This window comes from Streptomyces sp. NPDC006435, from assembly GCF_040612315.1.
Classification (GTDB): Bacteria; Actinomycetota; Actinomycetes; order Streptomycetales; family Streptomycetaceae; genus Streptomyces.
The window spans coordinates 1-48,827 of the sequence record NZ_JBEXPY010000055.1 but is presented as its reverse complement, the minus strand read 5'-3'; the positions used below and the strand labels follow the sequence as shown (position 1 = coordinate 48,827).

Here is a 48,827-nt window from a genome sequence, read left to right as displayed (position 1 = left end):
GGGGGCGGGGGGGGGGGGGCGGGGGGCGGGGGGGGGGGGGGGGGGGGGGGGCCCCCGGGGGGGGGGGGCGGGGGGGGGGCGGGGGGGGGGGGCCCCCCCCCCCCCCCCCCCCCCCGCCGGAGGGGCTCTACGCGCCCCGGCCGATCTCCGCGAACACCGCGCCGGTGAGCGAGGCCAGGTCCTCGGGGGAGAGCTCCACCTCCAGGCCGCGGCGGCCCGCCGAGACGCAGATCGTCGCGTGGGAGCGGGCCGAGGCGTCCAGCACCGTGCGCAGCCGCTTGCGCTGGCCCAGGGGCGAGATGCCGCCGCGCACGTACCCGGTGGTGCGTTCCGCCGCCGCCGGGTCGGCCATCGTGGCGCGCTTGCCGCCCACCGCGGAGGCCAGGGCCTTGAGGTCCAGCGAGCCGGCCACCGGGACGACGGCCACGGTGAGGGTGCCGTCGACGTCCGCGACGAGGGTCTTGAACACCCGGTCGGGGGAGACGCCCAGGGCCTGGGCCGCCTCCTCGCCGTAGGAGGCCGACGCCGGGTCGTGGTCGTAGGCGTGGACGGTGAACGCCGTGCCGGCCGCGGTCAGGGCGACCGTGGCCGGGGTACCGCCGGACTGTTGCTGCTTCTTCGGCTTCTTCGCCACGGGGAAACGGTCCTCGGGTCGCTCGTCGCCGGCCGGGCGGGCCGGATCAGTTGGGGTGGGTCGGGGCGCGGGTCAGGTCCACCGCGGGCAGCGACGGCAGGTGCCGGATGACGGCGGTCTCGGAGCGCAGCAGCGTCAGTTCCTCGCGCAGCCGGGTGGCGGTGTCGGGGGCCTGGAGCAGCCGCTGCTTGGCCGGGACGTCGAGCACGGCCGCCGCCGCGACCAGGTAGGAGACGACCGACGGGTCGTCGGGCAGCTCCGCGCCGGTGGTCAGGGAGCGTTCGCTCGCCCCGGCCAGCCGCTTCTGGTAGCTGCGGAAGGCCCGCAGCACGCCCTCGGCGAGCGCCCCCGCCTCCTCGCCGGGCTCCTCGTCCAGCTCTTCGAGCTCGGCCGTCAGGAAGGGGCCGCTCGCGTCGACGGAGAGCAGCCTGACCCGGGTGGTGCCGGTCGCGAGGACCTCGAAGCTGCCGTCCGGCCGTTCCCGGATCTTCGCCGCGTCGGCGACGCAGCCGACCCGGTGGAAGGACTGCACGGGGTCGGGGCCGAAGCCGTCCGCGGGGCCGCGCCCGGCGGTGGCGTTCACCTCGTCCGGCATGCCCAGGGCCGTCGGGGCGGTCTCGCGGCCGTCGCGGATCGCGACCACGGCGAAGCGCCGGGGTCCGTCCTCGTCGGTCTTCAGCAGCTCGCGCATCATGGCGCGATAACGCTCCTCGAAGACGTTCAGCGGCAGTACGAGGCCGGGGAACAGCACCACGTTCAGCGGGAACAGGGGCAGGCGAGCGGTGGTCACAACGCTCAAGCGTAATGGCCGCGGGTCCGGCCCCGGTCGGCCCGGTCCGGCAGAAGCGTTCCGCAGGCCACCCGGAGCCGCGCGTCGTCCCTCGCCTCCAGGAACCGGCCGAGCGGATCGTCGGAGACCGACGACCACGGGAACGACGCCGCGTGGGGTCCGATCCGCCGGAACTGTTCCAGCGCCTCGGCCCAGCGGCCCCGGGCGACCAGCACGAACGCCAGCAGGTTGCGGACCTCGGCCGGCCAGGGGTCGCCCGGCGCGAACGAGGCGGACAGCGTGATCGCCAGATCCGCCGCCGCGTCGATCCGCTCCTCCTGCACCGAGGTGGTCCGCGCGCCGGGCCCCTCGACCAGCAGGGCGAAGGCGGCCCGCAGCGGCAGCGCCTGGACCAGCGAGCCGGGCAGCGAGTCCTCGGCGGCCCGCTCGGCGAAGTCGAAGCACTCGCGGTGCGAGCCGTACCAGGCCGCGGAGAGGTAGCGCAGCGCCGCGACGTGACAGCCGTAGTGGTGCGAGGAGCGCCGCACGGCCTGCTCCCACAGCGCCTCGAACACGGTGTGCGTGGCGTGGGTGCCGCGCGCGTGGTCGAGCGCGAGCCGCCAGGGCACCGGGTCGCGCGGATCGCTCTCGGCCGCCGCGGTGATCAGCGGCCCCACCTCGCGCAGCTGCTCGCTCCTGGCGGGCGACTCCCACGCCCGGCGGACCGCCAGCTGCGCCTTGACGAGCAGGGCGTCCGGGTCGTGCGGGGCGGCGGCGAGCCAGTCGGTCAGCCAGCCGTCGCGGCTGCGGGCGAAGGCGACGAGCCGGACGAGGTAGCGGTCCCGGTTCTCCCACTCGGCGCCGTCCCGGGTGGTGGCGAGGAGCTTCGCGGCAGGCCCGTACTCCCCGAGGGCGGCGGCGACGAGTGCGGGGGAGAGCCGCTCGTCGGGGGCGTCGAGCAGCACCGTGTCGTCCGCGGGCAGTCCGGCGGAGCCCTGCGGGGAGCGCCGGAACAGGCCCGCGGTACGGAGCAGAGCGCGGAGGAATGGCATGGTGCAGACCATTGAAAAGCGCTGGTCGGGGCGGCGCCAGAGGTGCGCTGTGAAGCTTTGGTGCCGAGTGAAGGGGTTGTATTCGACCGGGTCAAGAAAGAGTAAAGGAAAGTGCGGAAACTGGCTTGTTCCCGTTGCTGCGGCCGGTGCTGTCCGATGTTGCGGACGTGGCCCGTCCGGGCGTTCGACCACGGCCCGGAACCCTCGCGCGGGACGTGCCGCACAAGGTGTTCCGGGCGGGCCGGCCATCGGCGGCCGGCCCGTCCGTGGCCGGAATCCGGTCAGCCCCGGCGCAGCAGCCGGGTGGCGCCCGTCGCGACCGTCGTGGCCAGTATCCAGCCCAGCAGGACCAGCACGGCCGCGGCCCACTGCCAGCCGCCCTCCAGTCGCCAGTAGCCGTCCTGGCCCAGGTTGATCACCGGGATCAACAGGTCCAGCGCGTACAGCGGCGCGTTCCACTGCGGATGCTCGTCCGGCTTGATCGGCGCCGGCACCTGCCGGGAGAAGGCCAGCGCCCCCGCCGCCCAGAGCAACGCCATCCACACCGCCGCCCGCCCCGGCCGGTAGCCGTACGCCACCGCCCAGTCCTGCAGGAAGCCCCAGAGCTTCGCGGCGAGCGGCAGCGTCTCGCGCCGCCGCCGCTGCTTGGCCAGCAGCACCTCGCGGGCGTCCGCGTCCTCCCCGCAGTTGCGCAGCACCGTCGCGAGCCGCTCGTACGGCTCCGGCACGTACTCCGGGGTCGCCGCCGCCACCCACTCCAGGCGCCGGGAGAGCGGGAAGTGTCCGTACGGGACGAGGTTCTCGTACACGAAACCGCCCATCGCCAGGCCGCCGGGCCCCGGCCAGCTGGTCGACACGTCGATCAGCGTGACCACCTTCGCGCCGTTCAGCACGACCCGGCCCTCCTCCGGCCGCTCCGCGTTGAACCGCAGCTCCGGGGTGACGATCCGGCGCAGCGACAGTTCCTCGTGCCGGCCCAGCACGAACCGTGCCTTGTGCAGGTCGACCGCGTCGCCGAACCGCCCGTCGTCGAGCCGCACCCCGCCGCGGCACTCGAAGGTCTGCGACCGGGTGCCGCTCGCCGGGGTCGACGCCATGGCGATGCCGAACGGGGGAGTGGTGCCCTGGACGCCGGTGTCGACGCTCACCCACGCCTCGCTCATGTACAGCGTCCGCTCCACGGTCAGCTGCGGGGCGTTCAGCGCGCGCCGCCCGTCCCTGCCCCGCAGCCGGCTGCCGCGCAGGCTCAGTGAACCGCCGACCTTCGCCCCGCGCAGACTCAGTTCGCCGCGCGCCTCCACCAGCTCCGCCTGGAGGTCCTGGGCGACCGACAGCCCGTCGGCGGCCAGGGCGCGACCGCCCCGGTCCGGACCGATCTCGATCTGGTTGATCAGTAAATCGGTGCCGATCTGGGCGTCGGTGAGGCGGATGCCGCGCTCGATCCGGCAGCGCGGCAGGTGCAGATCGCCCTCGGTCCGCAGCCGGGCCGCCTCCAGCCGGGGCATCGCACAGCCCACGATCCGCAGTGTCGTGAAGTGGCACTCGGGCAGCACCACCTCGTTCTCGAAGCGACAGCCGGTCATCTCGACGTACGGCGAGACCTGCCCGCCCGCGAGATCGAGCGTCCCGGTGATCCGCACGCCCCGCAGCTTCAGCGCGGCGACCCGGCCCGGCCTCGGCGGTGGCCCGGACAGCAGCAGCCGGGCGACGACGCGCCCGTCCACGCTGCGTTCGGGGCCCCACGTCCGGGGCGCGAACGGATCGTCCCGCGCAGGGTCGCGGGCGCGCAGATCGTAGGTACTGCCGTTCCGGAACGACTGCCACATGCCCAGCTCGGCCGCGCTGAGACCATCCGGAAAATCACCGTCGTGCGGCTCGGTCACGATTCCCCCTTCCACTTCCAAGCTGTTCTTCCCGCTGAGTGACGAGGTGAACGCCATCAGTCATCGAGGACGTCCGGAAGGAGTCCAGAACACGTATCAGCCAGTGATACGGAAGACCGGATGCCGGAGACGGTCTGCGAGAATTGCGGTGTGATCTCTCGAATCGATCTGCGCGGCGACGTCCTCCCCGAAGGCGGAGCCCTGCGCGACCTGCTGCCCCGTGCCGAGTTCGACGTGGAAGCCGCCCTGGAGACGGTGCGGCCGATCTGCGAGGACGTACGCCATCGCGGCTCCGCGGCAGTGATCGAGTGGGGGGAGAAATTCGACGGCGTACGGCTCGAATCGATCCGTGTCCCGGCCGAGGCGATCGCCGAGGCCGCCGAGAACCTCGACCCCGACGTCCGGGCCGCCCTGGAGGAGTCGATCCGCCGCGCCCGCCTCGTCCACCGCGAGCAGCGCCGCACCACGCACACCACCCAGGTCGTCCCCGGCGGCACCGTCACCGAGAAGTGGGTGCCGGTCGAGCGCGTCGGGCTGTACGTACCGGGCGGGCGCTCCGTCTACCCGTCGTCCGTCGTCATGAACGTCGTACCGGCCCAGGAGGCGGGCGTCGAGGGCGTCGCCGTGGCCTCCCCGCCGCAGAAGGACTTCGACGGCCTGCCGCACCCGACCATCCTCGCCGCCTGCGCCCTGCTCGGCGTCGACGAGGTGTACGCGGCCGGCGGCGCCCAGGCCGTCGCGATGTTCGCGTACGGGACGGACGAGTGCCCCCCGGTGAACCTCGTCACCGGCCCCGGCAACATCTACGTCGCCGCCGCCAAGCGCCTCCTCAAGGGCCGCATCGGCATCGACGCGGAGGCCGGCCCCACCGAGATCGCGATCCTCGCGGACTCCACCGCCGACCCGGTGCACGTCGCCGCCGACCTGATCAGCCAGGCCGAGCACGACCCGATGGCCGCCGCCGTCCTGGTCACCGACTCCGCGGAGCTGGCCGACGCCACCGAGGCCGAGCTGAAGCCGCAGATCGCCGCGACCAAGCACGTCACCGACCGGATCGAACCCGCGCTGGCCGGCCGCCAGTCCGCGATCGTCCTGGTCGACGACCTGGAGGACGGCCTCAAGGTCGTCGACGCGTACGCCGCCGAGCACCTGGAGATCCAGACCGCCGACGCCGCCGCCGTCGCCCAGCGGGTCCGCAACGCCGGCGCGATCTTCGTCGGCCCCTGGTCCCCGGTCTCGCTCGGCGACTACTGCGCGGGCTCCAACCACGTGCTGCCGACGGGCGGTTGCGCCTGCCACTCGTCCGGGCTCTCCGTGCAGTCCTTCCTGCGCGGCATCCACATCGTCGACTACACGCGCGACGCGCTCGCCGACGTCGCCCACCACGTCGTGACCCTCGCCGAGGCGGAGGACCTCCCCGCCCACGGCGCCGCGCTCAAGGCCAGGTTCGGCTGGAAGGTTCCGCAGCAGTGACGCACGGCAACACCCCCCGCGGGACCACCCGCATCGACGACCTCCCGATCCGCGACGAACTGCGCGGCAAGTCGCCGTACGGGGCACCGCAGCTCGACGTGCCCGTACGGCTGAACACCAACGAGAACCCCTACCCGCTGCCCGAGGAGCTCGTCGACCGGATCGCCGAGCGGGTCCGCGAGGCCGCCCGCGACCTCAACCGCTACCCCGACCGGGACGCCGTCGAGCTCCGTACGGAACTGGCGCGCTACCTCACCCGCACCGCCGGGCACGAGGTCGGCCCCGCCGAGGTCTGGGCGGCCAACGGCTCCAACGAGGTGCTCCAGCAGCTGCTCCAGGCCTTCGGCGGCCCCGGCCGCACCGCGATCGGCTTCGAGCCCTCGTACTCCATGCACGCCCTCATCGCCCGCGGCACCGGCACCGGCTGGATCTCCGGACCGCGCAACGAGGACTTCACCATCGACGTCGAGGCCGCCCGGAGGGTCATCACCGAGCGGCGCCCCGACATCGTCTTCATCACCTCGCCCAACAACCCCACCGGCACCGCCGTCGACGCCGACACCGTCCTCGCGCTGTACGAGGCCGCGCAGGCGGCCAAGCCGTCGATGGTCGTCGTCGACGAGGCGTACGGCGAGTTCAGCCACCGCCCCTCGCTGCTCCCGCTGATCGAGGGCCGGCCGAACATGGTGCTCTCGCGCACCATGTCCAAGGCGTTCGGCGCCGCCGGACTGCGCCTGGGCTACCTCGCGGCCGACCCGGCGGTGGTGGACGCGGTCCAGCTGGTGCGCCTGCCGTACCACCTGTCCTCCATCACCCAGGCCACCGCGCTCGCCGCCCTGGAGCACACCGATACGCTGCTCGCGTACGTCGACCGGCTCAAGGGCGAACGCGACCGGATCGTCGCGGAGCTGCGCGCACTGGGCTACGAGGTCGTCGACTCGGACGCCAACTTCGTCCAGTTCGGCCGCTTCCCCGACAGCCACACGGTCTGGCAGCAGATCCTCGACCGGGGCGTCCTGGTCCGGGACAACGGCGTACCGGGATGGCTGCGGGTCTCCGCGGGCACCCCGGCAGAGAACGACGCGTTCCTCGACGCGGTACGCGAACTGAAGAAGGAGCACGACGCATGACTCGCGCGGCCCGCGTAGGAAGAGTCGAACGCACCACCAAGGAGACCTCGGTGCTCGTCGAGATCGATCTCGACGGCTCCGGCAAGGTCGACGTGTCGACCGGGGTCGGCTTCTACGACCACATGCTCGACCAGCTCGGCCGGCACGGGCTCTTCGACCTCACCGTCAAGACCGACGGCGACCTGCACATCGACACGCACCACACCATCGAGGACACCGCCCTCGCGCTCGGCGCGGCGTTCCGGCAGGCCCTCGGCGACAAGGTCGGCATCTACCGCTTCGGCAACTGCACCGTCCCGCTGGACGAGTCGCTCGCCCAGGTCACCGTCGACCTCTCCGGCCGGCCGTACCTGGTGCACACCGAGCCGGAGAACATGGCGCCGATGATCGGCACGTACGACACGACGATGACCCGGCACATCCTGGAGTCCTTCGTCGCCCAGGCGCAGATCGCCCTGCACGTCCACGTACCGTACGGGCGCAACGCCCACCACATCGTGGAGTGCCAGTTCAAGGCGCTCGCCCGCGCCCTGCGTTACGCCAGCGAGCACGACCCGCGCGCCGCCGGCATCCTCCCCTCCACGAAGGGCGCACTGTGACCGGCCTCAGCACCATCCTGATCGTCGTCGGCCTGTTCCTGGCCGGCGGCGTCTACTCCTTCTCGAAGCAGAAGATGCCCCGCGGGGTCATAGTCCTGCTCGGCATCGGGTCCTTCATGTGCCTGCTCGCGGGCGTCATGCGGATCCAGGGACTCTGGGACTGAGGCACGGCTCGTGAGCGAACGGAACAAGAGCGACCGGATGAGCGGCAAGAAGAAGGTCGTCGTCTTCGACTACGGATTCGGCAACGTCCGCTCCGCCGAGCGGGCCCTCGCCCACGTCGGCGCGGACGTCGAGATCACCCGCGACTACGAGAAGGCGATGAACGCCGACGGGCTGCTGGTGCCCGGCGTCGGAGCGTTCTCCGCCTGCATGGAGGGGCTGCGGAGGGCCCGCGGCGAATGGGTCATCGGCCGCAGGCTCTCCGGCGGCCGCCCCGTCATGGGCATCTGCGTCGGGATGCAGATCCTCTTCGAGCGCGGCATCGAGCACGGCGTGGAGACGGAGGGGCTGGACGAGTGGCCCGGCACCGTCGCCCCGCTGAAGGCCCCGGTCGTCCCGCACATGGGCTGGAACACCGTGCGGGCCCCCGAGGACTCCCAGCTCTTCGCCGGCCTCGACCCCGAGGCCCGGTTCTACTTCGTGCACTCCTACGCCGTGCACGACTGGAGCCTGGAAGTCACCAACCCCAAGATCCGCGCCCCCCGGGTCACCTGGGCCACCCACGGCGAGCCGTTCGTCGCCGCCGTGGAGAACGGCGCCCTGTGGGCCACCCAGTTCCACCCCGAGAAGTCCGGCGATGCCGGCGCCCAGCTGCTGACCAACTGGATCGAGACGCTGTAATGCCGAAGCTTGAACTGCTCCCCGCCGTCGACGTCCGTGACGGACAGGCCGTCCGGCTCGTCCACGGCGAGTCCGGCTCCGAGACCTCCTACGGGTCCCCGCTGGAGGCCGCCCTCGCCTGGCAGCGCGCCGGCGCCGAGTGGCTGCACCTCGTCGACCTGGACGCCGCCTTCGGCACCGGTGACAACCGCGCGCTGATCGCCGAGGTGGCCGGTGCCATGGACATCAAGGTCGAACTCTCCGGCGGCATCCGCGACGACGCCTCGCTCGCCGCGGCCCTCGCCACCGGCTGCCGCCGGGTCAACCTCGGCACCGCCGCCCTGGAGACCCCGGAGTGGGTCGCCAAGGTGATCGCCGAGCACGGCGACCAGATCGCCGTCGGCCTCGACGTGCGCGGCACGACGCTGCGCGGCCGCGGCTGGACCCGCGACGGCGGCGACCTCTACGAGACGCTCGCCCGCCTCGACTCCGAGGGCTGCGCCCGCTACGTCGTCACCGACATCGCCAAGGACGGCACGCTCCAGGGCCCCAACCTGGAACTCCTGAAGAACGTCTGCGCCGCCACCGACAAGCCGGTCGTCGCCTCCGGCGGCGTCTCCTCGCTGGACGACCTGCGGGCCATCGCCTCGCTCGTCCCGGAGGGCGTCGAGGGCGCGATCGTCGGCAAGGCGCTGTACGCGAAGGCGTTCACCCTCGAAGAGGCCCTCCAGGTGGTCTCCGGATGAGCGACTCGGTCAACCGGGTCTCCTCCGGCGCCCCGTGGGAGGAGCGGTTCGGCTACTCCCGCGCGGTGGAGCTGCCGAACGGGCTCGTCCTGGTCGCGGGCTGCACCTCGGTGGAGAACGGCCAGATCTCCGCGGGCGGCCCGTACGAGCAGACCGTCACCTCCTTCAAGGTCGCCCTCGACGCGCTGAAGCAGCTCGGCCTGGGCCGCGAGGACGTCGTCCGCACCCGGATGTACGTCACGCACGTCCGGGACACGGACGAGGTCGGCCGGGCCCACAAGGAGCTCTTCGGCGAGGTCCGCCCCGTCGCGACGATGGTCGTCGTCGCAGGCCTGGTGGACCCGAGCCTGGTCGTCGAGGTCGAGGTCGAGGCGTACCGGGCAGGTGCGCGATGAGCCTCGCGGTACGCGTCATCCCCTGCCTGGACGTCGACAACGGCCGGGTCGTCAAGGGCGTCAACTTCCAGAACCTGCGTGACGCGGGCGACCCCGTCGAGATGGCGAAGCTGTACGACGCCGAGGGCGCCGACGAGCTGACCTTCCTGGACATCACCGCCTCCAGCGGCGACCGGGAGACCACCTACGACGTGGTGCGCCGCACCGCCGAGCAGGTCTTCATCCCGCTGACGGTCGGCGGCGGCGTCCGCACCGCCGAGGACGTCGACAAGCTGTTGCGGGCCGGCGCGGACAAGGTCGGCGTCAACACCGCCGCCATCGCCCGCCCCGACCTCGTCCGGGAGATCGCCGAGCGCTTCGGCCGCCAGGTCCTGGTGCTCTCGGTGGACGCCCGGCGCACCCCCGACGGCAGCTTCGAGGTCACCACGCACGGCGGCCGCAGGGGCACCGGCATGGACGCCGTCGAATGGGCGCACCGCGCCGCCGAGCTGGGCGCGGGCGAGATCCTGCTCAACTCGATGGACGCGGACGGCACCAAGGACGGCTACGACACCGAGATGATCGCGGCAGTCCGCAAGCACGTGACCGTCCCCGTCATCGCCTCCGGCGGCGCGGGTCGGCTCGCCCACTTCGCGCCCGCCATCGCGGCGGGGGCCGACGCGGTGCTCGCCGCCTCCGTCTTCCACTTCGGTGATCTGCGGATCTCCGAGGTCAAGGACGCGCTCAGGGAGGCCGGACACCCGGTCCGCTGACCTCGTACGACCCCATCGATCGCCGGACGGGCCGCCATGGCCCGCCCGGCGATCGGCTTTTCCGGCACCGTTCCGGTTCGACCCCGCCCCGAAATCCCGCAACTTCTCTTGCGCAATAAAGATTGCGCAAGTTTTCTTTCGTATCTAGGATCGGGGCATGGCAAGCAACGAATCGCGCCGCGTCTCGGACCTGGAGACCCTGAAGGCGTTCGGACACCCCCTGCGGATGCGGCTCTACCGGGCGCTCTACATCGCCCGCAAGGCCACCGCCTCCCAGCTCGCCGACCAGGTCGACGAGGCGGTCTCCCTGGTCAGCTACCACCTGCGCAAGCTCGCCGACCACGGCCTGATCGAGGAGGCCGAGCAGCAGGGCAGGGACGGCCGCGAACGCTGGTGGCAGCCCGCCTCCAAGGGGCTGACCTTCCACGACGAGGACTTCAGCGACGCCCCCGAGAAGGCCGCCACGCACGCCGCCATCAGCCGGCTCTCCTTCGACCAGCACATCGAGATGTACCGCCGCTACCTCGACTCGTCGAGCAGCTGGGCCCCCGAGTGGCGCAGCGCCGCGTTCTTCTCCGAGTACCTGGCCCGCCTCACCGTCGAGGAACTCGCCGACCTGGGCCGGGAGATGAGCGAGCTGGTCAACCGCTACGAGAGCCTCGGCCGCACCCGTGCCGAGGCCGGAGACACGGAAGGCCGCGAGAACGTCGCGCTGCACCTGTACGGATTCCCGTTCCGCACCTGAGCCGCCGTCCCGGAAGGACACTCCGCATGACCGTCACCGACCTCCGCACGGCCGCGGAACCCACCGGCCGTCCCGCCCACCGCGACGCCAACGTCCTGCGCTGGCTCGGCGCCCACACCGCGTCCGTGATCGGCGACAGCGTCTACTACATGGCGCTCGCCTGGGCCGCCGCCCGCACCGGCAGTGAGACCCAGACCGGCCTCGTCCTCGCCGCCGGCTCCATACCCCGGGCCGTGCTGATGCTCGGCGGGGGAGTGCTCGCCGACCGGATCGGGCCGCGCCGCGTCGTCATCGGCAGCGACGCCGCCCGCTGCCTGGTCGTCCTCGGACTGGCGGGCGTCCTGCTGCTCACCTCGCCCGCCCTGTGGCTGCTGATCGCCGTCGGGCTCGTCTTCGGCGTGGTCGACGCCCTCTTCCTGCCCGCCGTCGGCGCCCTGCCGCCCCGGATCACCACCGAGGACCAGCTGGCCCGGGTCCAGGGCCTGCGCGGGCTCTCCATCCGCACCGCCAACGTCGTCGGAGCCCCGCTCGGCGGCCTCGCGGTGGCCCTCGGCGGCCCGGCGCTCGCCTTCGCCGCGGCCGGGGTGCTCTTCGCCGTGTCGCTGCCGCTGCTGATGTCCCTGCGGATCAGGCCGCTGCCCGGCGGGAAGGACGCCGGACCGTCCGGCACCGCCCGGCGCGACCTGGCCGACGGGCTGCGCCACATCCGCCGCCACCCGCTGCTCGGCCCGCTGGTCCTCGTCGTCGCCGTCACCGAACTGGGCTTCTCCGGACCGCTCAACCTCGGCATGGTCCTGCTCGCAGGGGAACGCGGCTGGGGCGCCTCCGGCATGGGCTGGATCGTCGCCGGGTTCGGGACCGGGGCCGGTGCGTCCGCCCTGCTGCTCGCCGTGCGCGGCCGGGTGCCGCGCGCCGGACTGGTGATGTGCCTGACGGTCCTGGCCGCCGCGGTTGCCGTCGGGGCCGTGGCCCACGTCCCGTCGGTGCCCCTCGCCGTCGTCGCGGCCGTCTGCGTCGGGCTCTTCGCCGGTCTCGGCGGCGCCCTGTGCGGGGCCCTGATCCAGACCGTCACCGAACCCGCCTACCTCGGCCGGGTCACCTCGGTGACGACCCTGTTCACCCACGCGATCGCCCCGCTCGGCTACCCGGTCACGGGCGCGGCCGTCGCCGCCTGGGGGACCGGGCCGGTCTTCGTCGTCAGCGCCGCGGTGTGCGCGGCCGGAGGAGTGACCGGACTGGCCATCACCGGGCTGCGCCGCGCGGAACTCCCGCGCTGACCCGGACGAAACGCCTACATCCCCAGCTCCGCCGTGTGCAGCCGGTCCACCGCCTCCTTGTCGCCCGCCAGCTCCACCACCGCCGCGTCCTGCCGCCCGAACGCGAAGAGCAGCAGCTCGCCCGGCTCACCGGTCACCGTCACCACCGGGACGCCCTTGTGCGCCACCACCGTCCGCCCGTCGGGGCGGCGCAGCACCAGCCCCACCGGGGACCTGCGGCCCAGCAGCCGGGCCGTCCGCTCGGTGCGCGACCACAGCAGATCGGCGAAGACCGGGTCCAGCTCGCGCCGGGACCAGTCCGGCTGGGCCCGGCGGACGTCCTCCGCGTGGATGTAGAACTCCACGGTGTTGGCGGCCTCGTCGACCTGCTTCACGGCGTACGGGGAGAACCGCGGCGGCCCGGTGCGGATCAGCTGGATCAGCTCCTCGTACGGCTTCGCGGCGAACTCCGCCTGCACCCGTTCGAGCCGGTTCTTCAGCACGCCCACCAGAATCCCGCCCGCCGCGTCCGGCCGGCGCTCCCGGACCACCACGTGGGCGGCCAGGTCCCGGGCGGTCCAGCCGTGGCACAGGGTCGGGGCCTCCGGGCCCGCCGCCTCCAACAGATCGGCGAGCAGAAGCCGTTCACGCTTCGCATGGGTCGACATGCCCGCCAGCGTACGGCCGCCGAACCCGGTCCGCCCAGTGGACGTCGCGCCGGACGGACCCCGCGGCCACGGCACAATGGGCGCATGACCAGCGAGCCCACGCCCAGCACCCCGCCGCCGTCCGGCAACCTCGATCCGGCCATCGCGGCCCGCCTCAAGCGCGGCGCCGACGGACTCGTCCCGGCCATCGCCCAGCAGTACGACACCGGCGAGGTGCTGATGCTCGGCTGGATGGACGACGAGGCCCTGCACCGCACCCTCACCACCGGCCGGTGCACCTACTGGTCCCGCAGCAGGCAGGAGTACTGGGTCAAGGGCGACACCTCGGGCCACATCCAGCAGGTCAAGTCCGTCGCCCTCGACTGCGACGCCGACACCGTCCTCGTCAAGGTCGACCAGACGGGTGCCGCCTGCCACACCGGCGACCGCACCTGCTTCGACGCCGACGTCCTCCCGCTCGCGCAGTAGGGTCAGCCGCCATGGATCTCGACACCTTCCGCAAACTCGCCGTGGACCGGCGCGTCATCCCCGTCAGCCGCAGGCTCCTGGCGGACGGCGACACCCCGGTCGGGCTCTACCGCAAGCTCGCGGCCGAGCGCAGCGGCACCTTCCTCCTGGAATCGGCGGAGAACGGCCGCTCCTGGTCGCGCTACTCCTTCATCGGGGTGCGCAGCGCCGCCACCCTCACCGCGCGCGACGGACGGGCCCACTGGCTGGGCGTCCCGCCCGTCGGGGTCCCCGTCGACGGGGACCCGCTGGAGGTCCTGCGCGCCACCATCGAGACCCTGCACACCCCGCACGACCTGGTCGTCGACGACGGACTGCCCCCCTTCACCGGCGGCATGGTCGGCTACCTCGGCTACGACATCGTGCGCCGCCTGGAGCGGATCGGCGACAGCGCCGAGGACGACCTCCACCTCCCCGAGCTGACCATGCTGCTCACCTCGGACCTGGCCGTGCTCGACCACTGGGACGGCAGCGTCCTGCTGATCGCCAACGCGATCAACCACAACGACCTCTCGACCGGCGTCGACGAGGCGTACGCGGACGCCGTGGCCCGCCTCGACGCGATGGAACGCGATCTCTCGCGCCCCGTCGAGAACGCCCCCGCCGCCCTCCCGCCGTCCGAACTGCCCCCGTACACCGCGCTGTGGGGCGGCAAGGCGTACCAGGACGCCGTCGAGGACGTGAAGGAACGCATCAGGGCCGGCGAGGCGTTCCAGGTCGTCCCCTCGCAGCGCTTCCAGACCCCCTGCACCGCCAGCGCGCTGGACGTCTACCGGGTGCTGCGCGCCACCAACCCCTCGCCGTACATGTACCTCTTCCGGTTCGACGGCTTCGACGTCGCGGGCTCCAGCCCGGAGGCCCTCGTCAAGGTCGAGGACGGCCGCGCCATGGTCCACCCGATCGCCGGCACCCGGCACCGCGGCGCCACCCCCCAGGAGGACCAGGCGCTCGCCGACGAACTCCTCGCCGACCCGAAGGAACGCGCCGAGCACCTGATGCTGGTCGACCTCGGCCGCAACGACCTGGGACGGGTCTGCGAACCCGGCACCGTCGAGGTCGTCGACTTCATGTCCATCGAGCGGTACTCGCACGTGATGCACATCGTCTCCACGGTCACCGGCCGCGTCGCCGAGGGCCGCACCGCCTTCGACGTGCTCACCGCGTGCTTCCCCGCGGGCACCCTCTCCGGCGCGCCCAAGCCCCGCGCGATGCAGATCATCGAGGAGCTCGAACCCACCCGCCGCGGACTGTACGGGGGCTGCGTCGGCTACCTCGACTTCGCCGGGGACTCCGACACCGCCATCGCCATCCGCACCGCGCTGCTGCGCGACGGCACGGCGTACGTCCAGGCCGGGGCGGGGGTCGTGGCCGACTCCGACCCGGTCGCCGAGGACACCGAATGCCGGAACAAGGCGGCGGCGGTGCTGCGCGCCGTCCATACGGCCAACCGGCTCCGCGACGCGTGAAGCGGTAGGGGATAGTGGAGTACGTGAGTGCCGTATCCGTACCCCAGCCCCGAGCCGTCACCGCGCCCGACGCCCCGGGAAGCCGCCGCAGCCTGGCCGCCGGCCTGCTCCTCGGGGCGGCCGGCGCCACCGTCGTCCTGCTGTCCTCCGGCCAGACCTGGGCCGAGGGCCGGGCATCGGTCGGCGGCGGCTTCCTGCCCCTGTCCGCCGAGGGCCAGGACGTCACCGGGCTCCCCGCCGCCCTCGCCGTGGTGGGCCTGGCCGCCCTCGTCGCCGTCTTCGCGGTGCGCGGCGCCGGGCGGCTGGTCGTCGCCGGGCTCCTCGCCCTCAGCGGCCTCGGCGCCGGGCTGAGCGCCTGCCTCGGCGCCCTCGACCGGTCAGCGCTCGACGAGAAGGCCGCGCAGACCACCGGCGACACCCAGGCCACCATCGACGCGCTCAGCCACACCGTGTGGCCCTACGTCACCGCGGTCGGCGGCCTGCTGATCCTGCTGGCCGGGCTGCTCGCACTGCGCTACGGGAAGCGCTGGCCCACCATGTCGGGCCGCTACGAACGGGACGGCACCCCCCGCCCCCGCAGGGCCTCCCGCACCGCCCCGGACCCGGACCGGCCCGAGGACCTGTGGAAGGCACTGGACCGCGGCGAGGACCCGACGCGCGAGGTGTGACCCCCAGCTCACGTCCTACCCGCACGTACGGGACAATGAAGCCGAGCTCTCGGCACGGCGGCACCAACGGCGCCACCGGCCTTGCGCACAGCGATACCAACAGCGCATCACCAACAAGGAGCAACTCATGGCGGGCAGCAGCCACGGACACACCCCGGCCGCCTGGACCGGTGTCATCATCTCCTTCATCGGCTTCTGCGTCGCGGGCGTCTTCATGGTCGCGGCCAACCCCGTCGGCTTCTGGGCCGGAATGGCCGTCGTCCTCCTCGGCGGCGTCGTCGGCCTCGCGATGAAGGCCGCGGGCCTCGGCATGCCGAAGGAGTCGGCGGAGATGGCCCAGGCCAGGGCCCGCGCCGCACAGGCCCAGGTCTCCTGAGGCACGGCATCCGTACGAGCGCGAGGCGCAGCCCGGTCCGGGCTGCGCCTCGCCGCGTCGGCGGGGACAATCACCGGGTGGACGCAACGCCTACTCCGCCCGCCGCCGTGCCGTCACCGGCCCCCGGGCCCGCCCCCGGCGGCCCGCCGCCGCCCGGACGACCGTTCCCGCCGGTCGTCCCCCCGGCACCCGTGCCCGTGTCGCGCGCCCGGCGCCTCGCCGTGCCGGCGGGCGTCATGGCCCTGGTCGTCGGAGCCTTCGGCTACGTCGGCACCGTGGACCCCAACGAGCCCGGCCACTACCCCGTGTGCCCGCTGCTCCGCTTCACCGGGCTCTACTGCCCGGGCTGCGGAGGGCTGCGCAGCGCCCACGCCGTCGCGCACGGCGACATCGCCGCCGCCCTCGGTTCCAACGCGCTCGCCGTCGCCGGTTACGCGGTCTTCGCCGTCCTGTGGGCGGTCTGGACGGTCCGTGCCTGGCGGGGCAGGCCCATGGGCCTCGCGGTCCGGCCCGCCGTGTGGTGGGCGATCGGGGCCGTGCTGCTGGTCTTCTCGGTCGTCCGCAATCTGCCGTTCGGTTCCGCTCTGGCCCCCTGAATGCTCAGCTGGTGGGACGTTTCCCGAGCGGATTCGGGCCCTTCGCCCTCCTGCGGATAGCATTGACGTGGCTGATCCTGTTCCCTCATCACCGTCCCGGAAGGGGGCCGCTCGCGTGAGTGTGCTCGACGAGATCATCGACGGCGTGCGCGCCGACCTCGCGGAGCGGCAGGCGCGTGTCAGCCTCGACGAGCTGAAGGAACGCGCACAGCGCGCTCCGGCGGCCAAGGACGGGGTCGCCGCTCTGCGCGGCGAGGGCGTCAACGTCATCTGCGAGGTCAAGCGCTCCAGCCCCTCCAAGGGGGCCCTGGCCGCGATCGCCGACCCGGCCGGACTGGCCGCGGACTACGAGGCGGGCGGCGCGTCCGTCATCTCCGTCCTCACCGAGCAGCGCCGCTTCGGCGGTTCCCTCGCCGACCTGGAGGCCGTCCGCGCCAAGGTCGACATCCCGGTCCTGCGCAAGGACTTCATCGTCACCTCGTACCAGCTCTGGGAGGCCCGCGCCCACGGCGCCGACCTCGCCCTGCTCATCGTCGCCGCCCTCGACCAGGAGGCCCTGGTCTCCCTGATCGAGCGCGCCGAGTCCATCGGCCTGACGCCGCTGGTCGAGGTGCACGACGAGGATGAGGCGGAGCGCGCCGTGGACGCCGGGGCCAAGGTCATCGGGGTCAACGCGCGCAACCTGAAGGACCTCAAGGTCGACCGCTCCACCTTCGAGCGCGTCGCCCCCGAGATCCCCGCCCACATCGTCAAGGTCGCCGAGTCCGGCGTCCGCGGCCCGCACGACCTGATCGCGTACGCCAACGCGGGCGCCGACGCGGTGCTCGTGGGCGAGTCCCTGGTCACCGGCCGCGACCCGCGGGCCGCCGTCGCCGACCTGGTCGCCGCCGGCGCCCACCCCGCGCTCCGGCACGGACGGGGCTGACCGCGACCGTGTACGCCGACCGTCCCGTGCTCCGTGTCCGCAGGGGCCCGCGCCCCGCCGGTGCCACGGCTGCCCGGGACGGGTCCGTGCCGACGGCGCGCGGCTGTTTCCCGCAGCCGGCCCACCCCCAGCCCAGGCGCTGCGCACCGCCCTTCTGGCACCGCGGCTGCCGCGCCCCCGCCCGCCGGGTGCACGGCCGACGGGTGCGGTACGTGATCGGTGACGAGCCCGGCCAGGTCAACGGCATGCGATGGCGCACGGGGACCGCGCCGTAGCGAGCCCCGGCCGACGTACCCGCAGCTTTTCGACGTACGTACGCCCCACCGCCCGACCGTCCGAAGGTCGTGGCGGCGCTCCGCCCACGGCGCATACGGTGAGCCCACCCATTGCGATGTCGAGGGAGCACGTCGGATGTCATCTGACTTCTTCATCCCGGACCCGGAGGGTCTGATCCCCAGCGCCGAGGGGTATTTCGGTGCGTTCGGCGGCAAGTTCATCCCGGAGGCGCTCGTCGCCGCCGTGGACGAGGTCGCCGTCGAGTACGACAAGGCCAAACACGACCCGGCCTTCGCCGCCGAGCTCAACGAGCTCATGGTCAACTACACCGGCCGGCCCAGCGCGCTGACCGAGGTCCCGCGATTCGCCGAGCACGCGGGCGGCGCCCGGATCTTCCTCAAGCGCGAGGACCTCAACCACACCGGCTCGCACAAGATCAACAACGTGCTGGGCCAGGCGCTGCTCACCAGGCGCATGGGCAAGACCCGGGTCATCGCCGAGACCGGCGCCGGCCAGCACGGCGTCGCCACCGCGACCGCCTGCGCGCTCTTCGGCCTCGAATGCACCATCTACATGGGCGAGATCGACACCGAGCGGCAGGCGCTGAACGTGGCGCGGATGCGGATGCTCGGCGCCGAGGTCATCGCGGTGAAGTCCGGTTCCAGGACCCTGAAGGACGCCATCAACGAGGCGTTCCGCGACTGGGTCGCCAACGTGGACCGCACGCACTACCTCTTCGGCACCGTCGCGGGACCGCACCCCTTCCCGGCCATGGTCCGCGACTTCCACCGGGTCATCGGCGTCGAGGCCCGCCGCCAGATCCTGGAGCGGGCCGGCCGGCTGCCGGACGCCGCCATCGCCTGCGTCGGCGGCGGCTCCAACGCCATCGGACTGTTCCACGCCTTCATCCCGGACGCGCACGTCCGGCTGATCGGCTGCGAACCCGCCGGGCACGGCGTGGAGAGCGGCGAGCACGCGGCGACCCTGACCGCGGGCGAGCCCGGCATCCTGCACGGCTCGCGCAGCTACGTCCTCCAGGACGACGAGGGCCAGATCACCGAGCCGTACTCCATCTCCGCGGGGCTCGACTACCCGGGCATCGGCCCGGAGCACTCGTACCTCAAGGACATCGGCCGCGGCGAGTACCGCGCGGTCACCGACGACGCGGCCATGCAGGCGCTGCGCCTCCTGTCCCGCACCGAGGGGATCATCCCGGCCATCGAGAGCGCCCACGCGCTGGCCGGTGCCCTGGAGGTCGGCAAGGAGCTCGGCAAGGACGGGCTGCTCGTGGTCAACCTGTCCGGCCGCGGCGACAAGGACATGGACACGGCGGCCCGCTACTTCGGGCTGTACGACGCAACCGACGGGGTCGTCGAGGCCGATGTGGCCGGCGGGGAACAGGAGGTCACCAAGTGAGCGGCAACGTGGAGCTGTTGAGCGCCTCCCTCGCGCGGGCGAAGTCGGAGGACCGGGCCGCGCTCATCGCCTACCTCCCGGCGGGCTTCCCGACCGTCGACGGCGCGATCGAGGCCGTCAAGGCGGTCGTGGCGGGCGGTGCGGACATCGTCGAGGTGGGGCTGCCGCACAGCGACCCGGTGCTCGACGGCCCGGTCATCCAGACCGCGGACGACATCGCGCTGCGCGGCGGCGTGAAGATCGCCGACGTGATGCGCACGGTCCGCGAGGCGCACGAGGCGACCGGCGTCCCGATCCTGGTCATGACGTACTGGAACCCGATCGACCGCTACGGCGTCGAGCGCTTCACGGCCGAGCTCGCGGAGGCGGGCGGCGCCGGGTGCATCCTGCCCGACCTGCCGGTCCAGGAGTCCGGCCCGTGGCGCGAGCACGCCGACAAGCACGGTCTCGCGACCGTCTTCGTCGTCGCGCCGAGCAGCAGGGACGAGCGCCTCGCCACCATCACGGAGGCCGGTTCCGGCTTCGTCTACGCCGCCTCGCTGATGGGCGTCACCGGCACCCGGAACTCGGTCGGCGAGCAGGCCCAGGACCTGGTCCGGCGCACCCGCGCCACGACGGAGCTGCCGGTCTGCGTCGGCCTGGGCGTCTCCAACGCCGAGCAGGCCGCCGAGGTCGCGGGCTTCGCCGACGGGGTGATCGTCGGCTCGGCCTTCGTCAAGGCGATGCTGGACGCCCCCGACGAGGAGGCCGGCCGGGCCGCCGTCCGCTCCCTGGCGGGCGAACTCGCCGAAGGCGTTCGAAAGCGCTGAATCAGGTGTAACCCGAACGGGTGGACCTGGACCGGGGAGGCACGCGCGTGCCTCCCCGGTTCGTTGCTGCGGGTGTGAGCGAGAAGAACGAACAGGGAAAAAGGGCCGCGCGAGACCGGCTCGTCCAGCAGCGCGAGCGCGAGCGGGCCGGCGAGCGCCGCAGGCGCACGCTGATCGTCACCGCCGCCGTGGTCGGCGTGCTGGGCCTGGCCGCCGTCGTCGGCGTGATCGCGGCGAACACGAACGGCAAGAGCGGCAAGGGCGACACGGCGGGCCCCGCGGTCGTGCCCTCCGGAGCGACGGGCAAGGACGGCCTGGCCATCCGGGTCGGCGCGGACGACGCCCCGTCCACGCTCACCATCTGGGAGGACTTCCGCTGCCCGGTCTGCGCCCAGTTCGAGAACGCGTTCCGCGACACCATCCACCAGCTGGAGAGCACCGGGCAGATCAAGGCCGAGTACCACCTCGCCACGATCATCGACGGCAACCTCGGCGGCAGCGGCTCGCTGCGCGCGGCCAACGCGGCGGCCTGCGCGCAGGACGTCGGCAAGTTCTCCGCGTACCACGACGTGCTCTACCGCAACCAGCCGCAGGAGGCCGACGACGCCTTCGGCGACAACGACAAGCTGATCGAGCTCGCGGGCAAGGTGCCCGGGCTCGACACCCCCGCCTTCCGCAGCTGTGTGAACGACGGCAAGCACGACAGCTGGGTCCAGAAGTCCAACACGGCGTTCCAGAACGGCGGATTCCAGGGCACACCGACCGCACTGCTCAACGGGGAGCCGATCTTCCCGAAGAAGGGCGACGAGCCGATCACCGTGGCCAACCTGAAGAAGTGGGTGGCCGAGGCCAACAAGGGCAAGAAGCCGGGCACGGTCACCCCGGCCCCGTCGGGCTCCTGACCGGTCCGTCACGGCTGGGCGGGGCGGGGTGTCGGGGGGCCCGCCCGTTACCCAGAAGTTGTCGGGTGGGTTGCCGTACGCCCCACCCGGCAAGGTAGCGTCGACCCTGCCATGGACCTTGCCTACATTCCCAGCCCGTCGACCGGCGTGATCAATCTCGGCCCGATCCCGCTCCGCGGCTACGCGTTCTGCATCATCATCGGTGTCTTCGTCGCCGTCTGGTTCGGCAACAAGCGCTGGGTCGCCCGGGGAGGCAGATCCGGCACCGTTGCCGACATCGCCGTCTGGGCCGTGCCCTTCGGCCTCGTCGGCGGCCGGCTCTACCACGTGATCACCGACTACCAGCTGTACTTCAGCGAGGGTGAGAACTGGGTCGACGCCTTCAAGATCTGGGAGGGCGGCCTCGGCATCTGGGGTGCGATCGCGCTCGGTGCCGTCGGCGCCTGGATCGGCTGCCGCCGCCGCGGCATCCCGCTGCCCGCCTGGGCCGACGCGCTCGCCCCCGGCATCGCCCTGGCCCAGGCCTGCGGCCGCTGGGGCAACTGGTTCAACCAGGAGCTGTACGGCAAGGAGACCGACCTGCCGTGGGCGCTGGAGATCAGTGACGGCCCCAACCGGGTCGCCGGCACGTACCACCCGACGTTCCTGTACGAGTCGCTGTGGTGCATCGGCGTCGCCCTGCTGGTGATCTGGGCGGACCGCCGCTTCAAGCTCGGACACGGCCGGGCCTTCGCCCTGTACGTCGCCGCGTACTGCGCGGGCCGGGGCTGGATCGAGTACATGCGGGTCGACGAGGCCCACCACATCCTGGGCCTGCGCCTGAACGTGTGGACCGCGCTGATCGTGTTCGTGCTGGCCGTGGCCTACATCGTCATCTCGGCGAAGCTGCGGCCGGGCCGCGAGGAGATCGTGGAGCCGGGCGCCGCCGAGGACGCGGAGAAGGCCGGGGACGGTGCGAAGGACGGTGTCGAGGACACCGCCGCCGGGACCGCGAAGGACGCCTCCGTCGAGCTCACGAAGGACGGCGACGACGCGGCCGGTGCCAAGAAGGAGGCCGACCCGGCCCCCGTGGCGGACGAGGCCGCGGAGAGCACCGACGACGACGCCGAGCGGGCGGCCGAGAAGGACGACACCGCGAAGGCGGCCAAGAAGGGCTGAGCGCCTCCCGGCCGCACACGCCGAAGCACGGGGCCCCGGACCGAACGGTCCGGGGCCCCCGTGCGTGTCCCGGGACGCGGCCCCTCCTCACCCCGCCCGCGCGGCCAGCGCCAGGGTCCTGCGCGCCGAGGCGACCACCGCCGCGTCGACGAACCGGCCGTCCGGCAGGGCCAGCGCCCCCTCGTCCGTCACGGCCGCCGCCACGATCTCCTGCGCCGCCTCGACCTCCCGCGCCGTCGGACGGAACGCCCGCTCGATGACCGGGAGCTGTCGGGGATGGATCGCGGCCCGGCCCAGGAAGCCCAGCGCCCGGCCGTGGGCGCAGGACGACCACAGCCCCTCCAGGTCCCGGACGTCCGGGAACACCGACTGGGTGGGCGGCGCCAGCCCCGCCGCGCGGGCGGCGACCACGACCCGGCTGCGCGACCAGTCGAGACCGGCGTCGTCCCGTACGCCCAGATCGGCCCGCAGATCCGCCTCGCCGAGGGCGATGGAACGCACCTGGGGGTGGGAGGCGGCGACCGTGTACGCGTGCTCGATGCCGAGCGCCGACTCCAGCAGCGGGCAGAGCGCCACCCCCGGGGCCACCGCCGCGATGTGGTGGACGGACGCCGCGTGGGTGATCTTGGGCAGCCGGAGCTCGGCCAGCCCCGGCAGCCCGGCGAGGGCGCGCACGTCCGCCTCCGTGTGGACCCGGACGTGCAGCGGCACGGCCCCGTCCCCGGCCGTCTCGGACAGCAGCTCGGCGGTGGCCGAGCGCGCGTACTCCTTGCGGTCCGGGGCGACCGCGTCCTCCAGGTCCACGATCACCACGTCCGCGCCCGAGTCGCGCGCCTTGCGCACCACCTCCGGCCGGTCCCCGGGGACGTACAGCCAGGTGAGCGGCACCGTCGCGGTCACAGGACGCGCTCCGCCCGCAGCGCGGCGATCTCCGCCCCCGACAGGCCCAGCCCGGTCAGGATCTCCTCGGTGTCCGCGCCGTGAGGCCGGCCCGCCCAGCGGATCGAGCCCGGTGTCGCGGAGAGCCGGAACAGGACGTTCTGCATCCGCAGCGGGCCCAGCTCCGGGTCGTCGATCTCGGTGACCGAGTCCAGGGCCCGGTACTGCGGGTCCTCCATCACGTCCCGGACGTCGTGGATCGGCGCGATGGCCGCCTCCGCCTTCTCGAAGGCGGAGACCGCCTCCTCGCGGGTGTGCCGGGCGATCCAGTTGCCGACCGCCCCGTCGAGTTCGTCGGCGTGCTCGGCGCGGGTGGTGCCGGCCGCGAACCAGGGCTCGTCGATCAGCTCCGCCCGGCCGACCAGCCGCATCACCCGCTCGGCGATCGACTGCGCGGAGGTGGAGACCGCGACCCAGTGCCCGTCCGACGTGCGGTAGGTGTTGCGCGGCGCGTTGTTCCGGGAGCGGTTGCCGGTGCGCGGCTGCACGTAGCCGAGCTGGTCGTACCAGATGGGCTGCGGGCCGAGCACGGTCAGCATCGGCTCGATGATCGCCATGTCGACGACCTGTCCCCGCCCGGTGCGGTCGCGCCCGGCGAGGGCGGTCATCACGGCGTACGCGGTGGCCAGGGCCGCGATCGAGTCGGCGAGCCCGAACGGCGGCAGCGTCGGCGGCCCGTCCGGCTCCCCGGTGATCGCGGCGAACCCGCTCATCGCCTCGGCCAGGGTGCCGAAGCCGGGGCGGTGCGCGTACGGGCCGAACTGGCCGAAGCCGGTGACCCGGGCCAGTACCAGCCGGGGGTTGGCGGCGTGCAGTTCCGCCCAGCCGAGCCCCCAGCGCTCCAGCGTCCCGGGCCGGAAGTTCTCGACGACCACATCGGCCCCGGCGGCCAGCCGGAGCAGGACGTCCCGGCCGCCCGGGGTGGACAGGTCGAGGGTCAGATTGCGCTTGTTGCGGCCCAGCAGCTTCCACCACAGGCCGACGCCGTCCTTCGTCGGGCCGTGCCCGCGGGAGGGGTCGGGCCGGCTCGGGTGCTCGACCTTGACGACCTCGGCGCCGAAGTCGCCGAGCATGGTGGCGCAGAGCGGACCGGCGAAGAGCGTGGCGAGGTCGATGACCCGCAGTCCGGTCAGAGGCGCCTGTGCGGTCGGAGGTGTCTGTGCGGTCGGGGGTGTCTGTGCGGTCCTGTTCATGCGGCGTCGATCTCCCCGCGGTACGGCATGGAGGTGGAGGCGCCCGGACGCTGTACGCAGAGCGCGGCGGCCGCGGAGGCCCAGGCCAGGGCCTCGGGCACGGGCCGCCGCTCGCCGAGCGCCACGGCGAGCGTGCCGACGAAGGTGTCGCCCGCCCCGGTGGTGTCCACGGCGGTGACCTCGGGGGCGGGGAAGAGGACGGGTTCGCCGCCCCGGGCCGCGTACAGGCAGCCCTTCGCACCGAGCGTGACGACGACCGCGGGGACCTGCCCGAGCAGGTGCCGGGCCGCCGCGTGGGGGTCGGTGAAGCCGGTGAGCGCCGCCGCCTCGTGCTCGTTGGGGATCAACAGGTCGACGCAGTCGAGGAGTTCGGGCGGCAGCGGCTGCACGGGGGACGGGGTGAGCAGGGTCCGCACGCCCTGGGCGTGGGCCACCCGCGCGCCCTCGATCACGGCGGACATCGGCAGTTCCAGCTGGAGGAGCAGCAGTTCGGCGCCCGCGATGGCGGCCATCTCGCCGGGGCCGAGCGCGGTGACGGTGCCGTTGGCGCCGGGGATCACCACGATGGAGTTGGCGCCCGTGTCGTCGACGACGACGTGCGCGGTGCCGCTGGGGCCCTGGGCGGTGTGCAGCAGGTCGGTGTCGATGCCCGCGTGCTCCAGGTTCGACCGCAGCCGGACGCCGTACTCGTCGTCCCCGACCGCGCCGATCATGATCACGTCGCCGCCCGCGCGGGCGGCGGCGACGGCCTGGTTGGCGCCCTTGCCGCCGGGGACGGTGAGCAGTTCCCGTCCGGTGACGGTCTCCCCGGGTTCCGGGGCCCGGGCGACGCGGGCGACGAGGTCCATGTTGGTACTGCCGAGCACCGCGATGCCGGTCATGGGCACAGTGCCTCCTTCTGGGCGAGCCGATGGGTCTGGTCGGCGAGTTCGTCGAAGCCGACGGAGTCGAAGCCGGGTACGGAGGTGGCGAGCCGGTTTTGCAGCGGGGCGGTCCAGCGGCCGGGCAGCCGGTCCGGGGCGCCGGCCAGCAGACCGGTCAGCGAACCGGCGGTCGCACCGTTGGAGTCGGTGTCCCAACCACCCGACACCGCACGGCAGATGGAGCCGGAGAAGTCGCCGTCGGCATGGGTGAGGGCGGCGGCGAGCAGGGCGGCGTTGGGCAGCACGTGGACCCAGTGGTACCCGCCGTACTCGGCGTGCAGCCGGTCGGCCACCGCGTCGAAGTCACGGCTCGCGCGGGCCGCACCGATCCCGAAGCGCACCGCGTGCGCGAACCGCGAGCGCGGCGGCACGACCCGCAGCCCGGTGGCCAGGCAGTCGTGCACGTCGCTCCCGCCCCCGGCCGCCCCGGCGAGTGCGGCGGCGGTGAACATCGCCCCGTACACCCCGTTGGCGGTGTGGCTGAGGACGGCGTCCCGGTGGGCCTGTTCCGCCGCGGCGGACGGGTCGCCCGGGTGCGTCCAGCCGTGCACGTCGGCCCGGATCTGCGCGCCGATCCACTCCCGGAACGGGTTGCGGTACCCGGCCGTGTGCGGGGGCTCGATCCCGTCCAGCAGATTGCGGTACGCGACCCGCTCGGCGGTGAACGTCCGGCCCGCCGGGAGCTCGTCGAGCCAGAGCCGGGCGAGGTCGCCGGTGGTGAAGGACGGGCCGTGGCGCCGGAGCAGCAGCAGGGTCAGCAGGGGGTGGTTGAGGTCGTCGTCCTCGGGCATGCCGTCGATGTTCTCGGCCAGCGAGCAGGACGCCGAGCGGCGGTTCCAGGGGTAGGTGGCGGCCAGCGCGGCGGGCAGCCCCCGGGCGGTGAACCAGGTGGTCAGCGGCCAGTTTCCGGTGGCGCGGGCGAGCGCGCGGATGCCGTCCAGCGGCAGCTTCTCCACGGGCTTGCCCAGCAGACAGCCGGCCGCCCGGCCCAGCCAGGCGGCGTGCAGCCGGTCCCGGTCCGCCGGAGGCGGGCCGGTGCGCGGGGCCGGCCAGTCGGGACAGGCGGCCCGGACCTCGGCCCACCCGGTCGGCTCGTCGTCCCGCAACGGCGACTCCAGCAGGGCGAGTTCGTCGAGCAGCCGCTCGGCCAGCGCACGCAGTTCCGGTGCCGGTGAGGTGGACGCGCCCGCGCGTTCCGGGGCGGGGGAGCCGCCCGCCTCGTACCACCGGCGTGCGACGGCCCGCGCGTCCCGGCCGTCCTCGGCGGCCTGGCGCAGTTCGTGGCCGACGAGGTCCTCGGGCTGCACCCAGGTCACCCGTACCGTCATGCCGTGCCCACCAGCGCGGCGAACGCCGACTCGTGCGCGCGGCGCCGGAGGGCGTCCCGTGCGAACACCTCGCGGGCGACCTGCGCCAGGGTCCGCGCGGGGGCGTGCAGATCGAGCCGGCTGGCCCCGGCGACGGTCCGCGCCCAGTCGGCGGGGACGGCCCGCTCTCCGCCGAGCGCGCCCGCGACGGCGCCGCTCATCGTGGCGATCGAGTCGCAGTCCCGGCCGTAGTTGACCGAGCCGAGCACCGCGTGCCGGTAGTCGCCGCCCGCGACGAGCAGCATGCCGAGCGCGATCGGGAGCTCCTCGATGGCGTGCAGCCGGGACGGCCGGCGGGCGGCGAGGGACGGGGCGCGGTAGTCGGGGCCGACGGTGTCGAAGGGGGCGACCGCGGCGCGCAGCGGTTCCAGCGCCGACTCGAAGTCGTCGTACCGGGCGGCCGTTTCGCACACCGCCTCGATGGCCGACCGGGTGCCGTCCTTGGCGAGCGACAGACAGGTGTCGACGACGCCGGCGGGCGTCGCGCCCGGGGCGCAGGCGGCGGAGACGGCCGCCGCGAAGACCCCGGCCGCCTCCCTGCCGTAACTGGACTGGTGGGCACCGGCGACGTCCAGCGCCTCGGCGTAGGCGGCCTCCGGGTGGGCGGCGTTGACCAGCCCGACCGGGGCCATGTACATCGCCGCACCGCAGTTGACGATGTTCCCGCAGCCCGCCTCGCGCGGATCGACGTGGCCGTAGTGCAGCCGGGCGACGATCCACTTCTCGGCGAGGAAGATCCGCTGGAGCGGCAGCGCCTCGGCCTCCAGCTCGGGAATCCAGCGGAGGTTGGTGATCAGCTCCGGCACGAGGTGGTCGGCGACCGCGTACGCGTCGAGGTGGTCGCGCACGGCCTCGTACACCCGGACCAGCGCATGGGTCATCAGGGTGTCGTCGGTGACGTGCCCGTCGCCCTTGTGGTACGGGGCGACGGGGCGCGCCGTGCGCCACCGGTCGCCGTCCCACGGGCCGACGATCCCGTCGATCCGGCCGCCGTGGCGGGCCACGATCTGCTCGGGCGACCGGCCCTCGACCGGGCCGCCGAGCGCGTCACCGACCGCGGCGCCGACCAGCGCGCCGGTGATCCGTTCATCGAGTGTGAGTGCCGTGGGTCCCGTCGCGGACCGACTGGCCGTCATGGATGTCATGTCCGAATTGTCCACCCGGGGGCTTCGGTTCCGTGTCTGCCAGCAGCCCGGCGAGTTCGATGAGGTCGGTGCCCGCGAGACGGGGCAGCGCGCACCCGGCCAGGGTGCGGCAGGACTCGCGCCAGCCGTCCGGGACGGTGCCGATGCCGCCGAGCGCGCCGGTCAGCGCACCCGCCAGGGCCGGTGCGGAGTCGGCCACCCGGGACAGGCACGCCGCCGCCGGAACGGCCTGGGCGATCCGGCCGCGGGCGGCGGTGGCCAGGGCGAGGGCGACCGGGACGGTCTCGGCCGCGGCGATCCCGTAGCTGTAGACGTGGTCGACGATCTGGTGCTCCAGCACCGGTACGAGGGCGAACGCGCCCGCCTCCTCGCCGACGAAGTCGCGGGCGATCCGGACCGCGTGGGCGGCGTTGCGGGCGATCTCCGTGCCGTCGGGGAGCTGGGCGAGCGCGGCGTTCACCGCGGTGTCCACGTCCGCGCCGCCCAGCGCCTCGGCGATCGCGGCGGCCATGGCGCGGGCGCCGTGCACCCCGTCGCCGTCCTGGGTGTAACGGGCGTCGAACTCGGCGAGTTCGGCCGCGGCGGCGGGGTCGGCGGGATGGGCGACGGCGAGCACGGCGGCCCGTACGCAGGCCGCGTCGTCGAAGTAGTGCGGGTTGTCGTGGCCGGTGGCGGGCGGGCGCAGCCCGGCGGCGAGGTTGCCGAGGCCGGCCCGTACCGAGATCCGGGCGCGCAGGGGGAGCACCGCGGACTCGACCTCGGGGGCGCGGGCGGAGGCCGCGGCGACCTCGGCGGCCAGCGCGTTCCAGGCGACGTCGACGGCGGCCCGCATCCGGCGCCCGGGGGACAGCCCGTGCAACGGGCCGACCGCGGAGGTGAGCACGGTACCGGCGGCGAACGCCGCCCATTCGGCGTCGTCGGACGGGCCCAGCCGCAGGGGCTCGGGCGGCTGGTTGAGCGCGATGGGGACGGGCAGTGTGGTCGTGGCGTTCTGCTCGGCGAAGGTGTCGAGCTCCCGGGTCAGGCGCCGGGTCCACTCGGGCATCCGGGCCGCCCGGTGCCGCGCGGCGGGCCACCCGGCGGCGTCCCCGGAGGCGAGCCCGAGCAGCAGCCCCTCGATCCTGGCCCGTCGTCCGGGACCGGTCCGGACGCGGGGCCGGGGGGCGGGGGAGGAGAGTGGGCCGGGGGAGGGCGGGGCGTCGGGTGTGACGGCGGGGGAGGGGGCGGCCGGGGTCGGGGTCGGGGTCGGGCGTGTGCCGGTACGCGGCCGGGCCGCGCCCCTCGCAGCCGCACCGTCCGCACCACCCGCACCGTCCGTACCACCCATGCCGTCCGTGTCCTTCGTGTCGTCCGCGTCGTCCGGGGTGAGCAACTCCGCGATCTCCAGGACGTGGTGGCCCCGCATCGTCGGCAGGCAGCTGCCCCGGACCGGGCCGATCGCCTCCCCCCAGCGCCGCGGGATCGCGGACATCCCGTGCAGGGCACCGGCCAGGGCCCCGGCCACCGCGGCCGTGGTGTCCGCGTCGCGGCCCATGTTGACCGCGGTCAGCACCGCCGTACGGAAGTCCCCGCGCGCCGCGGCGAACGCGCCGAAGGCCAGCCCGACCGCCTCGGGCGCCAGGTCCGTCCAGGGGTAGCCGCCGACGACCACGGCGGAGCGCACCGCGCGCTCCATGGTCAGCCGGTCGGGGTAGGCGCGCTGCGCCGCCGCCACCGCGCGCCGCAGCGAACGCGCCGTCCAGGAGTCCATCGGGACGACGGACAGCGCGGCGGCGATCACCGAGGCGACCCCGGCCCCCGTCATCGCCGCGGCCACCCCGGCCGCCACCGCCTGCCCGCCGTAGATGCCCTCCCCGTCGTGGCTGACCCGGCCGTCCACCGCGACCAGCCGCGCCGCCTCGTCCGGCCGGCCCGCCGCGAAGACGCCGAACGGGGCCGCCCGCATCGCCAGGCCGTCGCTCCAGGCGTGCCGGTGCTGGGCGGAGATCGGGGCGGCGAGCCCCCGGCGGAGGTTCTCCAGCGTCCCCCGCTCGCTGAACCCGGCCCCGCGGAACGGGCCCTCGTCCAGGTCGGCGATCCACAGGTGCCAGGCCCGCTCCACGTGTGTGACGGTCAGCGCGGAACCGTGCCGGGCGAGCAGCAGCCCGGAGAAGATCGCGTACTCCGTGTCGTCCGTGCCCGCGGGGTCGTCGCTCACGAAGCCCTCGATCCGGCCCCAGCGGCGACGGATCTCGGACGGCCGCATGTTCTCCGCCGGTGCGCCCAGCGCGTCGCCGACCGCGAGACCGAGCAGGGAGCCGCGTGCCCGGTCGCCCAGGTCCGCCCGCCCCGCCCGGCCCGTACCGTCCGGGTCCGTGCCGTCAGGGGTCGCCGCCGGGTCCGTACCGTGCCGGTCCGCCGCCCCCGCGTCGCATCGGTCCGTCGTGCCCGCGTCGCGCCGACCCGCCGCGTCCGCCCCGTCGTGGACCGTCGTTCCCGTGCCGTCCGTCCGCGGCTCCGCCGGATTTCCTGCGATCAACTCCATGGCGTCGACCCTTCGCACACACCGAGTCAGTTCTCCTACCTCCTCCGATCTGTGCCACGCGAAGCGTCGACAGAGGCCGGTCAGCACAACAAAAGGGCCAGTCGGATGACGGTTCGGATGGTGCGTCAGAAGTGGGAAGGAAGGCCTTACTTACCTGGTCAGAGGGGTGGTAAGTACGGCCTGCCTTGCTGGCGGGAGCCATTTTTCGCGCGTACTTTCGATGGTGTCGAGCGGGGGCGGAACGGGTGAATCCCGCTGCCGGAGAAGGGGAAGAACCGTGGCCATCATCGAGACCGACGCCGTACTGCACGAGGCGCACCGCGACAACCACACCCACCGCGACGTCAACGGCGGCTGGCTGCGTCCGGCGGTGTTCGGGGCGATGGACGGGCTGGTCTCCAACCTGGCGCTGATGACCGGTGTCGCGGGCGGCGCCGTCTCCCAGCAGACGATCGTGATCACCGGTCTGGCGGGCCTGGCGGCCGGTGCGTTCTCCATGGCGGCCGGCGAGTACACCTCCGTGGCCTCGCAGCGCGAGCTCGTCGAGGCCGAACTCGACGTCGAGCGGCGCGAATTGCGCAAGCACCCCATGGACGAGGAGCGGGAGCTCGCCGAGCTGTACGAGTCCCGCGGCGTCGACGCGGAGCTCGCCCGGGAGGTCGCGCGGCAGCTGTCCCGCGACCCGGAGCAGGCCCTGGAGATACACGCCCGCGAGGAGCTCGGCATCGACCCGGCCGACCTGCCCTCGCCGCTCGTCGCCGCGGTGTCGTCGTTCGGTGCGTTCGCGCTGGGCGCCCTGCTGCCCGTGCTGCCGTACCTGCTCGGCGCGACCGCGCTGTGGCCGGCGGTGCTGCTGGCGCTGGCCGGACTGTTCGCCTGCGGCGCGGTGGTGGCCCGGGTCACGGCGCGCGGTTGGCTGTACAGCGGGCTGCGCCAGCTGACGCTGGGCGGAGCCGCGGCGGCCGTCACCTACGGTCTGGGCACGCTGTTCGGGGTGGCCGTCGGGGGCTGAGCACCCGACGGGTCCCGACGCGGAACCGGGCGGACGCACCCACGGCGGGCGCGTCCGCCCGTCGCGTGCCACCCGTCCGCCCGTCGCGTGCGGCCCGCCGCGTGTCGTGTGCAGCCCGCCGTGTGTCCGCCCGTCGCACGTCCGCTTCGCGTGCCGCCCGTCGCGCGTCCGCATTCCGACGCGCCCCTCGACGCGTCCCCGGAACGTCCGCGCCCGCGCCGTGTCCGCCACCCGTGTGACGTACGTCTTGGTGGCCGCCACTGGGCGGAACCGGCACCACCGGCGTAAAATGAGTCGCTATGCAGGGCTACACATAAGTAGTCGTTACCTGGCGGTTTCAGTTTCTTCGCCGCCGGGCATGAGTCGTGGACACCGCGGGCAACGACGCCTGCTCTCCGCGGCTCCCAGGGCGCCGATCATCCGACTGCGACCCACTCCACCGTCATCGATGGTGTCCGTATGTTGGAACGAACTATCCGCTTCTTGAGCAGCGACCCATCATGTAACCTGCACGAAATTTCGCAGAGGGCCAACGTCGTCCCTCGGCACTGCACATGCCACGACGACGACGGGAGAGCCAATGCGCATCGACGCCTGGTCGCCCATGGACGGTCGCCCCGCCCAGCAGGGGATGTACGACCCCCGTAACGAGCACGACGCCTGCGGCGTCGGGTTCGTGGCCACTCTGACCGGTGTGGCCAGCCATGAGCTGGTCGAGCAGGCGCTGACCGTGCTGCGCAATCTCGAACACCGCGGTGCCACCGGATCCGAGCCCGACTCCGGCGACGGCGCGGGCATCCTCCTCCAGGTGCCGGACGCCTTCCTGCGCGAGGAGGTCCCCTTCGACCTCCCCGGGGCCGGTGCCTACGCCGTCGGAACCGCCTTCCTGCCCGCGGACGACGCCACCGAGGCCGTCCGCGAGCTGGAGAAGATCGCCGCGGAGGAGGGGCTCAAGGTCCTCGGCTGGCGCCAGGTCCCCGTCACCCCCGACATCCTCGGCAACGGCGCCCGCGCCACCATGCCCGAGTTCCGCCAGCTCTTCGTCGCGGACGGCACGAGCACCGGCATCGCGCTCGACCGCAAGGCCTTCGTGCTGCGCAAGCGCGCCGAGCGGGAGGCCGGGGTGTACTTCCCCTCGCTCTCCGCCCGCACCGTCGTCTACAAGGGCATGCTCACCACCGGGCAGCTGGAGCCGTTCTTCCCGGACCTCTCCGACCGCCGCTTCGCCACCGCCGTCGCCCTGGTCCACTCCCGGTTCTCCACCAACACCTTCCCGAGCTGGCCGCTCGCCCACCCGTACCGCTTCGTCGCGCACAACGGCGAGATCAACACGGTCAAGGGCAACCGCAACTGGATGAAGGCCCGCGAGTCCCAGCTCGCCTCCGAGCTGTTCGGCCCCGCCGCCGATGGGCGCGACGGCGAGTCCCGGCTCGACCGGATCTTCCCCGTCTGCACCCCGGACGCCTCCGACTCCGCCTCCTTCGACGAGGTCCTGGAGCTGCTCCACCTCGGCGGCCGCTCGCTGCCGCACTCGGTGCTGATGATGGTCCCCGAGGCCTGGGAGAACCACGCCTCCATGGACCCGGCCCGGCGCGCCTTCTACCAGTACCACTCCACGATGATGGAGCCCTGGGACGGCCCGGCCTGCGTCACCTTCACCGACGGCGTCCAGGTCGGCGCGGTCCTGGACCGCAACGGTCTGCGCCCCGGCCGCTACTGGGTCACCGACGACGGCCTCGTCGTGCTCTCCTCCGAGGTCGGCGTCCTGGACATCGACCCCGCGAAGGTCGTCCGCAAGGGCCGCCTCCAGCCCGGCCGGATGTTCCTCGTCGACACCGCCGAGCACCGCATCATCGAGGACGACGAGATCAAGGCCGCCCTCGCCGCCGAGCACCCCTACGAGGAGTGGCTGCGAACCGGCGAGATCGAGCTGGAGGACCTGCCCGAGCGCGAGCACATCGTGCACACGCACGCCTCCGTCACCCGCCGCCAGCAGACCTTCGGCTACACCGAGGAAGAGCTCCGCGTCATCCTCGCGCCGATGGCCCGCACCGCCGGCGAGCCGCTCGGCTCCATGGGCACGGACTCGCCGATCGCCGCGCTGTCCGAGCGCCCCCGCCTGCTCTTCGACTACTTCACCCAGCTGTTCGCGCAGGTCACGAACCCGCCGCTGGACGCCATCCGCGAGGAGCTCGTCACCTCGCTGCGCTCCTCGCTGGGCCCGCAGGGCAACCTGCTGGAGCCGACCGCCGCCTCGTGCCGCAGCGTCACCCTGCCGTTCCCGGTGATCGACAACGACGAGCTGGCCAAGCTGATACACATCAACGCCGACGGCGACATGCCCGGCATGAAGGCCGCCACGCTCTCCGGCCTCTACCGGGTCGGCGGCGGCGGGGAGGCCCTCGCCGCCCGGATCGAACAGATCCGCACCGAGGTCGACACCGCCATCGAGGACGGCGCCCGCCTGATCGTCCTGTCCGACCGGCACTCCGACGCCGAGCACGCGCCGATCCCCTCGCTGCTGCTCACCTCGGCCGTCCACCACCACCTCATCCGCACCAAGCAGCGCACCCAGGTGGGCCTGCTGGTCGAGGCCGGTGACGTCCGCGAGGTCCACCACGTCGCGCTGCTGATCGGCTACGGCGCCGCCGCGGTCAACCCGTACCTGGCGATGGAGTCCGTCGAGGACCTGGTCCGCGCCGGTACGTTCATCGAGGGCATCGAGCCCGAGAAGGCCATCCGGAACCTGATCCACGCGCTCGGCAAGGGCGTCCTGAAGGTCATGTCCAAGATGGGCATCTCGACGGTCGCCTCCTACCGGGGCGCCCAGGTCTTCGAGGCCGTCGGCCTGGACGAGGAATTCGTCGCGAAGTACTTCAACGGCACCGCCACCAAGATCGGCGGCGCCGGCCTCGACGTCGTCGCCCGGGAGGTCGCCGCCCGCCACGCCAAGGCGTACCCCGCCTCCGGCATCTCCGCCTCGCACCGCGCGCTGGAGATCGGCGGCGAGTACCAGTGGCGCCGCGAGGGCGAGCCGCACCTGTTCGACCCGGAGACGGTCTTCCGCCTCCAGCACTCCACGCGCAACAAGCGCTACGACATCTTCAAGAAGTACACCGACCGGGTGAACCAGCAGTCCGAGCGCCTCATGACGCTCCGCGGCCTGTTCGCCTTCAACCCGGACCGCGCCCCGATCCCCGTCGACGAGGTCGAGCCCGTCTCCGAGATCGTCAAGCGCTTCTCCACCGGCGCCATGTCGTACGGCTCCATCTCCCGCGAGGCGCACGAGACCCTCGCCATCGCCATGAACCAGCTGGGCGGCAAGTCCAACACCGGCGAGGGCGGCGAGGACGCCGACCGGCTCCACGACCCGGCGCGCCGCTCGTCCATCAAGCAGGTCGCCTCCGGCCGCTTCGGCGTGACCAGCGAGTACCTGGTCAACGCGGACGACATCCAGATCAAGATGGCGCAGGGCGCCAAGCCTGGCGAGGGCGGCCAGCTGCCCGGCCACAAGGTCTACCCGTGGGTCGCGAAGACCCGGCACTCCACCCCGGGCGTCGGTCTGATCTCCCCGCCGCCGCACCACGACATCTACTCCATCGAGGATCTGGCCCAGCTGATCCACGACCTCAAGAACGCCAACCCGGCGGCCCGCATCCACGTGAAGCTGGTCTCCGAGGTCGGCGTCGGCACGGTCGCCGCCGGTGTCTCCAAGGCCCACGCCGACGTCGTGCTGATCTCCGGCCACGACGGAGGCACCGGCGCCTCCCCGCTGACCTCGCTGAAGCACGCGGGCGGCCCCTGGGAGCTCGGCCTGGCCGAGACCCAGCAGACCCTGCTGCTCAACGGCCTGCGCGACCGCATCGTCGTGCAGACCGACGGCCAGCTGAAGACCGGCCGCGACGTCGTCATCGCCGCCCTGCTGGGCGCCGAGGAGTTCGGTTTCGCGACCGCGCCGCTCGTCGTCTCCGGCTGCGTCATGATGCGCGTCTGCCACCTGGACACCTGCCCGGTCGGCATCGCCACCCAGAACCCCGTCCTGCGCGACCGGTTCTCCGGCAAGGCCGAGTACGTCGTCAACTTCTTCGAGTTCATCGCCCAGGAGGTCCGCGAGCTCCTCGCCGAGCTGGGCTTCCGCTCGATCGAGGAGGCCGTCGGCCACGCCGAGCTGCTCGACACCGACCGCGCGGTCACGCACTGGAAGGCACAGGGCCTCGACCTGGAGCGGCTGTTCCACGTCCCCGAGCTGCCCGAGGGCGCCGTCCGGCACCAGCTGGTCGAGCAGGACCACGGTCTGGCCAAGGCCCTCGACAACGAGCTGATCAGGCTCGCCGCCGACGCCCTGGGCGCGGACGGTGCCGAGGCCGCCCAGCCGGTCCGGGCACAGGTCGCGATCCGCAACATCAACCGGACCGTCGGCACCATGCTCGGCCACGAGGTGACGAAGAAGTTCGGCGGCGCGGGACTGCCGCAGGACACCATCGACATCACCTTCACCGGTTCCGCCGGCCAGTCCTTCGGCGCCTTCGTGCCCGGCGGGGTGACGCTGCGCCTGGAGGGCGACGCCAACGACTACGTCGGCAAGGGCCTGTCCGGCGGCCGGATCGTGGTCCGCCCGGACCGCGGCGCCGACCACCTCGCCGAGTACTCCACCATCGCGGGCAACACCATCGCCTACGGCGCCACCGGCGGCGAACTCTTCCTGCGCGGCCGCACCGGCGAGCGGTTCTGCGTCCGCAACTCCGGCGCCACGGTCGTCTCGGAGGGCGTGGGCGACCACGGCTGCGAGTACATGACCGGCGGACACGCCGTCGTGCTCGGCGGGACCGGACGCAACTTCGCGGCCGGCATGTCGGGCGGCGTCGCCTACGTCATCGACCTGGACCGGGACAACGTGAACGCCGGCAACCACGGCGCGATCGAAGCCCTCTCCGACGCCGACGAGCGGTGGCTGCACGACGTGGTGCGCCGCCACCGCGAGGAGACCGGCTCCACGGTCGCCGAGAAGCTGCTGGCCGACTGGGACACGGCGGTGGCCCGCTTCAGCAAGATCATCCCGTCCACGTACAAGGCAGTGCTCGCCGCCAAGGAAGCCGCTGAGCTCGCCGGTCTCTCCGAGCGGGAGACCACCGAGAAGATGATGGAGGCGGCGACCAATGGCTGACCCCAAGGGCTTTTTGACCACCGGGCGCGAGGTCGCCGAGACCCGCCCCGTGACCGAGCGCGTCAAGGACTGGAACGAGGTCTACGTCCCCGGCTCGCTGCTCCCGATCATCAGCAAGCAGGCCGGGCGCTGCATGGACTGCGGCATCCCGTTCTGTCACAACGGCTGCCCGCTCGGAAACCTCATCCCCGAGTGGAACGACTACGCCTACCGCGAGGACTGGGCGGCCGCGTCCGAGCGCCTGCACGCCACGAACAACTTCCCGGAGTTCACCGGGCGGCTCTGCCCGGCCCCGTGCGAGTCGGCGTGCGTGCTGGGCATCAACCAGCCGGCCGTCACCATCAAGAACGTCGAGGTCTCCATCATCGACAAGGCGTGGGGCAACGGCGACGTCACCCCGCAGCCGCCCGAGCGGCTCTCCGGCAAGACCGTCGCGGTCATCGGCTCGGGACCGGCGGGCCTGGCCGCCGCCCAGCAGCTGACCCGGGCCGGTCACACGGTCGCCGTCTACGAGCGCGCGGACCGCATCGGGGGCCTCCTGCGGTACGGCATCCCCGAGTTCAAGATGGAGAAGTCGCACATCAACCGCCGCATCGAGCAGATGCGCGCGGAGGGCACCAAGTTCCGCACCGAGACCGAGATCGGCCGGGACATCGACGCGGCCAGGCTCCGCCGCCGCTACGACGCGGTGGTCATCGCCGCGGGCGCCACCGTCTCCCGCGACCTGCCCGTCCCGGGCCGCGAGCTGAACGGCGTGCACTTCGCCATGGAGTACCTGCCGCTGGCCAACAAGGTGCAGGAGGGCGACCTGACGGTCGCCCCGATCACCGCCGAGGGCAAGCACGTCGTCGTCATCGGCGGCGGCGACACCGGCGCCGACTGCGTCGGCACCGCCCACCGCCAGGGCGCCCTGTCCGTCACCCAGCTGGAGATCATGCCGCGGCCGGGCGACGAGCGGAACGCCAACCAGCCCTGGCCGACGTTCCCCATGCTCTACAAGGTCACCTCCGCGCACGAGGAGGGCGGCGAGAGGGTCTACTCCGTCTCCACCACCCACTTCGAGGGCGACGAGGACGGCAACGTCCAGGCGCTGCACCTGGTCGAGGTGGAGTTCAAGGACGGCAGGTTGGAGCAGAAGCCCGGCACCGAGCGGCGCATCCCCGCGCAGCTGGTCACCCTCGCCATGGGCTTCACCGGCACCGACCGGTCCAACGGCCTGGTCCAGCAGTTCGGCCTGGAGCTCGACGAGCGCGGCAACGTCGCGCGCGACGCGGACTTCGCCACCAACGTCGACGGCGTGTTCGTCGCCGGTGACGCGGGCCGCGGCCAGTCCCTCATCGTGTGGGCCATCGCCGAGGGCCGCTCCGCCGCGCGCGGGGTGGACCGCTTCCTCACCGGAGCCAGCGCCCTGCCGGCCCCGATCCGCCCGACGGACCGTGCCCTCATGGTCTGATCGCGACACCCATGGATGTCCCGCACAACGGCGTGCGGAACCGATACGGCGCCTGCCCGTCCCCGACCGGACGATCCCGGCAGGCGCCGTGGCGCGTCCGGGGCCGGGCCTCCCAGGCCCGGCCCCGGACCCGCTCAGCCGGTCAGCGCGGACGTCTTGAGCACCACCAGCAGCACCAGCGCGGCGCCCAGCACCACGCACGCGGCGGCCTGGACCACCGTGCGGCGCCCCGCCGGAGCGTAGGCGTACGCCACCGTGACCAGGCCGCCGGTCAGCAGCCCGCCCAGGTGGCCCTGCCACGAGGTGAACCCGGCCGAGATCAGCATCCAGATCAGGAAGCCGGCCATGAAGCGGTTCACCGCCCGCATGTCGCGGCCCAGCCGCCGGTTGATGACGTAGAACGCCGCCCCGAGACCGAAGACCGCGCCCGAGGCGCCCACCGTGCCGTCCGACGGCGCGATCAGGTACACCAGCACCGAACCGCCCAGCGCGGACAGCAGGTACAGCGCGAGGTAGCGGACCCGGCCCAACTGCGCCTCGACGACCCGGCCCAGGTTCCACAGCGCGTACATGTTGAACAGGATGTGCAGCACCCCGAACGGCAGCGAGCCGAAGGACGAGGCGTCCGGCGGCAGGTGCAGGAAGGCACCGGTCAGCAGCCGGTACCACTCGCCGTCCACCACCCCGACCACGTCGAAGCCGGGAAAGGTCCCGCCCTCGTACAGGTACTTGTTCCCGTCCGGGCCGTTCAGCCCCGCGCCCAGCATCGCGAACCGGTCGACGATCCCGGGACGGATCAACTCGCCCAGGTAGACGAGGACGTTGAGACCGATCAGCACATAGGTGACCAGCGGCACCGCGGACCTCGCCACCGCGCCGCCGAACACGGTGCGCGCCTGCCGGACCGAACGCTGCCCCTCCTTCACGCACTCCACGCAGTGGTGGCCCACGGCGGCCTCGCGCATGCAGTCGGGACAGATGAAGCGTTCGCAGCGGACGCAGCTCACATACGTCTCGTACGACGGATGCCGGTAGCAGGTGGTGATCGCGGCCTCCACGGCAGGCTCCTTCACGGGTGGACTGGCACGAGCGGCCGGTGGGGACGGCGGCGATCAAGATAGCGAACGGCCGGAGCCCGGGGACATCCGGGTGTCCTAGGCTCGGGGGGACCGGCACGCGTCGAGGACCGGAGGGACCACATGACCGACCCATCTGCCGCGCAGGGCCCGGCGATCAGCCTCCGCAAGGTCGAGGAGAGCGCGCCCGCGCTGGTCGGCCTCTACAAGAGCGCCTCGATCTCGCTGGCGAAGCACCGCCTGGGCGGCGAACGCGCCGCGGTCTACCTGGTGCTCGACCGCTCCGGCTCCATGCGGGGGTACTACAAGGACGGCAGCGTCCAGGCCCTGGCCGACCGGGTGCTGGGACTGGCGGCCCACCTGGACGACGACGGCCGCGTCCCCGTCTTCTTCTTCTCCACGGACATCGACGCCGTCGCCGACGTGGCCCTGGACAACCACCGCGGCCGGATCGACGCGATCGCGGCGGACCTCGGCCACATGGGACTGACCAACTACCACCTGGCCATGGACGCCGTCATCGACCACCACCTCGAAAGCGGTGCCACCGCCCCCGCGCTCGTCGTCTTCCAGACGGACGGCGGCCCGACCAGCAGGCACGCGGCCGAGCGCTATCTCTGCAAGGCGGCGGGACTGCCGATGTTCTGGCAGTTCATCGGCTTCGGCAACAAGCGGAGCAAGCAGTTCGACTTCCTGCGCAAGCTCGACGAACTGCCCGTGCCCGCCAAGCGGCCCGTCGACAACGCCGGCTTCTTCCACGCCGGATCCGACCCGCGCCGGGTCCCGGACGCCGAACTCTACGACCGGCTCGTCGCCGAGTTCCCGCAGTGGCTGGCCGCGGCCAGGGCCCGGGGGATCGCCAAGTGACCGCCCGGGTGCTGCGCGCGGCCGGCCGTACGGCCACGCCCTGGAAGAACGGCGGGGGAGTCACCCGGGAGATCGCGGCGTATCCCGAGGGCGCGCCGATGGACGCCTTCGACTGGCGGGTCAGCCTCGCCGAGGTGACCGAGGACGGGCCGTTCTCCACGTTCCCCGGCGTCGACCGCACCCTGACCGTGGTCGAGGGCGCCGGCATGGACCTCATGGTGGACGGTGAGCACCACATCGTCGACGAGCCGTACTGGCCGCACGACTTCCCCGGTGACCCGGCGACCGACGGCACACTGCTCGGCGGCCCGGTCGTCAACCTCAACGTGATGTGCCGCAGGGGGCGGACGAGCGCGGCCGTCGCGGTGGTGCGCGGCACCGTCCGGCTGTCGGCGCCCCCGGGCGGAGCGGTGCTCGCCGTCGCGCTGGAGGACGGCGCGGTGCTCGACGGCACGGAGTGCGAACTCGACCGCTACGACGCACTGCTGACGCGGGACGCGGCGGCGGGGGTGCTGCGGACCCATGGGTGGGTGCTGCTGGTCACCCTGTCGGACGACTGAGCCGGCCGAGCCGAAGGGCGGACCGGCCGGCGCGGGCCGGGAAACACGACAGAAGATGTCGGGTATCCAGGGTTCCATGGGCGCATGACATCGAGTTCCTGGGAAGAGTTCCACACGGCGGAACCGGCCTTCGCCGATGCCGTCCGTGCCCGCTTCGGGCAGTACAGGCACCACGTCCTGGCGACCCTGCGCAAGGACGGATCGCCGCGCGTGACCGGGCTGGAGGTGGACTTCCGCTTCGGCGAGCTGTGGCTCGGCATGATGCCGAACTCGCGCAAGGCGCTGGACCTGCGCCGCGACCCGAGGTTCGCGGTGCACGCCAACCCCGGGCCGGACGCCGACATGACGGACGGCGACGTCCGGGTCTCCGGCCGCGCCGTGGAGGTCACCGACCCCGACGTCCTGGCCCGCTTCGTCGAGGAGATGAACCCGCCCCAGCCGTTCCACCTCTTCCGCACAAAGATCCAGGAGGTGGTCCGCGTCTCCGTGGAGGGGGAGGAACTGGCGGTCCGGACGTGGCGGCCCGGGAAGCCGGTGCGCACGATCCTCCTGCGCGGGGAGGCCGAGGCCCCCGAGGGGAGCTGACCGCCCCGGCCGTCCGCTCAGCTGTCCCCGCCCCCGTCCGCCAGCACCCGCGCCCGGCACGCCCCCGGCGCCCCCCACGCGTCCCGCAGGGGGCGGGCCCGGCGCAGCCACAGCGACAGGTCCAGCTCCTGGGTGTACCCCACCGCCCCGTGCAGCTGCAGGGCCGCCCGCGCCGCCGCGTACCCCGCCTCGCCCGCCGTCACCTTGGCCGCCGCCACCTGCGCCCCGGCGTCCGGCGCCCCCTCGGCGAGCGAGAGCGCCGCCCCGTACAGCAGCGGACGGGCGAACTCCAGCCCGATCAGCACGTCCGCGAGCCGATGCTTGACCGCCTGGAAGGAGCCGACGGCGGTACCGAACTGGGTGCGCTGCTTCACGTACCCGACCGTGTCCCGCAGCAGCGCCTCGCCCGTGCCGAGCGCCTGCGCGGCCGTCGCGAACGACGCCCACTCGAAGGCCCGGCCCGCCGCCTCCCGCACCCGCGGGCCGGTGGCGAGCACCTTCCCGCCCGGCTCGGGCCGCCACAGCCGCCGGGCCGGGTCGGCCGACACCCGGAGCTCCCCGGGACCGGGCGCGAGCCGCAGCTCGTCACCGGTCACGGTGAACACGGCGTCCACGGCGTCCGCGTCCAGCGCGTACGGCCCGCGGCCCGCGAGCAGCAGCGTCGCCGACGCCGCGCCCGACGCCAGCGCGGGCAGCCACTCCCCGGCCGCCGCACCGCCCACCCCGGCCAGGAGCACCCCGGCCGCGACCGTCTCCACCGCCGGGCCCGGTACCGCGTGCCGCCCCAACTCGGTGAAGGCCACCGCGACTTCGACCGGCAACGGGCCCACGCCCCCGTACTCACCGGGAACCGCCAGCGCGAACACCCCGGCCTCCGCCAACCGGTCCCAAAGGGCCCCACCCGGCCCGTGGTCCCCGGCGGCCCAGGCCCGTACCACCGACGGGGTGTCCGAGGCCGCCAGCATCCCGTCCAGCGAGCGGGCGAACTCCCGCTGCTCTTCGTCGAGGAGGAACCGCATCAGCGCCGTCCCTTCGGCAGGCCGAGCAGCCGCTCGGCGACGATGTCGCGCTGGATCTCGTTCGTACCGGCGTAGATGGGGCCCGCGAGGGCGAAGACGTATCCCTCGCCCCACGCGGAACCGGCGAGTTCCCCGTCCGGGCCCAGCAGGTCGAGCGCCGTCTCGTGCAGCGCGATGTCGTACTCGGACCAGAACACCTTGTTCAGGCTGGACTCCGCGCCGGCGGCCGTCCCCGCCGCGAACCGCGAGGCGGCGGCGCAGGTGAAGAGCCGATAGGCGCGCGCCCCGATCACCGCGTCCGCCACCCGGTCGCGCAGCGCCGTGTCCGACGGGTCGCCGTGGGCCCGCCACAGTGCGACGAGCCGGTCGGCGGAGGCCAGGAAACGGCCGGGGGAGCGGAGCGTCAGCCCGCGCTCGGCGCCCGTCGCCGACATGGCGATGCGCCAGCCCTGCCCCGGCTCCCCGATGACGTCCTCGTCCGGCACGAACACCTCGTCCAGGAACAGTTCGGCGAAGGCGGGCCTGCCGTCCAGCCGCCCGATCGGCCGGACCGAGACGCCGGGCGCCGACAGGTCGAACATCAGATACGTCAGCCCGTGGTGCGGCTTCGCGGCTCCGGGGTCCGTACGGAAGATGCCGAACGCCCGGTCCGCGAACGCGGCCCGCGACGACCAGGTCTTCTGCCCCGACAGCAGCCAGCCGCCGTCCGTGCGCACCGCCCGCGAACGCAGCGAGGCCAGGTCCGAACCGGCCTCCGGCTCGGACCACGCCTGCGCCCAGATCACCTCGCCGCTCGCCATCGGCGGCAGGATCCGGGCCCGCTGCTCCTCGGTGCCGTGGTCGAAGAGGGTCGGGGCGAGGAGGTTGATGCCGTTCTGCGAGACCCGGCCGGGGCCGCCCGCCGCGTAGTACTCCTCCTCGAAGGCCAGCCACTCGAAGACGTCGGCGTCCCGGCCGCCGTGGGCGGCCGGCCAGGAGACGACCGACCAGCGGTCCGCGTACAGCCGGGCCTCCCACTCCCGGTGCGCGGCGAAGCCCTCGGCGGTCTCCAGCGACGGCAGCGGCTCGGCGGGCACGTTGGCCCGCAGCCAGCGGCGCGCCCCGGCCCGCAACTCCTCCTCCTGCGGCGTGCGCGACAGGTCCATCAGCCGCCCGCCTTCTTCATCGCGGCGACATCCATCCCGCCGAGCGGGTCCGCGGAGGTCTCCGCGTTGTGCGCGTGGGCGAGGTGGTGCAGGCCGAAGACCGAGTCCAGGCCGGTGTGCAGCCCCTGGAGGTCCTCGGCCTGGTTGACCGCGCGCTTGGTGAGGGCCAGCCCGAGGCGCGGCATCGTGGCGATCCGCTCCGCCAGCTCCCGGGTGCGGTCGTCGAGTTCGTCCGCCGCCACCACCTGGTTCACCATGCCGATCTCGTACGCCCGGCGGGCGCTCATCCGGTCGCCGGTGAACAGGAACTCCTTCGCTATCCGGGGCGGCATCACCCAGGGGTGCGCGAAGTACTCGACGCCGGGGATGCCCATCCGCACCACCGGATCGGCGAAGAAGGCGTCCTCGCCCGCCACGATCAGGTCGCAGATCCAGGCGAGCATCAGCCCGCCGGCCACGCACGCCCCCCGGACCGAGGCGACGACCGGCTTCGGCAGTTCGCGCCAGCGCCTGCACATGCCGAGGTAGACCTCCGACTCGCGGGCGAAGCGGCTCTCCGCGCCCGCCTTGTCGCTGTGGTCCCACCACAGTCCGGCCCGGCGCTCGAAGGGCAGGTGCGCGTCGCGTTCGGGCGTGCCGATGTCGTGGCCCGCCGAGAAGTGCTCCCCGGCGCCCGTCAGCACGACCACCTTGACCTCGGCGTCCTCGGCGGCCCGGTAGAACGCGGCGTCCAGGGCGTAGGTCATGGCCGAGTTCTGGGCGTTGCGGTAGCGCGGGCGGTTCATCGTGACGTACGCGACCGGGCCCCGGCGCTCGTACAGCACCGGGCCGTCCCGGCGGTCGTCGGCGGATGTGTCGTGGGCAGCGGGCATCGGCTCATCCTTCCCTAACAAGTGTTTGGTAGGTTAACGTACGGGCACGAGCACCGTCGAGGATCCGAGGAACGGGACCGAGGAGGCACGGGCGTGAGCGCACCGCAGTACGTACCCGGACACGGACTGCTGGCCGGCCGCACGGCCGTCGTCACCGCCGCCGCGGGCGCCGGCATCGGCGGGGCCACCGCCCGCAGGTTCCTGGAGGAGGGGGCCCGCGTCGTCATCGGCGACCTGCACGCCCGCCGGCTGAAGGAGACCGAGGACGCCCTCGCCGGGGAGTTCGGCGCGGACCGCGTCGCCGCACTGCCCTGCGACGTCACCGACGAGACCCAGGTCCGGGCCCTGTTCGCACTCGCCGAACGGGTGCACGGCGGCCTCGACGTCGTCGTCAACAACGCCGGACTCGGCGGCACCGCCGAACTCACCGAGATGACCGACGAACAGTGGACCAGGGTCCTCGACACCACCCTGAACGGCACCTTCCGCTGCACCCGCGCAGCCCTGCGCTCACTGCGCGCGGCCGGCCGCGGCGGCGTCGTCGTCAACAACGCCTCCGTCGTCGGCTGGCGCGCCCAGAGCGGCCAGGCCCACTACGCCGCCGCCAAGGCGGGCGTCATGGCGCTCACCCGCTGCGCCGCGATCGAGGCCGCCGCGTACGGGGTGCGCGTCAACGCCGTCGCCCCCAGCCTCGCCATGCACCCCCACCTGGCGAAGGTCACCTCGGCCGAACTCCTCGACGAACTCACCGCGAAGGAGGCGTTCGGCCGCAGTGCCGAACCGTGGGAGGTGGCCAACGTCATCGTCTTCCTCGCCAGCGGCTACTCCTCGTACCTGACCGGCGAGGTCGTCTCCGTCAGCAGTCAGCGTGCCTGACCGTGCGCGGCCCACGACGCCACCACCGCCCGCCGGACCGGGACCCGGCGGCCACCGGGCGGAGAATGGGCAGGTGCCTACCAAGAAGAAGCCCCAGGGGACCCCCTCGCCCGAGCGGCGCCGCGAACTGCTCGCCACCGCCGCCGAGGTCTTCGCCGCCCAGGGATACAACGCCACCACCGTCCGCAAGATCGCGGACGAGGCCGGGATGCTCGCGGGCAGCCTCTACTACCACTTCGATTCCAAGGAATCGATGATCGACGAGATCCTCTCGACCTTCCTCGACGAACTCTGGGAGGGGTACGACGCGGTGCTCGCCGCCGGACTCGGCCCCCGGGAGACCATCGAGGCCCTCGTCACCGAGTCCTTCCGGGAGATCGACCGGCACCGCGCCGCCGTCGCCATCTACCAGAAGGAGTCCAGGCACCTGGCCGCCCAGCCGCGCTTCCAGTACCTCGTCGACTCCCAGCAGAAGTTCGAGAAGGCGTGGCTCGGCACGCTGGAGCGCGGCGTCGCCGACCGCACCTTCCGCGCCGACCTGGACATCCGCCTCACCTACCGCTTCGTCCGCGACACCGTCTGGGTCGCCGCGTCCTGGTACCGGCCGGGCGGACTGCACAGCCCCGAGGAGATCGCCCGCCAGTACCTCTCGATGGTCCTGGACGGCATCGCCCTGCGCACGTAACCGACCCGTCACGCCCCAGGAGGAGCAGCAGCCATGGCCGAGGCATACATCGTCGAAGCGGTACGCACCCCGGTCGGCCGGCGAGGGGGCGGACTCGGCCGGGTCCACCCCGCCGACCTCGGCGCCCACGTCCTGAAGGCACTCGTCGAACGGGCCGGCATCGACCCGGCGGCCGTCGACGACGTCGTCCTCGGCTGCCTCGACACCGTCGGACCGCAGGCCGGCGACATCGCCCGCACCTGCTGGCTGGCCGCCGGACTGCCCGAGGAGGTCCCCGGCGTCACCGTCGACCGCCAGTGCGGCTCCTCCCAGCAGGCCCTGCACTTCGCCGCCCAGGGCGTCATGTCCGGCACCCAGGACCTGGTCGTCGCGGGCGGCACCCAGAACATGACCCAGATCCCCATCGCCTTCGCCTCCCGTCAGGCCGCCGAGCCCCTCGGTCTGACGGAAGGCCCGTACGCGGGCAGCGAGGGCTGGCGCGCCCGGTACGGCGACGCCCCGGTCAACCAGTTCCACGGCGCCCAGCTGATCGCCGAGAAGTGGGGCATCGGCCGCCGGGACATGGAGGAGTTCGCGCTCCGTTCCCACCACCGCGCGATCCGCGCCGTCGACGAGGGCCGCTTCGCGCGCGAGACCGTCGCCCTCGGCGACGTCACCACCGACGAGGGACCGCGCCGCGACACCACCCCGGAGAAGATGGCCGCGCTGAAACCGGTCGTGGAGGGCGGCACGATCACCGCGGCCTGCTCCTCGCAGGTCTCCGACGGCGCCGCCGCCCTGCTCATCGCCTCCGAGCGCGCCGTCGCCGAGCACGGCCTCACCCCCCGCGCCCGCGTCCACCACCTCTCGGTGCGCGCCGAGGACCCGATCCGCATGCTGTCGGCGCCGATCCCCGCCACCGCGCACGCCCTGAAGAAAACCGGGATGACCATCGACGACATCGACCTGTTCGAGATCAACGAGGCGTTCGCCCCGGTCGTCCTGGCCTGGCTGAAGGAGACCGGTGCCGACCCCGACCGGGTCAACGTCAACGGCGGCGCGATCGCCCTGGGTCACCCGCTCGGCGCAACCGGCGCCCGGCTGATGACCACCCTGCTGCACGAACTGGAACGCACCGGCGGCCGCTACGGACTCCAGACCATGTGCGAGGGCGGCGGCCAGGCGAACGTCACCATCGTCGAACGGCTCTGACCGCCGGTCCCGGCCCGACGCCGCCGCCGGGCCCTCGGGGACCGGCCCCGAGAGCGATTCCCGACGGAGTTCCGAACACTCCCCGGACCGGAAACCACAAGGGTCCGGCCGGGAACCGGAAGGGAATCCACCGACCTTCGGCGCGGCGCGTTCCCGTCGAAGGTCGGCGGAACGTGCTACGGTTGTCGCGTTGCAGTTTTGGTACCCATGAACTTTATGTGCGCCTGACGGGAATGCTTCCTCAGGCGCATTATTGTTTTCCGGCTTCTCCGGATGGGGCTCAATGCGGCGACCTGGGAATTCGTGAGTGCGGATTTCCGGCACTGCACCTCTGTTTAGGAGAACGACATGGCTACTGGAACCGTGAAGTGGTTCAACTCGGAAAAGGGCTTCGGCTTCATCGAGCAGGACGGCGGCGGCGCCGACGTCTTCGCCCACTACTCCAACATCGCCACCTCGGGCTTCCGTGAGCTCCAGGAAGGCCAGAAGGTCACCTTCGACGTCACGCAGGGCCAGAAGGGCCCGCAGGCGGAGAACATCGTCCCGGCCTGATCGCCGGACGCGTACCTCGCAGCCGGGGCCCGCACCGTGAAGGTGCGGGTCCCGGCTTGTGCTGTCCCGGGGCACCGCACGACGGCAGCCCCCGCAGCACTTCCCCGCAATGGAACACGAATTCCAGGAACTCCCGAGGAATCCCCCAGGAGGGCAATTCCGTATGACCCGCTCCGAACGCCAGGACCGACCCGCCCGCAACCGCCCGTCGAGGGGGCGCGGCACGGCCCCGGCAAAGGCAACCGCCAAGGGTTCCGGCAAGGGATCCGGCAAGGCGTCGCCCCGTCGCAGGGCCACGCCGCCGCAGGGTGAATTCGCCCTGCCCGAGACCATGACCCCCGCACTGCCCGCCGCCGAGACGTTCGCCGAGCTGGACATGCCCGCGGCCCTGCTGAAAACCCTTGCCGCGCAGGGCGTCACTGAACCGTTCCCGATCCAGGGCGCCACCCTGCCGAACTCGCTCGCCGGCCGCGACATCCTCGGCCGCGGGCGCACCGGCTCCGGCAAGACCCTCGCCTTCGGCCTCGCCCTGCTCGCCCGCACCGCCGGACGGCGCGCCGAGCCGCGCGCCCCGCTCGCCCTGGTCCTCGTGCCCACCCGCGAGCTCGCCCAGCAGGTCACCGACGCGCTGACGCCGTACGCGACCTCCGTGCAGCTGCGTCTGGCCACCGTCGTCGGCGGCATGTCGATCACCAAGCAGTCCGGCGCGCTGCGCCGCGGCGCCGAGGTGCTCGTCGCCACGCCCGGACGGCTGAAGGACCTCATCGAGCGCGGCGACTGCGACCTCGGCCAGGTCGCCATCACCGTCCTCGACGAGGCCGACCAGATGGCCGACATGGGCTTCATGCCGCAGGTCGTCGCCCTGCTCAAGCAGGTCGAGCCGGACGGCCAGCGGATGCTGTTCTCCGCCACGCTCGACAAGAACATCGACCGGCTGGTCAAGATGTTCCTCACCGACCCCGTCGTGCACTCCGTCGACCCGTCCGCGGGCGCGGTCACCACGATGGAGCACCACGTGCTGCACGTGGCCGACGCGACCGACAAGAAGGCCGTCGCCACCAGGATCGCCGCCCGGGACGGCCGCGTGATCATGTTCGTGGACACCAAGCGCGCCGCCGACCGCTTCGCCAAGCGGCTGCTCGCCAGCGGCGTACGGGCCGCCGCCCTGCACGGGGGACGCTCCCAGCCGCAGCGCAACCGGACCCTGGACCAGTTCAAGAACGGCCAGGTCACCGCGCTCGTCGCGACGAACGTGGCGGCCCGCGGCATCCACGTCGACGACCTCGACCTGGTCGTGAACGTGGACCCGCCGACCGACCACAAGGACTACCTCCACCGGGGCGGGCGCACGGCGCGTGCCGGGGAGTCCGGCAGCGTCGTCACCCTGGTGCTGCCGGAGGAGAAGCGGGACATGACCCGGCTGATGGCCGACGCGGGCATCGCCCCCCGGACCACCCGGGTCTCCTCCGGCGACGAGGAACTCGTCCGGATCACCGGCGCCCGCGAGCCGTCCGGTGTCGCGGTCGTCATCGAGGTCCCGCAGCCGACCCCGCCGAAGCAGCGCACCCGCTCGGGCAGCGGCTCGTCGGGCGGCGGTTCCCGCTCGGGCGGCCGCAGCCGGGGCCGGCGCGGCGCCGGGCAGGGCGGCGGCGAGGC

47 protein-coding genes and 1 pseudogene are annotated in these 48,827 nt (G+C 73.1%); 32 read left to right on the top strand and 16 right to left on the bottom strand.

From position 1 onward, the window contains the following. Nucleotides 1–127: 127 nt before the first annotated feature. From ybaK to ABZZ04_RS34220, 4 genes are all read right to left on the bottom strand, one after another. Nucleotides 128–634, bottom strand: a complete 507-nt coding sequence (gene ybaK / locus ABZZ04_RS34235) for a Cys-tRNA(Pro) deacylase (protein ID WP_356936122.1) — start codon at nt 632–634, stop codon at nt 128–130. A gap of 46 nt (nt 635–680) precedes the next feature. Beyond that, nucleotides 681–1,424, bottom strand: a complete 744-nt coding sequence (locus ABZZ04_RS34230) for an LON peptidase substrate-binding domain-containing protein (protein ID WP_356936121.1) — start codon at nt 1,422–1,424, stop codon at nt 681–683. Between the two features lie 5 nt (nt 1,425–1,429). After that, entirely contained in the window at nt 1,430–2,467 is a 1,038-nt protein-coding gene (locus ABZZ04_RS34225) for a hypothetical protein (RefSeq protein ID WP_356936120.1), read from the bottom strand. Nucleotides 2,468–2,736: 269 nt separating this feature from the next. Then, nucleotides 2,737–4,338: an oxidoreductase gene (locus ABZZ04_RS34220; RefSeq protein WP_356936119.1), complete on the bottom strand. Its 1,602-nt coding sequence runs from the start codon at nt 4,336–4,338 to the stop codon at nt 2,737–2,739. Between the two features lie 150 nt (nt 4,339–4,488). Between ABZZ04_RS34220 and hisD the strand changes: the two genes are divergently transcribed. The 10 genes from hisD to ABZZ04_RS34170 all read left to right on the top strand — a co-directional run bounded on the left by hisD (nt 4,489) and on the right by ABZZ04_RS34170 (nt 12,277). After that, on the top strand, nt 4,489–5,811 hold the full coding sequence (gene hisD / locus ABZZ04_RS34215; protein ID WP_356936118.1) for a histidinol dehydrogenase: 1,323 nt from the start codon (nt 4,489–4,491) through the stop codon (nt 5,809–5,811). Further along, a complete protein-coding gene (locus ABZZ04_RS34210) occupies nt 5,808–6,941 on the top strand; it encodes a histidinol-phosphate transaminase (RefSeq protein WP_356936117.1) in 1,134 nt (377 codons plus the stop codon). The genes hisD and ABZZ04_RS34210 overlap by 4 nt, the downstream gene beginning before the upstream one ends. Next, entirely contained in the window at nt 6,938–7,540 is a 603-nt protein-coding gene (gene hisB, locus ABZZ04_RS34205; RefSeq protein WP_148834347.1) for an imidazoleglycerol-phosphate dehydratase HisB, read from the top strand. The genes ABZZ04_RS34210 and hisB overlap by 4 nt, the downstream gene beginning before the upstream one ends. Then, entirely contained in the window at nt 7,537–7,704 is a 168-nt protein-coding gene (locus ABZZ04_RS34200) for a hypothetical protein (RefSeq protein WP_187438482.1), read from the top strand. The genes hisB and ABZZ04_RS34200 overlap by 4 nt, the downstream gene beginning before the upstream one ends. Nucleotides 7,705–7,741: 37 nt before the next feature. After that, nucleotides 7,742–8,383 carry an imidazole glycerol phosphate synthase subunit HisH gene (gene hisH, locus ABZZ04_RS34195; protein ID WP_356936125.1) on the top strand — a complete coding sequence of 214 codons (642 nt, stop codon included), beginning with the start codon at nt 7,742–7,744 and terminating at the stop codon, nt 8,381–8,383. Next, on the top strand, nt 8,383–9,108 hold the full coding sequence (gene priA, locus ABZZ04_RS34190) for a bifunctional 1-(5-phosphoribosyl)-5-((5-phosphoribosylamino)methylideneamino)imidazole-4-carboxamide isomerase/phosphoribosylanthranilate isomerase PriA (protein WP_356936116.1): 726 nt from the start codon (nt 8,383–8,385) through the stop codon (nt 9,106–9,108). Before hisH ends, priA begins: the two co-directional genes overlap by 1 nt. Continuing rightward, a complete protein-coding gene (locus ABZZ04_RS34185) occupies nt 9,105–9,503 on the top strand; it encodes a RidA family protein (RefSeq protein ID WP_356936115.1) in 399 nt (132 codons plus the stop codon). The genes priA and ABZZ04_RS34185 overlap by 4 nt, the downstream gene beginning before the upstream one ends. Continuing rightward, the gene (gene hisF / locus ABZZ04_RS34180; RefSeq protein ID WP_356936114.1) at nt 9,500–10,255 is read left to right on the top strand and encodes an imidazole glycerol phosphate synthase subunit HisF; all 756 of its coding nucleotides are present in this window, start codon (nt 9,500–9,502) and stop codon (nt 10,253–10,255) included. Before ABZZ04_RS34185 ends, hisF begins: the two co-directional genes overlap by 4 nt. 157 nt (nt 10,256–10,412) lie before the next feature. Further along, on the top strand, nt 10,413–11,000 hold the full coding sequence (locus ABZZ04_RS34175; RefSeq protein WP_356936113.1) for a helix-turn-helix domain-containing protein: 588 nt from the start codon (nt 10,413–10,415) through the stop codon (nt 10,998–11,000). 26 nt (nt 11,001–11,026) lie between these two features. Next, nucleotides 11,027–12,277 carry an MFS transporter gene (locus ABZZ04_RS34170; protein WP_356936112.1) on the top strand — a complete coding sequence of 417 codons (1,251 nt, stop codon included), beginning with the start codon at nt 11,027–11,029 and terminating at the stop codon, nt 12,275–12,277. Between the two features lie 14 nt (nt 12,278–12,291). Here ABZZ04_RS34170 and ABZZ04_RS34165 read toward each other — a convergent pair whose 3' ends face one another. After that, on the bottom strand, nt 12,292–12,924 hold the full coding sequence (locus ABZZ04_RS34165) for a TIGR03085 family metal-binding protein (RefSeq protein WP_356936111.1): 633 nt from the start codon (nt 12,922–12,924) through the stop codon (nt 12,292–12,294). Nucleotides 12,925–13,008: 84 nt separating this feature from the next. On the opposite strand from ABZZ04_RS34165, the gene hisI reads away from it, so the two are divergent. From hisI to lgt, 11 genes are all read left to right on the top strand, one after another. Then, on the top strand, nt 13,009–13,392 hold the full coding sequence (gene hisI / locus ABZZ04_RS34160; RefSeq protein ID WP_148834334.1) for a phosphoribosyl-AMP cyclohydrolase: 384 nt from the start codon (nt 13,009–13,011) through the stop codon (nt 13,390–13,392). An 11-nt stretch (nt 13,393–13,403) separates the two neighbouring features. Then, on the top strand, nt 13,404–14,897 hold the full coding sequence (locus ABZZ04_RS34155) for an anthranilate synthase component I (protein ID WP_356936110.1): 1,494 nt from the start codon (nt 13,404–13,406) through the stop codon (nt 14,895–14,897). Nucleotides 14,898–14,911: 14 nt separating this feature from the next. Next, nucleotides 14,912–15,565, top strand: coding sequence for a TIGR02234 family membrane protein (locus tag ABZZ04_RS34150; protein WP_356936109.1), 654 nt, complete (start codon nt 14,912–14,914; stop codon nt 15,563–15,565). A gap of 127 nt (nt 15,566–15,692) precedes the next feature. Then, nucleotides 15,693–15,941 (top strand): HGxxPAAW family protein, encoded by a 249-nt coding sequence (locus ABZZ04_RS34145; RefSeq protein WP_356936108.1) that lies wholly within the window; start codon nt 15,693–15,695, stop codon nt 15,939–15,941. Nucleotides 15,942–16,138: 197 nt separating this feature from the next. After that, entirely contained in the window at nt 16,139–16,537 is a 399-nt protein-coding gene (locus tag ABZZ04_RS34140) for a DUF2752 domain-containing protein (RefSeq protein ID WP_356936124.1), read from the top strand. A 115-nt stretch (nt 16,538–16,652) separates the two neighbouring features. Continuing rightward, entirely contained in the window at nt 16,653–17,462 is an 810-nt protein-coding gene (gene trpC / locus ABZZ04_RS34135; RefSeq protein ID WP_356936107.1) for an indole-3-glycerol phosphate synthase TrpC, read from the top strand. A gap of 8 nt (nt 17,463–17,470) precedes the next feature. Continuing rightward, on the top strand, nt 17,471–17,737 hold the full coding sequence (locus tag ABZZ04_RS34130) for a tryptophan synthase subunit(beta) (protein ID WP_356936106.1): 267 nt from the start codon (nt 17,471–17,473) through the stop codon (nt 17,735–17,737). Between the two features lie 136 nt (nt 17,738–17,873). Beyond that, entirely contained in the window at nt 17,874–19,154 is a 1,281-nt protein-coding gene (gene trpB / locus ABZZ04_RS34125; RefSeq protein WP_356936105.1) for a tryptophan synthase subunit beta, read from the top strand. Continuing rightward, nucleotides 19,151–19,963 carry a tryptophan synthase subunit alpha gene (gene trpA / locus ABZZ04_RS34120; RefSeq protein WP_356936104.1) on the top strand — a complete coding sequence of 271 codons (813 nt, stop codon included), beginning with the start codon at nt 19,151–19,153 and terminating at the stop codon, nt 19,961–19,963. The genes trpB and trpA overlap by 4 nt, the downstream gene beginning before the upstream one ends. 74 nt (nt 19,964–20,037) lie before the next feature. After that, nucleotides 20,038–20,865: a thioredoxin domain-containing protein gene (locus ABZZ04_RS34115; protein WP_356936103.1), complete on the top strand. Its 828-nt coding sequence runs from the start codon at nt 20,038–20,040 to the stop codon at nt 20,863–20,865. A gap of 111 nt (nt 20,866–20,976) precedes the next feature. Beyond that, on the top strand, nt 20,977–22,023 hold the full coding sequence (gene lgt, locus ABZZ04_RS34110) for a prolipoprotein diacylglyceryl transferase (RefSeq protein WP_356936102.1): 1,047 nt from the start codon (nt 20,977–20,979) through the stop codon (nt 22,021–22,023). Between the two features lie 87 nt (nt 22,024–22,110). Here lgt and ABZZ04_RS34105 read toward each other — a convergent pair whose 3' ends face one another. The 7 genes and pseudogenes from ABZZ04_RS34105 to ABZZ04_RS34075 all read right to left on the bottom strand — a co-directional run. Further along, a complete protein-coding gene (locus ABZZ04_RS34105; protein WP_356936101.1) occupies nt 22,111–22,923 on the bottom strand; it encodes a CoA ester lyase in 813 nt (270 codons plus the stop codon). Further along, complete coding sequence (locus ABZZ04_RS34100; RefSeq protein WP_356936100.1) at nt 22,920–24,155, bottom strand: CoA transferase; 1,236 nt, start codon at nt 24,153–24,155, stop codon at nt 22,920–22,922. Before ABZZ04_RS34100 ends, ABZZ04_RS34105 begins: the two co-directional genes overlap by 4 nt. Beyond that, on the bottom strand, nt 24,152–25,036 hold the full coding sequence (gene rbsK, locus ABZZ04_RS34095) for a ribokinase (RefSeq protein WP_356936099.1): 885 nt from the start codon (nt 25,034–25,036) through the stop codon (nt 24,152–24,154). Before rbsK ends, ABZZ04_RS34100 begins: the two co-directional genes overlap by 4 nt. Next, nucleotides 25,033–26,406, bottom strand: a complete 1,374-nt coding sequence (locus ABZZ04_RS34090; protein WP_356936098.1) for an ADP-ribosylglycohydrolase family protein — start codon at nt 26,404–26,406, stop codon at nt 25,033–25,035. The genes rbsK and ABZZ04_RS34090 overlap by 4 nt, the downstream gene beginning before the upstream one ends. Further along, the gene (locus ABZZ04_RS34085) at nt 26,403–27,590 is read right to left on the bottom strand and encodes an ADP-ribosylglycohydrolase family protein (protein ID WP_356936097.1); all 1,188 of its coding nucleotides are present in this window, start codon (nt 27,588–27,590) and stop codon (nt 26,403–26,405) included. Before ABZZ04_RS34085 ends, ABZZ04_RS34090 begins: the two co-directional genes overlap by 4 nt. Next, entirely contained in the window at nt 27,532–28,917 is a 1,386-nt protein-coding gene (locus ABZZ04_RS34080; RefSeq protein WP_356936123.1) for an ADP-ribosylglycohydrolase family protein, read from the bottom strand. Before ABZZ04_RS34080 ends, ABZZ04_RS34085 begins: the two co-directional genes overlap by 59 nt. Before the next feature lie 27 nt (nt 28,918–28,944). Continuing rightward, nucleotides 28,945–29,907, bottom strand: a pseudogene (locus tag ABZZ04_RS34075) (ADP-ribosylglycohydrolase family protein); the annotation flags it as partial. A 484-nt stretch (nt 29,908–30,391) separates the two neighbouring features. Between ABZZ04_RS34075 and ABZZ04_RS34070 the strand changes: the two are divergent. The 3 genes from ABZZ04_RS34070 to ABZZ04_RS34060 all read left to right on the top strand — a co-directional run bounded on the left by ABZZ04_RS34070 (nt 30,392) and on the right by ABZZ04_RS34060 (nt 37,743). Then, nucleotides 30,392–31,126 carry a VIT1/CCC1 transporter family protein gene (locus ABZZ04_RS34070; RefSeq protein WP_148834307.1) on the top strand — a complete coding sequence of 245 codons (735 nt, stop codon included), beginning with the start codon at nt 30,392–30,394 and terminating at the stop codon, nt 31,124–31,126. A gap of 580 nt (nt 31,127–31,706) precedes the next feature. Then, complete coding sequence (gene gltB / locus ABZZ04_RS34065) at nt 31,707–36,290, top strand: glutamate synthase large subunit (RefSeq protein WP_356936096.1); 4,584 nt, start codon at nt 31,707–31,709, stop codon at nt 36,288–36,290. After that, nucleotides 36,283–37,743 carry a glutamate synthase subunit beta gene (locus tag ABZZ04_RS34060; protein WP_356936095.1) on the top strand — a complete coding sequence of 487 codons (1,461 nt, stop codon included), beginning with the start codon at nt 36,283–36,285 and terminating at the stop codon, nt 37,741–37,743. Before gltB ends, ABZZ04_RS34060 begins: the two co-directional genes overlap by 8 nt. 134 nt (nt 37,744–37,877) lie before the next feature. Here the strand turns inward: ABZZ04_RS34060 and ABZZ04_RS34055 are convergent, their stop codons facing one another. Then, the gene (locus ABZZ04_RS34055; protein WP_356936094.1) at nt 37,878–38,801 is read right to left on the bottom strand and encodes a rhomboid family intramembrane serine protease; all 924 of its coding nucleotides are present in this window, start codon (nt 38,799–38,801) and stop codon (nt 37,878–37,880) included. A 141-nt stretch (nt 38,802–38,942) separates the two neighbouring features. Here ABZZ04_RS34055 and ABZZ04_RS34050 point away from each other — a divergent pair, with 141 nt between their 5' ends. The 3 genes from ABZZ04_RS34050 to ABZZ04_RS34040 all read left to right on the top strand — a co-directional run bounded on the left by ABZZ04_RS34050 (nt 38,943) and on the right by ABZZ04_RS34040 (nt 40,831). Beyond that, nucleotides 38,943–39,686 carry a VWA domain-containing protein gene (locus ABZZ04_RS34050; protein WP_356936093.1) on the top strand — a complete coding sequence of 248 codons (744 nt, stop codon included), beginning with the start codon at nt 38,943–38,945 and terminating at the stop codon, nt 39,684–39,686. Then, complete coding sequence (locus ABZZ04_RS34045) at nt 39,683–40,246, top strand: HutD family protein (protein ID WP_356936092.1); 564 nt, start codon at nt 39,683–39,685, stop codon at nt 40,244–40,246. Before ABZZ04_RS34050 ends, ABZZ04_RS34045 begins: the two co-directional genes overlap by 4 nt. Nucleotides 40,247–40,330: 84 nt before the next feature. Continuing rightward, nucleotides 40,331–40,831 (top strand): pyridoxamine 5'-phosphate oxidase family protein, encoded by a 501-nt coding sequence (locus tag ABZZ04_RS34040; RefSeq protein WP_356936091.1) that lies wholly within the window; start codon nt 40,331–40,333, stop codon nt 40,829–40,831. 17 nt (nt 40,832–40,848) lie between these two features. Here ABZZ04_RS34040 and ABZZ04_RS34035 read toward each other — a convergent pair whose 3' ends face one another. The 3 genes from ABZZ04_RS34035 to ABZZ04_RS34025 are packed head-to-tail and all read right to left on the bottom strand — an operon-like array spanning nt 40,849 to nt 43,867. Next, entirely contained in the window at nt 40,849–41,850 is a 1,002-nt protein-coding gene (locus tag ABZZ04_RS34035; protein WP_356936090.1) for an acyl-CoA dehydrogenase family protein, read from the bottom strand. After that, entirely contained in the window at nt 41,850–42,995 is a 1,146-nt protein-coding gene (locus ABZZ04_RS34030) for an acyl-CoA dehydrogenase family protein (RefSeq protein WP_356936089.1), read from the bottom strand. The genes ABZZ04_RS34035 and ABZZ04_RS34030 overlap by 1 nt, the downstream gene beginning before the upstream one ends. Next, entirely contained in the window at nt 42,995–43,867 is an 873-nt protein-coding gene (locus tag ABZZ04_RS34025; RefSeq protein ID WP_356936088.1) for an enoyl-CoA hydratase, read from the bottom strand. Before ABZZ04_RS34025 ends, ABZZ04_RS34030 begins: the two co-directional genes overlap by 1 nt. A 93-nt stretch (nt 43,868–43,960) precedes the next feature. On the opposite strand from ABZZ04_RS34025, the gene ABZZ04_RS34020 reads away from it, so the two are divergent. The 5 genes from ABZZ04_RS34020 to ABZZ04_RS34000 all read left to right on the top strand — a co-directional run. Then, entirely contained in the window at nt 43,961–44,743 is a 783-nt protein-coding gene (locus tag ABZZ04_RS34020) for an SDR family oxidoreductase (RefSeq protein ID WP_356936087.1), read from the top strand. Nucleotides 44,744–44,816: 73 nt separating this feature from the next. Next, nucleotides 44,817–45,428 (top strand): TetR/AcrR family transcriptional regulator, encoded by a 612-nt coding sequence (locus tag ABZZ04_RS34015; protein WP_356936086.1) that lies wholly within the window; start codon nt 44,817–44,819, stop codon nt 45,426–45,428. Between the two features lie 33 nt (nt 45,429–45,461). Further along, complete coding sequence (locus ABZZ04_RS34010; RefSeq protein WP_356936085.1) at nt 45,462–46,619, top strand: acetyl-CoA C-acetyltransferase; 1,158 nt, start codon at nt 45,462–45,464, stop codon at nt 46,617–46,619. A 348-nt stretch (nt 46,620–46,967) separates the two neighbouring features. After that, nucleotides 46,968–47,171 carry a cold-shock protein gene (locus ABZZ04_RS34005; RefSeq protein WP_004985680.1) on the top strand — a complete coding sequence of 68 codons (204 nt, stop codon included), beginning with the start codon at nt 46,968–46,970 and terminating at the stop codon, nt 47,169–47,171. 163 nt (nt 47,172–47,334) lie between these two features. After that, nucleotides 47,335–48,827 (top strand): DEAD/DEAH box helicase (locus ABZZ04_RS34000; protein ID WP_356936084.1); only part of this gene is annotated, 1,493 nt, incomplete at its 3' end.

Bases quoted from the DNA above. Each gene is read 5' to 3' on its own strand.
- ABZZ04_RS34225 (WP_356936120.1), bottom strand. From the start codon at position 2,467: ATGGTCTGCACCATGCCATTCCTCCGCGCTCTGCTCCGTACCGCGGGC.
- hisB (WP_148834347.1), top strand. From the start codon at position 6,938: ATGACTCGCGCGGCCCGCGTAGGAAGAGTCGAACGCACCACCAAGGAG.
- hisH (WP_356936125.1), top strand. From the start codon at position 7,742: ATGAGCGGCAAGAAGAAGGTCGTCGTCTTCGACTACGGATTCGGCAAC.
- priA (WP_356936116.1), top strand. From the start codon at position 8,383: ATGCCGAAGCTTGAACTGCTCCCCGCCGTCGACGTCCGTGACGGACAG.
- ABZZ04_RS34185 (WP_356936115.1), top strand. From the start codon at position 9,105: ATGAGCGACTCGGTCAACCGGGTCTCCTCCGGCGCCCCGTGGGAGGAG.
- hisF (WP_356936114.1), top strand. From the start codon at position 9,500: ATGAGCCTCGCGGTACGCGTCATCCCCTGCCTGGACGTCGACAACGGC.
- ABZZ04_RS34175 (WP_356936113.1), top strand. From the start codon at position 10,413: ATGGCAAGCAACGAATCGCGCCGCGTCTCGGACCTGGAGACCCTGAAG.
- ABZZ04_RS34170 (WP_356936112.1), top strand. From the start codon at position 11,027: ATGACCGTCACCGACCTCCGCACGGCCGCGGAACCCACCGGCCGTCCC.
- ABZZ04_RS34165 (WP_356936111.1), bottom strand. From the start codon at position 12,924: ATGTCGACCCATGCGAAGCGTGAACGGCTTCTGCTCGCCGATCTGTTG.
- hisI (WP_148834334.1), top strand. From the start codon at position 13,009: ATGACCAGCGAGCCCACGCCCAGCACCCCGCCGCCGTCCGGCAACCTC.
- ABZZ04_RS34155 (WP_356936110.1), top strand. From the start codon at position 13,404: ATGGATCTCGACACCTTCCGCAAACTCGCCGTGGACCGGCGCGTCATC.
- ABZZ04_RS34145 (WP_356936108.1), top strand. From the start codon at position 15,693: ATGGCGGGCAGCAGCCACGGACACACCCCGGCCGCCTGGACCGGTGTC.
- trpB (WP_356936105.1), top strand. From the start codon at position 17,874: ATGTCATCTGACTTCTTCATCCCGGACCCGGAGGGTCTGATCCCCAGC.
- lgt (WP_356936102.1), top strand. From the start codon at position 20,977: ATGGACCTTGCCTACATTCCCAGCCCGTCGACCGGCGTGATCAATCTC.
- ABZZ04_RS34100 (WP_356936100.1), bottom strand. From the start codon at position 24,155: ATGAACAGGACCGCACAGACACCCCCGACCGCACAGACACCTCCGACC.
- rbsK (WP_356936099.1), bottom strand. From the start codon at position 25,036: ATGACCGGCATCGCGGTGCTCGGCAGTACCAACATGGACCTCGTCGCC.
- ABZZ04_RS34090 (WP_356936098.1), bottom strand. From the start codon at position 26,406: ATGACGGTACGGGTGACCTGGGTGCAGCCCGAGGACCTCGTCGGCCAC.
- ABZZ04_RS34085 (WP_356936097.1), bottom strand. From the start codon at position 27,590: ATGACATCCATGACGGCCAGTCGGTCCGCGACGGGACCCACGGCACTC.
- ABZZ04_RS34080 (WP_356936123.1), bottom strand. From the start codon at position 28,917: ATGGGTGGTACGGACGGTGCGGGTGGTGCGGACGGTGCGGCTGCGAGG.
- gltB (WP_356936096.1), top strand. From the start codon at position 31,707: ATGCGCATCGACGCCTGGTCGCCCATGGACGGTCGCCCCGCCCAGCAG.
- ABZZ04_RS34060 (WP_356936095.1), top strand. From the start codon at position 36,283: ATGGCTGACCCCAAGGGCTTTTTGACCACCGGGCGCGAGGTCGCCGAG.
- ABZZ04_RS34050 (WP_356936093.1), top strand. From the start codon at position 38,943: ATGACCGACCCATCTGCCGCGCAGGGCCCGGCGATCAGCCTCCGCAAG.
- ABZZ04_RS34040 (WP_356936091.1), top strand. From the start codon at position 40,331: ATGACATCGAGTTCCTGGGAAGAGTTCCACACGGCGGAACCGGCCTTC.
- ABZZ04_RS34035 (WP_356936090.1), bottom strand. From the start codon at position 41,850: ATGCGGTTCCTCCTCGACGAAGAGCAGCGGGAGTTCGCCCGCTCGCTG.
- ABZZ04_RS34030 (WP_356936089.1), bottom strand. From the start codon at position 42,995: ATGGACCTGTCGCGCACGCCGCAGGAGGAGGAGTTGCGGGCCGGGGCG.
- ABZZ04_RS34025 (WP_356936088.1), bottom strand. From the start codon at position 43,867: ATGCCCGCTGCCCACGACACATCCGCCGACGACCGCCGGGACGGCCCG.
- ABZZ04_RS34010 (WP_356936085.1), top strand. From the start codon at position 45,462: ATGGCCGAGGCATACATCGTCGAAGCGGTACGCACCCCGGTCGGCCGG.
- ABZZ04_RS34005 (WP_004985680.1), top strand. From the start codon at position 46,968: ATGGCTACTGGAACCGTGAAGTGGTTCAACTCGGAAAAGGGCTTCGGC.